The sequence below is a fragment of the Citrobacter sp. CK188 genome, from assembly GCF_030333525.1.
GTDB lineage: Bacteria > Pseudomonadota > Gammaproteobacteria > Enterobacterales > Enterobacteriaceae > Citrobacter_B > Citrobacter_B koseri.
The window spans coordinates 230,686-287,066 of sequence record NZ_JAOWFU010000024.1; the positions used below are offsets into that span (position 1 = coordinate 230,686).

The window sequence follows — 56,381 nt, forward strand, 5'->3', positions numbered from 1 at the left end:
TAAGCGGCGTATTCACCTGCGGCGAAAGCTGGTTGATGATCATCTGGGTAATCCCGGTGCTGCGCTGAGACGCCAGGTCAGACGCCAGTCGGTCATCGTAAAAATCACGCATCATCCGCTGCTGTTTGCTGTTGAAAGGGTTGTCTTCCCCCAGCACATCGGACGCCTTGCGCATTTGCGACAGCATGGAACGCAGCATCAGCGCCTCAAACTGTTCGGCGGCCTGTTCAAGATTCTGCGGCTTTACCTGCCCGGAGAGATCGCCGGGCAGAATCGCGGTTTGTCGGTTAATGGCATTCAGCATGATATTTCCTTAAATCACGACCAGTTCAGCATCCAGCGCGCCGGCTTCATGCAGCGCCTGTAAGATAGCCATCGTGTCGTCCGGCGCCGCGCCAAGGCTGTTAATGGTATTCACGATGCTGCGCAGGCTGGTTCCCGCCGCAATAGTCACCATCTGACCCCGGCCACGGTTAACGTTGACGTCGCTTTCCGGCGTGACAACCGTTCTTCCCTGGCTGAATGCGCCAGGCTGGCTGACGTTCGACGACTCGCGGATGGTGACGGTCAGGTTGCCGTGTGATACCGCCGCAGCGCGCACCACTACGCCATCGCCAATGACCACCGTTCCCGTTCGGGCGTTGAACACCACGCGTGGCGGCTGTTTACCGGCGTTAATCTGCACATCTTCCAGAGAGGACATAAAGGCCACCCGATCGCCCGCGCCCATCGGCGCACGTACCGCCACGTTAGTCGCGCTTTGCGCGGTCGCCGTGCCGGAACCAAAGGCGTTGTTCAGCGCGACTGCGACGCTGTTGGCAGTCTTAAAGCTGGGACGTTTCAGGTTCAGCATCACCACCGGCTCCTGCTGGAAATCGCTCGGCACTTCGCGCTCCACCGAGCCGCCGTTTGGCACACGGCCAACGGTCGCGGTGTTGATGGTCACGCTGGAGCCGCTGTTGCCCTCGGCTTTCACGCCGCCTACCACCACATTCCCCTGTGCCAGCGCATACACTTCGCCATCAGCACCGCGCAGTTGAGTCAGCAGCAGCGTACCGCCACGCAGGCTTTTCGCATCGCCAATTGAGGAGACGGTTACATCAATACTTTGCCCACGCGCATAGCCCGGCGGCAGCGTGGCGCTAATCGCCACGGCCGCGACGTTCTTCACCTTCGGATCAATCTTCGCAGGCAACTGCACGCCAAACTGGCGCAGCATGTTGGTAACGGACTGGCTGGTGAACTTGACCTGGTTTTTATCCCCTGTACCGTCAAGCCCCACAACCAGGCTGTAGCCCACCAGCTGGTTGCCGCGCACGCCCTGAATATCGACCACATCGCCAAGGCGCTGCGCCGCCGCGTTCATGCTGCAAATCAGCAGGAAAAAGAGTGCCAGTTTACGCATCATGGCCTCCATTAAATTGGGAACAGCGGGTGGTTGAAGAAGCGGGTCAGCCAGCCTGCCGCATTCGCGTCGCTGAGCGCGCCGCGTCCGGCATAGGAGATACGGGCATTGGCGATTCGCTGTGAAGAGACGGAGTTGTCGCGTTCGATATCTTCCGCGCGCACCAGGCCCGTCACCCGCATATACTCATCCCCCTGGTTGAGGGTGAGCCATTTCTCCCCGCGAATCGCCAGCACGCCGTTTGGCAACACTTTATAAACCGCAACGGTGATCGCGCCGCGCAGACTGTTCTGCTGCTGCGAGGTGGCATTACCGTTAAAGTTTCGGTTGCCGTCAATCGAGCCGGAAAGCTTATCGATTGAATGGCCGAATGCTTCCGGTATCCCCAGGGAAACATCGTTTTTCTTACCAAAGTTAGTGCGCGCCTGCTTGCTGGCCTGAGTAGACTCATCCAGCTTAACGGTCAGGATGTCGCCTACGCGATAAGCCCGGCGATCCTGGGTCAACGACCAGTTGTAGTTGCCGTTATATAACCCACCGCCGCGCACCTGCGTTTCAGGCACCACGATATCTTCCGGCGGCGCATACGCCGCATCGTCTTTTTTCACCAGCAACGCCGGGCTTTCGCAGCCCGACAAAAACAGCGCCAGTAGACTGATAACTAACTGCTTTTTCATTTCTCTTTCACTTTAAAGCCCTGTCGTTACATCGACTGGGTGACAAACTTCAACATGTCATCGGCGGCAGAGACCATCTTGGCGTTCATTTCGTAGGCACGCTGAACGGTGATCATGTCGACCATCTCTTCAACGACCTGTACGTTAGAACCTTCCAGAGAGCCCTGCTCCAGTTGTCCGAGCGCGTCCTCGCCGGGTACGCCTTCAACCGCTTCGCCGCTGGCCGCCGTTTCACGGTATAAGTTGCCGCCTATCGCCTCCAGACCGGCCGGATTGACGAAGTTCACCAGCGTCAACTGCCCCAGCTCCACCGGATCGGTTTCACCTGCCACCGTCGCGGTGATGGTGCCGTCTTTACCAATCTGCAAATCTTTGACGTTCTCCGGCAATTCAATCTGCGGCACCAGCGGCAGCCCCTGCGCATTCGTCAGCACGCCATCTGGCGTTTTCTGGAAATTACCGGCGCGGGTATACGCGATATCGCCATCCGCAGTTTCCACCTGGAAGAACCCTTGCCCGGTGATCGCCACGTCGAAGGTTTGCCCGGTGTTCTGGATGCTGCCGACGGTAAACTCTTTCTGCGTCCCGACGATCTTCACCCCGGTGCCATACTGAATGCCGGTCGGCGCGATATTGTTCTGATCGAGCTGCCCGCCTGGCGTGCGCTGATTCTGATAAAACAGATCGGCGAACATCGCGCGATCGCGTTTAAACCCGGTGGTGTTGACGTTCGCCAGGTTGTTGGAAATCGCGGTCATTTTGGCGTCCTGCGCCGCCAGGCCGGTTTTACTGATCCATAAAGCGGGATTCATCTTTATTCCTTCTTATTGTTATCAGGTGCCACGAATCAGACGGTTGCCTGAATTAGCGAGATCTTCAGCGGCTTTCATCATCTTGATTTGCGCTTCAAACTGACGATTCAGCGCAATGCTGGCGACCATCTCATTAATGGCCGAGACGTTAGCGGTTTCCAGATGCCCGGACGCCACCATCACCTCTTCATCGCGTGGGTTAATCGCCGTGTTGCTCACCAGAAAGCCATCCACATTTTTGCTCAGATCGCTTACCGGAATGTTCACCAGCTTGATGCGGTCAACATCAACCGGCGCGGCAATATCGCCGTCGTCAGGCACGATAGTGATCACACCGTCCTCACCGATGCTGACGGACGAGAACGGCGGTAAAACGATCGGGCCGTTGTCACCTTCAACCGGCAGACCGTTGATCGACAGATCGCCCTCCGGGCTGACGTCGATCTGCCCGTTGCGGGTGTAAACCTCACGGTTGCCGCTGGTCAACGCAATCAGCCCATCGCCTTTAATGGCGATATCCAGATTGCGCCCCGTTTCACGTACCGCGCCAGGCGTCATATCCACGCCGCCCTGAGTAGGCAGCGCCATATAACGCGAGGCATATCCCTCGCCGTTAACCTGCTGAGAAATCGCATTATCAAGATCGCTACGAAACCCCTGGGTATTCACATTCGCCAGGTTGTTTGCATGGATCTGCTGCTGCGACAAACTGCGCGATGCGCCGCTCATGGCGGTAAAAATCAAACGATCCATTACACCGCCTGGAAGAGAGCGTTCATCATGTTGTCGTTGGTGCTGATAACCTTCGTGTTCGCCTGGTAATTACGCTGCGCGGTCATCAGACCAACCAGCTCAGAGGTCAAATCCACGTTTGAGGATTCCAGCGCGCCGGATTTCACAGAACCCAGCAAACCGGTGCCCGGCGTTCCAGTCAGCGGCGCGCCGGAACTGGCGGTTTGTACCCACGTCGTGCCGTCTTTTGACGCCAGACCATTCGGGTTCGCAAAGTTCGCCAGCACCAGTTGCCCCTGCAACATCCGTTCGCCGTTGGAGAAGGTCGCGTAAACGCTGCCGTCTTCATCAATCGCCTGACCGGTACGTTCGCCAGACGCGTAGCCGCTACTGTTGTTTTTGCTGACGGAGAAGTCAGAACCGTACTGGCTGGTGCCGTTGTAGCTCAGATCGATAGAGAGATCCGCCGCGCCGGAGATCGATGTGGTCAGGTTCGTCAGGCCAACCGGGCTTTTCAGGACGCCCTGCTCGGTAAATTCTATCGCCTGGCTGCTGTCCGGGATTTCCACGTCGTCCATGTAATAGTGAACCTGCCAGGTGTTCTCGCCGGTTTTCACAAAATACTGGTTCAGCGTGTGCTCGCGTCCCAAGGAATCAAAAACCTGCGTGGTGTAGGTATTGTTATAGGAAGTGCTGTCTTTTGGGTTGAAAGGCGCCGTCTCCGGCTCGGCGGCGCGCGCGTCCAGGTTGGCGGTGAAGTCGAGGCTGTCGGTCGCTTTCGCCGGAATAGAGCCGCTGCTGATCGTCAGATTGCCGATCGTCCCCACTTCTATCTCGCCGTTAGCATTAACCGGGTAGCCCTGAAGATACATCCCCAGGTTGTTGATCAGGTTGCCGCTGCTGTCGGTGCCGAAGTAGCCCGCACGCGTATATGCCGTGGTCCCCGTGCTGTCGCGCACCATGAAAAATCCGCTATCGCTGATCGCCAGATCGAGCGCATTTCCGGTGGTAGAAATGTTTCCGCCTCGGGTAATACTCTGGGTCACACCAGAAACCCCTACGCCCAGCGGCTGGCTTTCCGCATACAGTGAGGAAAATTCCGCACGGCCGGATTTGAATCCTACGGTGCCGGAGTTCGCAATGTTGTTGGAAATGGCGTTCAACTGCTCGGTAATTGCATTCAGACCAGAGGTCGCAATATTAAAACTCATAATAAATTCCTGTTAACTCAACGCTTAACCCGACTTACGCACGTTTCTGCGAGTCGCTGCCAAACTGGGTAATATTGTTGTAAGCAATCTCACCGATTCCGGTGAGATTCAGTTGGATGGCGCTGCCATCAAGCGGGATGCGCACATTGTTGACGATACCGCCCACTTCAACAGGAATGCCTTCTTCGCCCGTATCGGTTACAACGCTAAGGGTGTATTTCCCTTCGCTCAGGCCCAGCTCCTGCGGGTCAATGGTGAAGTCCACCTGCCCGGCGTCCTGTTTCCCCAGCTCAATTTTGTGCTCGGTGCCGGCCGCGTCTTTGACGATGACCGTCGTCACACCGGAAGCGTGATCCAGCGTCAGACGTCCGTTAATCGTCGTTTCGCCGTCAGAGTTGATCGCGTCGGTCTGCACCATCACATGCTGCCCGACCAGGTTGCCGGTGGTGAGCGTTTGCAGGTTGTCCATCAATACGGAACTGTTCGCCATCAGTTGCGACATGGTTTCCATTGACTGAACCTGCGTCAGCTGCGCCAGCTGGCTGACATACTCGGTGCCATCGGTAGGGTTCAGCGGGTCCTGATTCTGGATCTGCGCGACCAGAAGCTGCATGAACAGCGTGTTCATGCCGGCTGCGCTGCTGTTATTGTTGTTACTGGCAATGCTGCTATCCGACGTTCCTGTCTGGCTTCTGGTGGACGTGCCGTCTACATTCATCCTTATACCTCTCCGAGTCTCAGCAGACTTTGCTGCATGCTTTTAACACTGTTCAGAACATCAACATTGGTTTCGAAACCGCGCGACGCCGACATCATGTCCGCCATCTCCTCTACCACGTTGACATCCGGGTAGTAGACATAGCCATCCGTATTCGCCATCGGGTTATGCGGCTCATAACGCTGTACGGCATTGCCGGTTTCGACAACATCCATCACCTGGACGCGCGCGCCGGTTAACGCCCTGCTATTCATTAACTCATCATTCTTATAAACCGCAGCAAACACCGGACGACGGGCTTTATAGACGCCGTCTTCGGTGGCGGAGGCGGTTTCCGCATTAGCGAGGTTACTGGCGATGGTATTCAGACGAACGGTTTGCGCCGTCATCGCCGACCCCGAAACGCGATAAATATCGGTAAAAGCCATATTCCGTTATCACCTGCGTAGGATTACTTACCTTCAATGGCCTTTTTCAGGCCCGTGAATTTCATGTTTAAAAATGCCAGGCTCATCTGATAATCCTGGGTATTCTTCGCAAACTCAGCCTGCTCGACGTTCAGCGCAACGGTGTTGCCATCGGAAGAGGGCTGATAAGGCACGCGGTACATCTCTTGCGGCGCTGACGGATTCGAAAAACTCCACGATGAACGTTGCATCTCAGCGGCAAAATCAATATCTTTAGCTTGGAAATTGGGGGTATCGACGTTTGCCAGATTGGCTGACAGCAACTCTGCTCGGGAAAGTCGAAGCGCTACAGCCTGTGGATGAACGCCCAATGCTTTGTCAAAAGTAATACTCACAACTCACACCCTCGTGATGCTAAACCTGCAATGATCTGCTTCCCTGTATAGCAATATTCATGCCAAGGTTTTAACATCATGATTTTTAATGGCTTTATTGGTTTTATCCCTTCGCGGGTGAAGCGTTGTTTCCGCCCTGGAACGTTATCCTTCCTGCTGATGCTTTTTACGGCGCTGCCATCCTTCGCCGCCCCGGAAAAAGTGCAGAGCGCGCGTAAGCAGGTCACTGCCGCCGTTCAACATCACGCAGCGCAAGCCCTTCGCCAGGAGGCCGGGCGCCGCAAGTGGCCCGAGTATCAGGCGAAGATGAACCTGTTTATCCCTTCCGACGTCTCCCGGTACGCTCCCTGCCCTGACGCGCTAACCGTGTCGCTGCCCGGCGGCGAACGCATCGATCTCAACCGCCTGCGTTTTGATGTGCGCTGTGAAGGGCCGCAAGGCTGGGATGTCGCCGTCACCGTCAAACCGGATGTCTATCTTCCGGTGGTGATCGCCAAAAATTCGCTGGAGCGCGGCCAGGTGTTATCCGCCAGCGACGTATCCATCAAAAAGCTCAACATCAGCAGCACGCGCGGCAACTACCTCACCGACCCGGATGAGGCCATTGGGCTGACCGTGAAGCGCCGCATTCGTGAACTACAGCCGATCACCCTGACGCAACTGGAATCTCCGGTGCTGGTTGAACGCGGTCAGCGCGTTCTGATGATCGCCGAACAGGGAGGCGTAGAGGCCCGTACGATGGGGGAAGCCATGAAAAAGGGACGTAAAGGCGAAATGATTAAGGTGAAAAATGAGAGCAGCGAGCGGGTGGTAAGCGCGATTGTCGCGGACGCTGGCGTCGTCAAAATGGTCTACGCCAGCGGAAACTAAAAATATTCATTCGCGGTTTAAGTTTTACCGGCAGCAGGCCGCTCTTTAACGGTGAGGGCATCGGAAGTCCTCCTTCCGCAGGGCAGGATTCATCCGCAACCATAACGAAAAGATGAAAAAGAGGCGAAGCGATGAAAGTAGTAGCGAATCAATACAATCTGGCAACCGCAATCAACAAGAGCAGCGCCGCAGAACAGACCCGCACTGTCGCTCAGGAAGGCACGAAAATTGAGCGCAGCGCCGCGATCGATCCGGTACTGGGCGATGCGCAAACACAACTCTCTGCGCTGCCGGAAGTGGATATGGCGCGCGTAGCTGAAATGAAAGACGCGATCAGCAGCGGTAAAATCGCGGTTAACCTCGATTCGCTGACGGATGCGATGCAGAAGTATTTCCAGAGGTAATTATGACTAACGCCGCTCAGAGCGTTAAAACACTGATACAGGACATGGCCGAAGACCGTAAGCATTACCATGTCCTGAATGATTTACTCATACAGCAGCGCGACCACATTATTGCGCGCCGCGCCGCAGAGCTTGACGTGCTGAACGCGCAAATCATGGCGTGCTACCAGCACTTGTCGCAGCACAGTCAGCAACGTTATCGCCTGCTTGAACGGTTAGGCATTAACGCCAACGCGCAGGGCATGCAAACGCTCATTGCCCGCCTGCCTGCCGCCCACCAGCCTTCCGTTTCCGCTCTCTGGCAAAGTCTCCAGCAACAGGTCGCGCAATGTCAGGCCACCAATGAATACAACGCCATGCTGATGAATATGCAGCAGGAGATTCTGACCAATCTGTTGAATATCAGCGAACCCGAAAACTGGCTGTATCAGCAGGGGTAATGCACTGTAATTTATTGATTTGTAGCTTTGTTCCGTTTGCGTTCTATCCGTAATTTTCATCGAGGCCAATATTATGGGGCAATTACGACGCTTCAACCTTCCCCACCTGATTCGTCACTATCGTGTTACTCATGTAATTGAAACAGGTTTTGGTAAAGGTGCATCAAGTGTATATGCCTTACGCTCAGGTGCTGAAGAAGTTTATTCCTGTGAAATCTATAAACCGTTATTTGATGCCGCGCCAAAAATAGACAATCTGCATCTGTACAATGAAGACAGTCTGACATTTTTGTCCCATGAAGAAATTAAACGCACTCTTTTCATCAAGCGCGCCGTTGTTTTTCTGGATGCACACTTCCCCGGCGCAGATTTTAAATTCGAGGACTACCAGAGCAATAAATACAATGAGGAAACGCGCCTTCCTCTGCTCAATGAGTTACGCCAGCTAAAAGAATTTGCGGATAATGCGCTGATTATTATTGATGATAGCCGTATCTATCTTCGCGTTATGCATGAGGCCACCGGCTGCAAAGCGCTCCCTCCTCCCACAGAAGACGCTGAGAACGCGTTTCTGGAAGCGCTTGAGGCCTATAGCGGGACGCATATCATCAAACATTACCCCGATGACCAGGGCTACGTTGTACTTTGGCCTAAAAGCTGGCGAGAATTCGGCGTTAACACCCATATTCTGGCAGGAGACCGGACTGCGGCCCCCGTATTTCGAACGGGGATACCAGGATCAACCTGTATGTCAATTAACAGGCGATTGCTTGATGCGCGTTTCAGTACTCGCTGGCTGTCAGGAAAAGGTCTGGATATTGGCGGCGGCGATGACAGTATTGCGTTGTATCAAAGCCTGTTTCCTTTAATCCAATCAATAACCGTATTCGATCTTCAACAAGGTGACGCGCAGTATTTAGCCAGAGTACCGGATAACGAATTTGATTTCGTTTATTCAGGGCATTGCCTGGAGCATGTCATGGACCCTTACGTCGCGCTGCCTCATTGGTTAAGGGTCGTAAAACCCGGCGGTCATCTGGTTTTAACCATTCCAGACGAAGATTTATACGAGCAAGGCGTTTGGCCATCAACCTTCAACGACGATCATAAACATACTTTTACGCCCTTTAAGCATCGGAGCTGGTCGCCTGTTTCCGTCAACGTATTATCGTTATTACAAACCCTGCCAGGGAACTTCAGCATTGAGAAAATAGAGAGGCTGAATCATAGCCATTTAAAAGGTATGCCTCGATTCGATCAAACGCGGACGGCGTTTGCTGAATCCGCAATTGAGATAATCATCCAAAAGCTGAAATCATAGCAACAGGGAGAGTAGCCAATGAATCACCCTGTCGTATCGATTATTTTGCCGGTCTACAATGTCAGCGCATACCTTGAGCGCTGCCTTGATTCACTCGTTGCGCAGACCTGGCGGCATCTGGAAATTATCGCGGTTAATGACGGTTCGACAGATAACTCCCGGGATATTCTGGCGCGTTATCAGAGCCGTCTGCCGGGTATGCGTATTGTTGACCAGGAAAACAGAGGACTTGCCGAGGCCCGCAACGCCGCGTTAGCAAGCGCATCAGGTGAATATATTTATTGCCTGGACTCTGACGATCATATCGCTTCGGATGGTATCGAAACCATTGTGCGCGAAATGGAAAAGCATCACCTGGATGTCCTGTTTTTCTCCACCCATCTGGAATTTCACCTGCACCATATCAGCAACAATATGGTTTCCGGGTATTATCAACGGCCGCGTAATCTGATTAATAAAACATTTCATGCCGAAACGTTCTTTAATCACTGCATTACCGAACGCGCCCGAACAGGACACGGTTACTCCGTTGTGGTCTGGGGATATGCCTGGCGGCGAAAAACATATGCTCATATGCGGTTTAAGACACCGTTTTTTGAGGATGAATACTTCACCACTGAATTGCTGCTCAGCGTGCCCGACGCAAAAGTAAGGTGCCTTGCCGACAGACTGTATTTCCATACCATTCGTAACGGCTCAATCACCACTTCCAGCAGCAAAGCAAAACGCGCGCTGGCTATCCTTGATACCTTCCGACTGCTGCTTCCCCGGGCCGGAAATATCAGCAATCCCCAAACCGTACAATGTTTAAACCGATATACGGGTATGCTATATCAGGATGCGATAATCCGTAATTTGCCCGAAACGCTGCCTTTATTTTCCGCACAGAAGATGATTCACTATCTGGCATCCATTTTTCATGAACTGTATGTAGACACGCCAACAGAGAATGGGCTTGTGTTGCTGCATGCCTTGATTAACCAAATTGCTCGCGACAGCAATATTATTGATGAGAGCGAATTCATCGCGCTATCAGGCAGAATTGAACTGGCGATAAAGAACAAAAGAAGAATATTAGCCGAAGGTTTTTAGTCTTCATACCACGCTATTTAGCAATACGATTGGCTATGCCGCATAGCCAATCGCTTTTACCAGATATTCCTTCAGGAACCGGCACGACAAGAAATAACGTTATTCCTGGAGCGATAAAACAAAACTGACCATTTGGGTATACAGCATCGCCGGTTCATATTGTCGCAGACAACGGAAAGGGGTTTTATGAACGCACCAGTTTGCAAATTCCTGAGTCGTCGGCACATCAAAAGGGCGTTTAAGCACGGTGGTGAAAATGACATCGTTCATCAGCAAACGCGCACATGGCCCATGACTACAGGCGAGATCAATTCCCATACAACGCCAGCCCGCTTCCCTACGGCGAAACGGCAACCGGTGTTCCGCAGCCACGGTTGAATAGAGGGCTACCACAGGGATATCTGTTGCCGCCGCAAGCATGACCGGCCCTGAATCACAGGAAACCAGCATGTTCGCTCGCTGCATAAGCGCAACCGTTTCCAGCGCTGAAAAGCGGTCAATGGCATTGATAACTCCGGCTGGATACGCTTCCGCCATCGATTTTCCCGCCTCAGAGTTGTTATTGCTCCCAATGAACACAACTTGCCACCCCGTTTGCAGCCACATTTGCGCCAGCTCATGCCAGTTATTTTGCGGCCAGGTCCGGTTTGGGTGTCCGATATTAGGGTGCATTAATAACACCGGCGCGTTCTCTAATTTATGTTGCTGCCAGAACGCGTCAACGGCACTGTGGGCAGATTCTGGAATGACTAAATCGAGGTGTTTATCCGCTGCGGACGCCTCAAGCCCTGCCTGCGCGAGAAAAGCATCGATCATATGTAGCGGTCTGAGCGCATGGGCCCAATGCGTAAAGTCAAAGAGTCGCCCTTGCGCCTGCGCCCGCTGAATGCATTGATGCTGCTCCGCACTAAGAGAGTCCACCGGCCAGACCTCGCTGATATGCGGGCATGCCCGCGCCAGCGCGCTAAAGTGCGGCTGGCTCAACATAATGATGCTCGCGCCTGTTTTATTTTTGATGGCTCTGCACGCTGCCAGGAGATACAGGGTATCTCCCATTGCAGCATTAAGATGTAAATAAACAGTATCCATATGATTTATTACAACAGCGACAACCCGCACAGCAGGCTGTAGTCAGAGGTATGCGCCGCATTCGCGGAGAACGGATTCTGCTGCTGCCACCCCTTCAGCGCGTTAATCAGCAGCACGACATCATCCTGCGTCAGCGCTCCCTGTTCGCAGCGGATTGCGCACAGCATTTTGATCTGGAAGAACTGGTTGGCCAGCCCCAGTAGCGCCTCACCGTAGTTGGTGCATTGAATGCCGGGGAATACATCGTTATACAGTTGATAAATCAGCGCATTACGCAGGATGTGTGGCTGTTCATCAAACAGCGGAATGGTTGACCAGAGCGATTCCAGCTGCTGAAGACGATCCGCCAACCGCGCTGGCTGCATCACCGACAGCTCGCTCATTTTCAGCGCCACGCTCATTTTTTCAGTCAGCGGCAGATTCAGATTCAGGCGTACCCGGCCCATCTCTTTTAGCGCGGCAATGCGGTTTTCAGCAATCGGAGGCAACAGCGCAAACTGCTGTGTCAGCACGCCTTGTTCTGCCAGCATTGCCAGTTGCTCTCCCATAGAGGACAGCAGGGCCGGATCGTGCTCGCCGCCGTCCAGATACTGCTGCGCCTTACTCAGCAAAACGCCGATCGCATACAGGCTGCCTTCCAGCGACAGCGCAGGATGTACCGCCAGGTTAATACATTGCTGGTTCAGGGTTTCGCTCCAGGCGGATAACTCATCTTCGCCCTGCGCCTCCCCTTGCGAGGTGTGCAGGATAAAGGCCTCCGGGTTAAGCAGCATCTCTCTGGCCGCCGCTTCACAGGTGATATCCAGACTTTCACGCTGCTGGTTTTTCAGCTTCACGCTAATACGCGGCCAGTTTTGCTGCGCATGCTGGCAAGCCGGGCACTGGCACGGGGTTTCTCGCGCATCAAAGCGTGACACAAATTCAGGTTGGTAATGTTCTATCAGTTCCATGTTTGCTCTCTCCAGGCGTATTCTGGCCTGCGGTTAGCGGTGTTTACGGAAAAACCAGTGCGTACAATCGATGATTTCGCCACTTTTAGGGTCCGGGTGATGTTGCAGGAAGGCAAAGCTCGGGCTGAATCCCAGCCACAAATCCCCCTTATTCATTAATGCCGCCCAGCAGCGATCCAGGCTTGCCGGATAGTCCATCGCCTGGCGATAGGCGTCCAGCAGGGCATCGTAATAACCTGCGTTAACGGCATACGCGCAGCCGCAGCCCGCGTTATAGATCCGCGCTACGCCCTTCAATGACTGGGTGAGCGTAAAGTTTTCATAGCGCCCGCCGAGCAGAAGCACCTGCCAGTTAAGCTGGTTCAGGCCATTCAGCAGCTTGTTGATGTCGTTAACGGCGTTCTCTTTTTTGACGAACTGCACGTCGGCATCCAGCAGCAGCACATTTTTCCAGCCTTCTTTCTGCGCCAGCTCAAGCACCTGGCAGTGCGTTGCCAGTTCCGCCCGTTCCGCCGACGCCTCCGCGTTTTTCGCTACCGGCCAGATCTGTTCGCCGCGCAGGCCAAAATCCAGTAAAGCCTCGCAGCGACGGGCCAGCTCCGCCTCTTTTGCCGGGTCGTAGAGCACCGCCACCTTTTCAAAAGCCTGCCAGTTCACCTGAACATTTAGCGGCGCATGACTCAGTCGACGGTAGTGCGCCAGCAAGTTCGCGTCATCGACAATGTCTTCCAGCGTCAGATCCACCGGCGTGGAGCTGCCCATGATGAAATCTTTGTCATAGGTATTGCTGCTGTGCGAAATACAGAGAATGGCGCGCTTCGGATCTATCTGGTGAACCGGCGTGGTAAAGCCTTTCAGGAATCCCGTCTCTTCCGCTTTTGTCGCATCGTCGTCATAACGATTTTTTTTCAACAAATTGCGGTGATACCCAAAAGTGCCGTTCAGCGCATGTCTCGGCCCGAAAGGGTGCGTGATATAGATTTTGTCCAGATGGCTGTACCAGATATAAATCTGATCGCTGCCGGAGAATAGCGCGTTGCTGGCCTGCATCTGCGCCACCTGCCAGGAAATTTTATCCGGCGGGTAATAATCGTCATCGTCAAAACACAGGATGTACTCTCCCTGCGCCATCGCATTGAGCATGTTACGTTTTTGCCCCAGTACCAGACGCGCTTCACTGTGGACATAACGCACGTTGGGCTGCGACGGGTCCGTCATCATCTCGATCAGATCGGCATTGCTGACCGGAGAATCATCCAGAATAATCAGTTCGCGTTTGTCGGCCGGATAGTCCTGGTACTGCCAGATATACAGCAGATACGGCAGGAACTCGCGTCGGTTATACGTCGGGCAGACGACGCTAACGAACGGCGTGCTGTGGACGCGTGCCGTCTGCTGACGGTGAATCAGCGTCCCCATCAGAGAACGCGAAGACGTTTGCGGGAAACCCGGTTTGTTTCTTTTCATAGCGCTATCGTTGACGAATCAGACGTTGTTGACGCAGCCAGCACTGGGCAGAGAGTGAATCGGTCATTTTCTGTTCCCGACGGTTGATTTCAGCCTGCCGGTCAGCGCGTTTAGCGTCGAGAACCAGCTCAATGCTTTTTTCCCGCTTCGCCTCCGCCAGCAGGTTGCCCTGAATTTTTTGCGCTTCCAGGCGCGCCAGCGCCTGTTCCTGTTTTTGCCAGTCGATAATGCGTTGAATGTTATGTTTATATTTCGACTGGTTAATCATCATGGCCGCACTGTTGGCGCTCTGGGACACCAGACCCGCAGCAAGCGACGTCAGCGTATCGATATTTTTCTCAAACCGTTGGCACAGCTGGTTTTGCGATGCCAGCTTCGTGCTTAAGTCTTCTACCGCGCGAGTGCGCAGCAGGTGAAGTTGCTCAAGCGTAGAAATCAGTTTGCTCATCGTGCATTACCCTGCCTGCGCCAGGGCGCACAGATCGCTGATTGTCGGCTCAAGCAGCGCGGCATCCTGGACTTCCTGTTGTAAGAATTGATTGATCGCGGGCGAAAGACGTACCGCTCTGTCTGCCAGCGGATCGGCGCCTGCAACGTATCCCCCCAGCGGGATCAGCGGTTTAATACTTTGGTATTCGGCATACAGCTGTTTCAGCGTGCGGGCGGCGAGCTGGTGCTCACGCTCCGTCACCTGACTCATACAGCGGCTGATAGACTGGCCGACATCAATCGCCGGATAATGCCCGGCCTCGGCAAGGTGGCGCGAAAGCACGATATGCCCGTCAAGCACCGCGCGGGCGCAGTCCACAATCGGATCTTGCTGATCGTCCCCTTCCGCCAGCACCGTATAGATCGCGGTCATCGATCCCTCGCTTTCGCTGTTTCCGGCGCTTTCAACCAGCCGCGGGATCATCCCAAACGCCGACGGCGGATAGCCTTTGGTCGCAGGTGGTTCGCCAAGCGACAGGGCGATTTCGCGCTGCGCCATCGCGTAACGCGTGAGGGAATCCACCAGCAGCAGAACGTCTTTCCCTTTATCGCGGTAATAGCTGGCAATGGTGTGGCATAACTCGGTGGCTTTAATGCGCATCAGCGGCGATTCATCCGCTGGCGCGGCGACAATCACCGACTTCGCCAGCCCTTCAGCCTGCAAAGCATTTTCAATAAACTCTTTGACTTCACGGCCTCGCTCACCGATCAGTCCTACCACCACGACTTCCGCCCGGGTGTAACGCGTGATCATGCCGAGCAGAACGCTTTTACCGACGCCGCTGCCCGCCATCAGCCCGACGCGCTGGCCTTTACCAATAGTCAGCAAGCCGTTGATGGCGCGAACGCCAACGTCCAGCGGCGCATGAACAGGCTGACGCTTAAGCGGATGCACCTGCGGAAGCTGCTGTGCTAACAGCGTATCTCCGCCGAGCTTTCCTTTATTATCAAGAGGTTCGCCAAGACCGTTTACCACGCGTCCCAGCCACTGATCGCCGATCATAACCCCTTCAGTTTTGCCTGCGGGAAACACGCGTGCGCCAGCGATCAGGCCAGAGGGATGCTTGAAGGGCATCAGGTAGGTCACGTCACGATCAAAGCCAACCACCTGCGCATCCATCATCTCCTGATCGACGCTTTCAACGTGGCACATCTGCCCTACCGCCAGACGACAACCGACGCACTCCAGCAGAATGCCGTTGACCCTGACCAACCGCCCGGCGACGCGCGCCAGATCGATCTGCTCGATAGAGCGCAGCGCCTCTTCAAAATCAAGGCTGCTCATGCGGCGATTCCGGCAGCAAACTGTTTTTCAGTACATCTACGCACTGATCGAGACGGTGCTGACAGCCCACATCCATCTCCGTGGTATCGGTGATAACGCGGCACTCTCCCGGCTCCAGAGAAGGATCGGCAACCAGTCCCCACTCACGCGCTTTCTCCGGTTCGGCCTCGCTGATGCGCATAAATTCTTCGCTGTTCAGCTGAACACGCACCTGCTCCGGCTGATGCGGCAGGCTGGTCAACGCCTCTTCCACCAGCGCCAGCAGTTGCGTCGGGTGCAACGCCAGTTCACAGCGGATCACCTGGCGGGTCACTTTTTCCACCAGTTGCAGCAACTCTTCGCGGCGACGCTGCTCGTAACGCTCCAGGTAGTTCCGCACCTCTGCGGTCAGGCGCTCAAACGGGGCGGCGGCGTCCAGGAACTGTTGGCGCGCCTGCTGTTTACCTTCAATCAGCCCTTTGCGCATCCCTTCGTCAAAACCAAGACGAATACCTTCCTGGTAGCCCTCTTCCCGGCCTTCTTCCATCCCTTGGGCAAACCCCCGGTTCATCCCTTCCTGGAACCCCTCTTTTACCTGTAACTGGTAGTCGGCGGGGTCCAGCGTCGGTGCGGCGTCTTCATCAGCGACAACACCGGCAGGCATCCTGCGATTACGCAGGGGCGGGAAGCGGTATAAGCGCGGCTTAACCACCGCCTGGCGGCTGGTGGTCAGGGCATCCAGCGGTAAACTCCGTTTCTTGAACATGGTTTACTCCACCGTCTGCTCGGCAAACAGTTGCACCTGAATTTCACCTTCTTCAGCCAGCTGGCGCACAACCTGCATGATCTCTTTGCGCACCTGCTCTATACGGCTGATCGGCACTGGCCCCAGGCGGGTCGTGGTGCTTTGCAGCAGCGTGACCTGGCGTTTTGGCATCACGTTAAAGATGGCCTGACGCAGAACCGGCTCCGTCCCTTTCAGGGCTACCGCCCACTCTTCGATCGGGATTTCATCCATCAGACGCTGCAACGTCACCGGCGTCTGACGACTGAGAATGTAGAACTCGTACATCTCGTCTTTCAGATCTTCGACCACTTTCTCGTCGCGCTCGCGCAGTTGATCCAGCAGCTGTTGCTGATTGCTGGGGATACGGTTAACGATGTTGGCGGCATGTTTGAGGCCAATCACTTTTGAACCATGCTCGGAAAGCACCGCGACGCCGCGATCGATCAGTCTGTCCAGTTCGTCGATAACGTCACGGTTGATGTCGTCCAGACGCGCGACGCGATAGATAATTTCATCCTGCCGTTCTTGCGGCAGAACGCTTAACACGCTGGCGGCAATATCCGGTGGCAGGAAGGCGAGAAAAACGGCCTGGAGCTGGAGATGTTCCTGCTCAATCAATGCCGCCAGCTGTGGGATATCGACCCATTGCAGGCGTGCCATACGGTAGCGAATTTCATCGCCGTAGATACCGTTGATCACGCTGCGGGCAATCTCACCGCCCAACGCTTTTTCCAGAATGCTGCGCAGATACGTGCGTGAGGCGCCGTTGATCCCGCTTTGTTCGCGGTAATCAGAGAAAAAATTGTTCATTGCCAGACGCGCCTGATGCACCTTCACATCATGGAGACGCGCCATCGTTTCGCTCAACAACATAACCTCTTCGCGGTTCAGCTTCTGCATCACCTGCGCGGCGGCCTCTTCGCCTACGCTCATCAGCAGGATCGCCGCCTGCTCCAGACGGCTGCGCCCGGCTGAGGCTGAGTGGTTTTTATCATTCCGGCTTACTGTTGCTTCGGTCATTGCTGTTGATCCATTGTTTCAGTACTTCTGCTACGCGCTCGGTTTCGCTCTGGGCCAACAGCTGGAGGAATTCCACCTTGGCTTCCAGGCCGGAGCTTTGCGGCGGCAGCAGATCTTCATTATTGTTGAACGCCGCTTTCGACAGGCTGGCGAACTCGTCATCGTTCATCACCACCCCATTGTCAGGCGCTTCCAGCTCTTTCTTCGTCGCCTCGCCATCCAGGGTGATCGGGTCGCGACGTCCAAAGCGCTGTACCAGCGGGCGAACGCCAAACAGCAATGTCAGCAAGGCCAGCAGCCCAATTCCGCCATTCTGTCCCCAGTACTGCATGGAAGGGTCTTGCCACCATTTCAGGTCTGGCATGACATCGTCTGCCGGGGCCGTGAAGGTCAGAACATCCAGCGTTAAGGCATCGCCGCGCGCTTTTTCGATACCCGCCGCGCTTTCCACCAGGCGCGTCATCGACGTCAGTTGTTCCGGCGTAATTTTCGCCAGCGCAGGAGCGGCCTGGTTCAGCACCACCGCGACACTCAGTTTTTCCAGCTTGTAACCCGGGTGGCGGATATGGCGAATATCACGATCAAACGCGTACTTACGCTGTTCCTGGCTGCGGCTGGAAAGCGAGCGCGGGTCGGTGTTATTCGCGGCGTTTGCAGCGTTTTCAGCGGGCGGATTGCCCTCCGCCGGGTTGGCGGGAGCCTGCGGCGTCGGGTTGACCGGACGGTTACTCAGCGAGCCGGGAATGCCAAACGCCATTTCATTGGTGGTGTTTTCCTGGCTCAGTTGTTCATCGCTGACGCGCGGATCTTTACCCAGCCGTTCCTGAGTCTCTTCCACACGGCTTAAATCTACGGTCGGCGCAACGCTGATACGGAAGTTGCCCGGCCCCACTAACGACGTCAGCAGGCTGGTGATATTTTTCGTGGTATCCTCGCGAATGCGCTGCATGACGTCATCGCCCATGCGCTTGCTCGTCATGCCGCCATCCGTGCCTTCGATGCCGTCAGACAACAAATTACCGCTCTGATCGACCACCCGCACCGCGCCAGGCTGCATACCCGGTACGCTTCCGGCCACCAGTTGAATGACAGAAGCGACCTGCTGCTCATCCAGTTTTCTGCCATAGTGCAGTTGCACCATGACCGATGCGCTGCTGGTCGGTTTATTGGTCAATACAAAGGAGCTGGACTCGTTAAGCCCAAGATGGACGCGCGCGTTTTCCACGGGGTCCAGCGCCATAATGCTCTTCGCCAGTTCCCCTTCCAGGCTGCGTTTGTAACGGACATTCTGAATAAACTGGCTGCTGCCGAGCATCTCTTCTTTGTCCATCAACTCGTAGCCATCGGGCGTCGCCGCGCTGATGCCTTTTGCCGCCAGCGCCATTCGCGCCTGCGGCAGTTTGCTTTCGCTCACCAGAATCTGGCCATTGTCCGGGTTAATGCGGTAAGCGATGTTTTCTGCCCCCAGAACGTCCACCACCTGTGACACCGGCAGATGTTCCTGCGAACCATAGAGCGCGACATAACCCTGATTGCGGTTCCACAGCGACAGAATAATCGCGGCCGCCAGCACCACGCCGCCCACAATCGCCATGAGCTGGGGCTTATTCAGACCGGATGGCACCGACACGGAAGGGAGACGACTTTTAATCTTAGTAAGCACGGTTAAAACCTTAGAGCGGAATATTCATTACTTCGTCCAGTGCCGTGGTGAGCTTATTACGCACCTGCATCATGGCCGAAAAAGCCACGCTGGCTTTCTGACTTTCGATCATCGCACCGGCTAAGTCGTCGCTCAGCCCCATATCAATCGCTTTTTGCTTTGCGCCTGCGCTGTGTTGAATCGCATCGACGTTATCGATAGCGTTATTCAGCGCGCCCGCAAAGGAAATCGGTTCACTGACGCCAAACGCGTTGCTGGCGGGAGCGATAGTTAAAGAAGCGTCAACCGAACCGGCTGACGCTAATGAAGCGGTCTGCTGCATTCTGTCCAGCAACGCCTGGTGTGTCGTGTTGATGCCTGCGGCAGTAATCTTATCCATTCATCAATCCTTCCTGGCCTCAGGAATAACATTCAATATCAATACCCTCGTCGCGCATGGAGGCGAGACGATAACGTAGAGCGCGTGGGGTGATGCCTAAAAACTCTGCGGTTTTGGATTTGTTGCCTTTATGGCGTTTAAGCAGATCGATGATGTACTGGTATTCCGCCAGCCGTCCGTGCAGTTTGACATCGCGGATCGACGGGTTGCCCGTCTCCTGCTCGCGATAGGCAGGCATCATTTCGATAACCGCCGCTTCAGGCTGGGAAGCGCGAACGGCCAGGCCAAAGTCGGCGGCGTGAATCTCTTCGCCGTTGCACAAAATCATGCCGCGCTGAATCACATTCTCCAGTTCACGGACATTACCCGGCCAGTCGTATCTGAGCAGGACGGTACGCGCCTCATCGCTCAGACGCAGATCGCCTTTATGAAAAGCGCGGTATTTAGTGATAAAACGCTGGGCCAATGGCAGGATGTCCTGCCTGCGTTCACGCAGCGGCGTAATATGAATAGGCACGACGGAAATACGGTAGAAAAGATCCTGGCGGAAACGGCCTTCGGCAATTTCCTGCTGCAAATCTTTATTTGTAGAAGCGATCAGGCGAATATCCAACGGAATACGCTTATGGCTTCCCAGACGTTCAACTTCCTGCTCTTGCAATACGCGCAGTAATTTTGCCTGCAACGCCAACGGCATATCGCCAATCTCATCAAGCAGCAGCGTGCCGCCATTAGCTTGCTCAAATTTACCGGCAACGCTCGCAACAGCGCCGGTAAACGCGCCTTTCTCGTAACCAAATAAAATGGCTTCCAGCATACTCTCTGGAATAGCTGCACAGTTAACGCCGACATACGGGGCGTCACTGCCGCAGGCATTCTCGTGAATGTATTTGGCGATACACTCTTTCCCTGTTCCCGTTTCGCCCGTAATCAGTACTGATACATTATACTTAGCAACGCGACGCGCTAACGACATTACGCTAACGCTGGCAGGAGAAACGGCGATAAAGCCATTTCTATTACGATCTTCGCATTCAATGATAATACTCATTTAGGTGTACCAACAGAAAAAACAAAATAAGAAATATGCTGTTCAGCCATTATTCAAAGCATCTTTTAAAAACATCACAAACCCAGTTTGTTAATGGGTTTTTATAAGATGTTAATAAAAATAAACAGTTTTTTTAACTCATGAATCAGGCAACTTTCATAAAGTAAAGGCAGTATACGTAGCGAATAGGAATTGTCTTGTTTTTAATGGGTATTAAAATATTAATCTATAAAAATCAATAAATTAAAAAAGTTATTAATGAGAAAATTCCTAGAGAAATAATAGATTAATAACCCCTGGATGCTTGCAATAGCAGGGTTAAGATTGTCTAATCTACATCCTGACGTAATGTGTGATAGTTTTCGACAGCGACGTTTCTTCTGTGTTGTTCAAGAGCGACACATAATTTTTAAAACTCAAATACCTCCAGGAAATTTTACGGTTCACGCTACACAACAACCAAAAAGTGGCGTTATTTTTCATCTAAACTTTTGGTAACCAGGAATAATCATGAACCCTGCATCACAGCGAGTCAGAATTCATCAGAGAAAGGATTTACCTTCTCTGGTAAAGCTCGACACCAGTAAACTCGGTCGGCCGTGGCACAAGTTACCCAAGTTGATGAATGACAGTTTTGACATACTTGATGCACGCCTGAGCATTTATTTTCTGAAGAAACTCCGTGTTAATGCCGCGTTGAAGTCGATGACCTTCGCAATCGACCAGCAATATAAGAATGCGCAGGTTTTTTCGACGCCTTACGGAAATGTCGCCTTTGTTATTGATCGCATCTTATTGCTGAACATCCTTCATGATTATTACGGTTTAAGTAAAGACAGCAGCCATGTTGCGCCAGATGAATCGTTGCGCGTGACAAAAACAGAAGAACGCCTGAGAAGTAAACTGGGTCAGGAACTCACGCAACTGGTGATTTGCAAAGAAACCTTTGGCGAAAATCTCGATATTAAGGTCGATTATTCAACGGTCATTAGCCACTGGTCCTGGTGCATTACCTTTACCCTCGAAGGGTACGATCACGGCTCTTTTACCATTCTGCTCGATCACCACCATGTTGATCAGATGCTGGCGATACTCCGTTCGCCAGATGCGACCGATAGCCGCGCCGTGAAAAGCGTGCCGCTGAGCCCTGCGCAGATAGAACGGTTGTTCGACAGTCTGCCGTTAAAACTGAGCGGGCGTCTGGCCAGCCTGAACCTGACCGTCGCCCAGATTTCCGATATTAAACCCGGGGATATCATCCCCATCGCCATTAACGAACCTTTACCGGTATTTATCGGCAAAGAACAGATTTTTGAGGCTGCTATCGTTGAAGATCGTAGCAAGCTGTTTTTGTGCGATATCTATGATAAGACAACCGAGAAGCAATATGAGTGATTTGCAACACGAGCTAAGCCAGTCTCTTGACCTGGATGACCTGAACCTTAGCGATATGACGCAGGAAGACACCGTCGAAGGGAATATCCGCCTGGATTTGCAGCCTGAAACGCGCAACACCGCGATGACGGATATCCGTAAAATGGCGCTGTTTAGCCGCATTCCCGTGACGCTGACGCTGGAAGTCGCTTCCGTAAATATCTCGCTTGCTGAATTAATGTCAGTCAACAGCGATTCGGTGGTCGAACTGGACAAGATGGCGGGCGAGCCGCTGGACATTAAAGTGAACGGCATTCTGTTTGGTAAAGCAGAAGTGGTGGTGCTCAACGATAAATACGGCCTGCGAATCATTGAATTCAACGCCAAAGAACTCGGTGAGCTCACGCGATGAACCGCTTGTTTAACAGAAGCGGCATCGCTCTGCTGCTCCTGGGTCTGCTTGTCGCACAACCGGCACTGGCTGCAAATGGCGACATTACCCTCTTTAGCACCGCCGCCAACGGCGCAGGTCAGGATTACAACGTTAAAATTGAGATCCTGATCCTGATGACCCTGCTCGGCTTATTGCCGATCATGGTGCTGATGATGACCTGTTTCACCCGCTTCATTATCGTTCTGGCGATTCTGCGCCAGGCGCTCGGGCTGCAACAAAGTCCACCCAATAAAATTCTTACCGGGATTGCGCTGGCGCTGACATTGCTGGTGATGCGCCCGGTCTGGACCACGATTTATACTGACGCCATTGACCCTTTTCAAAAAGATGAAATCACGCTGAAACAGGCGCTGGCGAAGGCGGAAGTGCCGCTGAAGAACTACATGCTGGCCCAGACGAACAATAAAGCGATGGCGCAAATGATGAGCATCGCCGGGATCGAGGGCGATGCGCGCGAGCAGGATCTCACGATCGTGACTCCGGCCTATCTGCTGAGCGAACTGAAAACCGCCTTCCAGATCGGCTTTATGATCTATATCCCCTTCCTGGTGATCGACCTGATTGTCGCCAGTATCCTGATGGCAATGGGGATGATGATGCTCTCGCCGCTGATCGTCTCGCTGCCCTTTAAGCTGATGCTGTTCGTCCTGTGCGATGGCTGGACATTGATCGTCGGTACGCTGGCCTCCAGCGTTCAGGGTCTTTAGCGATGATGAACATGGACACAGCAGGCGACATCATGGCGACCGGCATCCATCTGGTGCTGCTGATTTCCGCCGTCGCCATTATTCCCAGCCTGATTGTCGGGCTGTGCGTCAGTATTTTTCAGGCCACCACGCAAATTAACGAACAGACGCTGAGCTTTCTGCCGCGACTGGTCGTCACCCTGGGCGTGCTGATCTTCGCCGGTAAGTGGATGCTGACGCAACTGGTGGATTTTACGATCCAGATCTTTCACCAGGCGGCGGCGCTGGTCGGTTAAGCGGCGATGGGAATCGATATACAGGCGCTGTTCACGCCGCTGATGGCTCTGGTGCTGCCCTTTTTCCGCATCCTGGCGTTTTTGCAGTTCGCGCCCGTGCTGGACAACCGGGCTTTTTCCCGTCGCATTAAGATTGCCGCAGCGCTGGCGCTGTCGATCATTATCACCCCTATGCTGCCCAATAATGTTGTGCTCAGCGAACTGCTTTCGATGCGCACCGTCTTGCTGATCGGCGAGCAGCTCCTGTGGGGATTCCTGTTCGGCATGGCGCTCCAGCTCGTCTTTGTCACGCTGCAAACCGCCGGGCATATTCTGTCGATGAACATGGGGCTGGGGATGGCGATGATGAACGACCCGGTCAACGGCAGCTCCACTACGGTGATTTCGCAGATCATTTATGTTTTCTGCGCACTGCTCTTTTTCATCATGGATGGGCACCTGCTGCTGGTCACGATTCTGTTCAAAGGCTTTAGCTACTGGCCTATTGGTCAGGCGATTAACCAGCCAACGCTGACGCTGATTGTTCAGGGACTGGGCTGGATTATGGCATCTGCGACGCTTATCGCGCTGCCGACGACGTTCGTCATGCTGATTGTGCAGGGCGGATTTGGCCTGCTAAACCGCGTTTCACCAACGCTGAACCTTTTCTCGCTGGGTTTTCCGATCAGTATGCTGTTTGGGTTGCTCTGTATCTCGATGATGGTGACCAACATTCCTGATCACTATCTCAATCTCACCAATGAAATACTGGCGAAGCTCGACGCCATAAGGGTGTCGTAATGTCCTCCAGCGGCGACAAAAGCGAAAAACCCACCCCCGGAAAACTGCGCAAAGCGCGTGAAAAAGGCGACCTCCCGCGCTCAAAAGATCTGACGATGGCGGCGGGACTGCTGGCGTCGTTTTTCACCCTCGCCGCATTTCTGCCCTATTACCAGCAGTTAATCCGTGAATCGTTTGCCGCTGTCGGTGAAATGGCGGGCAGGCTCGACGATCCCACGGCGCTGAATCAGTTTATGCTGCTGAACGTCTGGGTTGTACTGCGCTTTATCGCAACGCTGATTCCGATTCCGCTGTGCTGCATAGTGGCAAGCCTGGTGCCTGGCGGCTGGATTTTTACCCCCACAAAACTGAAGCCGGATTTTAAAAAGCTCAGCCCCATCAGCGGCATCAAGCGGATGTTTTCCGCCAGCCACTACACGGAAGTCGGCAAGATGCTGCTCAAGTGCGGCATTATTCTTACCGTGTTGTACATGATGGTGCATGACTCCATGCACGCTCTGCTGCACCTGCAACAGCTTTATCTTCGTCAGGCGATCGGACAAGGGTTTGCCATTTTTCGTCACGTCTTCAGCTACTTCATCGCCGTTATCGTCATTTTCGCCCTGCTGGATGTACCGCTCAGTAAGTTCATGTTCACCAAAAAAATGCGCATGACCAAACAGGAAGTGAAAGAAGAGTATAAAAACAACGACGGTAATCCACAGATTAAAGGACGCATCCGCCAGCTTCAGCGTCAGATGGCGATGGGGCAAATCGCGCGAACCGTACCAACGGCAGACGTTATCATCACCAACCCGACGCATTACGCCGTTGCGCTGAAATATGATCCACAGCGTGCCGAAGCCCCTTACATCGTTGCTAAAGGAATCGACGATGTTGCGCTCTGGATCCGTGAAGTGGGCGCTAATCACAATATCGAGGTGGTGGAATTTCCGCCACTGGCGCGGGCAGTTTATTACACCACCCGCGTTAACCAACAGATTCCCACACAGCTTTTCCGCGCTATTGCCCACGTACTGACCTACGTCATGCAATTAAAATCCTGGCGCGAAGGCAACGTGGAACAAAAGCCCCGCCTGAACAGGCAAATCAACATTCCTCAAGAGGTACTGAAAGCCAATGGCGAACAGTAAATTGCGCAACGCGCTGAGCGTGCTCCGTCAGGGGCAAGTCGGCGTGCCTATTCTGCTTCTCTGTGTGCTGGCAATGGTTATTTTGCCGTTGTCGCCGCTGATGCTGGATATTCTGTTTACCTTTAATATCGTCCTGGCGGTCATCGTGCTGCTGGTATCGGTGAATATGCAGCGTCCGCTGGACTTTGCGATTTTCCCGACGCTGTTGCTGATCACGACGTTAATGCGTCTGACGCTGAACGTCGCCTCTACCCGCGTGGTGTTGCTGCACGGTCATGAAGGCGAAGGCGCGGCGGGTAAGGTCATTGAAGCCTTTGGTCAGGTGGTCATCGGCGGCGATTTCGTCGTCGGTTTCGTGGTGTTTATCATCCTGATGATCATCAACTTCGTGGTAGTCACCAAAGGGGCGGAACGTATTTCCGAGGTTTCCGCGCGCTTTACCCTGGATGCGCTGCCGGGCAAACAGATGGCTATCGACGCCGATCTGAACGCGGGTCTGATTAACCAGCAGCAGGCCCGAAACCGCCGACAGGAAGTATCGAAAGAAGCAGACTTCTACGGTGCGATGGACGGCGCGTCGAAGTTTGTTCGCGGTGACGCCATCGCCGGGATCATGGTGCTGATCATCAACGTGATCGGCGGTATCTGTATCGGTATTTTTAAATACGATCTCGATGCCAGCCACGCGTTCCGCCAGTACGTACTGCTGACCATTGGTGACGGTCTGGTCGCCCAGATCCCGTCGCTGCTGCTGGCGACTGCCGCAGCGATTATCGTGACCCGCGTCAGCGAAGGCAATGACGTCAGCGATGAGATTAAAATCCAGCTTCTCTCTCGCCCGAAGGTGCTCTATACCGCCGCTTTCGTGATGTTTATTCTCGCGATTGTGCCGGGAATGCCGCACATCGCCTTCCTGAGCTTCACCGCCCTGCTGCTGTTTGCCGCCTGGCGGCAGAGCAAAGCGGTGCAGCCCGCCCAGGAAGAGACGGATATGGAGGCCATCACCGAAGCCATCGCGCCGGATGCGACGCCAGGCGTCTCCTGGGAAAGCATTCCATTGGTGGAGCCCATTGGCCTGAATCTCGGCTATAAACTGGTCACGCTGGTGGATGAGTCGAAGGGCAGTCCGTTGTCACAACGTATACGCGGCGTTCGCCAGGTCATTTCCGAGCACTGCGGCGTACTACTGCCGGAGATCCGCATCCGGGAAAACTTCCGCCTGAAACCGGCGCAATACGCGATTCATATCAACGGCATTCGTACCGCGCTCGGCGAAGTCCAGGCTGAAAAACTGATGGCGATTCCCGGCACTGAATTGTACGGGGAGATCAACGGCATACTGGATACCGACCCCGCTTACGGCATGGCGATTGTCTGGATCGACCCGGAACAAAAGGCGAAAGCGCTGAATCTTGGTTATCAGGTGGTTGACTGCGCGAGCGTGGTGGCGACGCACGTCAACAAGGTCGCCCGCGAGCATCTGCCAGATCTGTTTAACTATGACGATATTACCCACCTGCATGCGCGCCTGGCGCTCCAGGCGCCAAAGCTGGCGGAGGATTTAAATGCCGCGTTTAACTACAGTCTGCTGCTGCGCATTTATCGCCAGTTATTGCTGGAGCAGATTTCACTGAAGGATATCGTCACCATCGCGTCCACATTGCTGGAAAGCGTCACCGTGACGAAAGATCCCGTGCTGCTGACCTCCGACGTGCGCTATGCTCTGCGCCGCGCCATCGTTCACACCATTAACGGCGATCGTCAACAACTCGCGGCCTACACCATCGACAGCCAACTGGAGAATATGCTGCTGGGCGCGCTCAACCAGGCGCAGCAGGCCGGAAAAGTGGCGCTGGATAGCTTCCCTGTCGATCCGAACATTCTGACCCAGTTGCAGACGACAATGCCGATGATTTACGAGCAGATGAAGGCGAAAGGGCTGCCGCCGCTGCTGCTGGTAACGCCGCAGCTACGTCCGGTGATCTCCCGCTATGGCCGACTGTTCGCCAGCGGGCTGCATATTCTTTCTTATAATGAAGTACCGGATGACGCGGATCTGAACGTCGTAGGGACGCTGGCATAACCGGCAGGAGATCGACAAAGGAGATCGCGATGACGATCTCCTTTCCCATAACGACAGGTTTTATTGATCCAGGTAACGCAGTTTCCAGCCAGCGAGCGTACGCGGCATTTTCTTGATATCGTTACCTCTGGTGCTGAAGTAGTACAACTGCATTTTTCCGGCGCTGTCGCGTTCTACCCTCGCCGCCCAGATATTGCTTTGCGTGTACATAATAATGGCCGTATGGTTGTTCGCCGCGCCACGCACCCACATAGAGACGACCGTTGCGCCGATGTTATCTATATCATCCTGATAAATGTAAACGTTGGCGGTATCCACAAACTTCTGGTAATCATCCCCCACCAGCGCGCGGAAGCGCTCATCCATTTTGGGGTCGGAGAAAATTCCCAGCGAGTACAGCGTCGCCTTCGGGCGAGGATCGTGATCCGAGCGCAGATAACGCCCATCAATAAATGCCCCCGTCGGCATCGAAATCCGGCATCCCCAGTCCGCGTTGCTGTAGACCTGAAGCGCGCCGCTTTTACGGGGGATAAACAGCAGTTTGCAATTACTGGTATCGGCAATACGTTCGACCAGCGCCATGCCGTACAGTTTTCGGGCTTCAGCCGTAAACTCATCTTTATTTAATCCCGACCAGACGCGAATATCCGTCGTGACTGACCATTCCGCGCTTCGGCTGAACTGGATCATTCCGCCACTTAAATTGGACACACTGGTGTTCCACCACAGCCCTTCCCAGTCAAAATCCGGGGCAACGTCTGAAATAGAACTGATGCCCTGATAGTAGGCACGCTCAATGCAGCTGTCGGAGGTACACGCCTGTAGCGACTTTTCCCATTCCTGGTACTTCTTGTGAACCTGTTGAGAAGGGTTTCTAACCAACATCGTGTGATAGATAACCGTCATCGTGCTGTCCAGCCAATGAAGATTGTCGTTGTTACAAATGGTGTTTTCTAAAGGCATAGAAGCACGCTGACAGTTAACCGCATAAGCGCTGGCAGCGGAGAATGACACAAGGAGTATCAGACAGTTAATCAGGCGACCAATCATTATGAATAATCTTTAACCAATACAGGGGCTTATTTTGGCTAAATTATGTTTTATTTGCAATAAGTCACAAGATTTTATTCACATTATGAATAATCACCTCCCTGATTTAAGTTGTTGCCGGTAAATGCCGCTTGATAACAATATGTGTTCCTCATGGATTGTTAGGTTATGAAGATAGACAGTAGTAATTACATGCTTTCGACACTCTCCTCAGGTTCGTCACAAAACGATGCCAGTCGCAAACCTCTCGGCATCACGCGTAACAGCGGGCAGGCCAGTCCACAAAGCGGCTACTGGCAATTGTCCAGCACCGCGGTATCGGCTGTAGTGAACCTAAAAAAAGGGGAAATGATGCCTTATTATCAGGGCTCGCCCGTGCAATGGCAGTTAATTCAGTATGATTTAGGTAAAGAAACGCCAGTCTGAATCATCGCTATACAGCATAATTATTATGAGCGGTAATCTGTCACGCACTTGAGATAGCTTATCGTTCATATCACGCCCCCTCCCCCGCGCAGAGTCCTTCAGGATATAATTCCTATAATCAGTATGTTACGTGACAACCTGATAACCTCTGATAAAGCGGATAAAATTCGCGAATGAAAGTGGCCGGGAGAAGAAATATCCCTGGAAGAAATCAACATTTTTAGATCGAAGATAATCAACCTGGTACTTATGCTCCACCCCTTCCGCAGTCGTTTGAATACGCATTCTTTGTGCCATCTCGACCACACAATCAACAAGCGGCGTATTTTTCCCTTCCGAAATCAGATTAATAAACATGCGACCTATTTTAATATTCTCTGGCCGCAGGCCAGTGATATAAGACAGGTTAGAAAATCCCGTGCCAAAGTCATCCAGCGACAGCCCGACATTATGAATCTTCATATAATCAATTTTATTGGAGATATCATCATTCACTTCGATCTCTCCACGCTCGGTGATTTCAAAAACAAGTTGCAGGTTCTGTTCGCGAAACACGCCTGAATACGTCCCGATGAATGAATAAAAAGAGTCCTTCACCAGATGAGCATGGCTGATGTTCAGGTTAAATTTAAAACCCGGTTTAAATACCGTGACCGAGCGTTGAATATCGATAACCACCAGATCCAGTAATCCTTTCGTCAGGTCGGCAATCAACCCGGCACGTTCTGCCACCGGGATAAAGATATCGGGAGAAACAGAACCCGCTTCACAATGTTGCCAGCGGGCCAGAACTTCCGCGCCAATCACGCGGTTTGTTTTGGCGCATACAATCGGCTGGTAGTAAGGCTGGATTTCATTTCTTCTGATGGCTACCGCAAGGTGATGAGGTAATGATGCCCGATGCGATAACAGTAACCAGAGCAATATGGATGATACGAGCGCGCTGGCGATAATCATCGCAATATAGCGCCATGAGTGGGCGATCACGGCCAGCGCATCCCCCAGTTCGGTTTTTCGCCAGGCAATCGTATAAAGTTTGTTATTACTTTCCGCTTTTATATAGTGTGAAAAATGCGACTCCTGCAAACTCCCCGGTTTAACGCCAGAGGCGGTTAAAATTTTATCGTTCATGCGTAAAACAATACGATCGCTGAACGCCATATTTTTGATGCGCTCAACAATAATACGCACATCAGAAGCCGCAAATATTCTTCCCGCCGGATAAGAAACATAAAGCATCATGATGAAATCATGCGGAGAGGTGATCACCCGATCAACCCTTATGCCCTGCTGTAAAGAGAGAGCAGGACTCAGGGTGTACCCTTTGTTGTAGAGTAGCGAGGAACAATAAATCGTATTGCCCTGCGTAAAGTTAAGCGACTGAAGATGCGGGTAGCGTGTGGGGATAATATTGAGCTTTTTTTCCAGTGTCGTATTACAGGGCTGACCCAGTAACGGTTGCGCCTGCGCAATCGCCAGTCGGGCATCGCCTAATACTTTATCGACGACAAAAGCCAGACTTTTGACCTCAGATTGCAGCAGCGCCTGCTTACTTTGCTGTACGCTCGTTAACTCCAGCCACAGCACGCTGGCAAATACCAGAAAAAACAGAAAGACAGAAGCTGTAAGGATTCTTTTATCTGATTTTGTTATAAACCTTAAAGACATATCAGGTCGCTTCTTTTCTACTCAGGGCACTCTGTATTCAGGCGACACAAAACCGGCCCGTCTTAAATGACAGCAATAAAAAGGATGGATACCCAATTTGCATGTAACGACGACGTTCTGCGATGCCAGAATAGTCACGCCATAAATTATTTTATCCGGTGACAGTCCTCGCGCCATACGGACAAAGCGTGAATACGCACCGCTGCTGTCGCGCACAGTGATTGATGGTAACAACGCCATTTCCCGGGCAATCAATTCGGTTATGAAAAGAGGCCCATAACGCATTGCTGTAGGGGAAAACGTGCAGGATTTTGATGTTTCTTTTTTTCCCGTTCGCCAGGACGCCTGAATCCTCCGGGGAGATAACGGAACCTGTGCGTAAAAAATAATCGCCCTTATACCACAGAATGAACTTAAGATTTTCCGCTCCGCTGGTCAGCGCAAAGGCGGTTCCCGTTGTCGGGCACACCAGGTTATTTTCGACGCTCCACTCCATAACAAACTCCTTTTGTTGTATGTTCGTCCATTAACGCCCTAAGAGAATTACTAATACTCTGCCTCATGTCTAACAGAAATAAGAAAAATCAAAAACCTTACGCTTGAACAGAAAACAAATACTTTATTTACACATTGACAAGGCGATCTGATTTGACTTAATGAAACATATCAGCTAACTCTGCATCTATTTTTTAAAATATCAACAGAATTTATAGCAATCACACAACATAAGATTTAAGTACGGGCCGGATTGTGTCGCAATGGTACTCAGGCAATTTGAGCAAAATAACAAATGAAGGAGTCTGATGTATGGATATAATATTTATTATCTCCTTAATCATAATTGGCTGCATCCTGGCACTGTCTGGAGGATGGATACTCATTCTGAAAGCCGAAGCTAAAATAGAACAAAAAATAATGGATGGGCTGGAACTCAAAAGGAAAGAGGATCAGAATAATAAAATTCTGCAAAAATATGAGGAGCTGTTAGCAATGGAAATCGAATGGCATACGTATCGAATATCCACCATTGAGTTTTTCATTACAAAAGTGAAGAGTAAAAGCGCCACAGAAACGCCGATAACACAACCGACAATAAGCGGCGACAGCAAACTTTACTCCAAAATAAAAGCATTAATATCTATTTACTTTCCGCATCTACAGGATGATTATAATACGCTGTGTAAAGTTTCAAACTGCTCTATCTATTTTGACTTTATCTACGGCAGATGTACCAGCAGCAATAAAGTCATTACCACACTGACAGAAAAGCGAGCGCAATTTAAATCGCTGTCTACGGAATTTCAAAACAAAATCCGAAAAGAAGTCACCATTACATGATACGTGATTCGCACCCGATGCGGGGCTGAGTCACCGGCAAGGGAATCGCCCTGAAGATAGAGACTGGCGAAGAATGCAGCACATCGTCAGTCATCTCTTCAGGCTGTTTATCCCTTTACGAGGCAGCGCGTAATTGCAGGTCGGTCAGGCAAGTCTGACTGTCATTCGCGGTTTTAAACGAATAAGCCGCTTTTTTCCCCTCATGACTGATTTCAATCATCCCCTCAGTGTTACGCGGCAGCCATAACCCGATAAAGCCATTCTGATAACTTTTCATTTTCTTATGTATCAACACCGTACCGTTCCGATCTGTCACGTTCACATCAAACCAGGTGTCCGGCATTTCTCCCTGGCAACCTGAAAGACTGTGGTTAAAACAGGGATGGGTTTGATATTCATAAGGCGCCAGCGAGAGATAAAATTTCTCACCCAGCGGAAAGGTGTACGTTTCGCCATTCGCCGACAGTTTCAGATCCGTGCTGGTCACAGAAGCGGTATACGGTAAAGGACGCGCCTGAGGGTTTTGATCGATAGCATCCACCATTTGCTCAACCGATTTTCCCGCCAGCCCGCGCTCAGCCAAAAACGCCGTTTCCTGCGTCGATGCCATTGAGATATTACTTAGTGCAATAAATAATAATAAAGACTGAATGATTTTCGGCATAATTATTATCCTTGTACGAATTGTGTTTCACAATTATACGTCTTTTCAGGAAGAAGAAGACAGGCGCACATCAGGTAAAGTTTAGAAAAGATCTGTATGAGCGTGCTAAATAAGCAAAAAAATGAAAGACATGCAGTCCAATAAAAAAGAGTTCAAGTGACCATATCACAATTATGAACTTTTCCCTGTAAAATATATGTTATATAAACAACTAACTGATAACATGTCAACACTGATAAAAGCGTAATACATCAATGTAAACAGAACACGCCTGAGTCCAGAGTCTCATTTATTCTCTCCGGTACATTGTTCTTGCATCTTAAATCCAATGAGAAAAAATAATAATCTTGACAAGATAATTACACAGCATAAATATGAGCAATAAGAAATAAAGGCATAACCTTATAAGCATAAGGAATATTTATGAAAAGGGAACTGTTAAACATAAAAAAAACAGGAAGAAATAAAATAGACCACGACCTTAACTTAAAAATCAATGTCTTTAAAACGTTGCGACAAGAAAATGTCCTGATGAAGGATTATATTAATCTTCTGGAAAACAGAATTATTTTTCTGGAAGGCGTCATTCTGGAGAAAACGAAGAACAAATCATAAGATTCTATTATACAGGCAGGGATGTCTGACTCCGTGTGCCTTGTCGCATAAGTGACTCTATTTATGCGACCTTTTTTTAAACCACATTCGTACCATGACCGAAACGCAGATAGAACTGCCCTGGCGTCATTCCCATAAAACGCCTGAACACGGCAATAAATGCACTCACATTCTCATAACCCGCTAATTGCGCGGCAAGGCTGACAGGCTCTCCGCGCAGTAAATATTCCAGCGACAAAATGACTTTCGCTTTTTGCTTCCACTGACCGAATGTTAATCCCGTCTGCTGTATAAAAAGGCGGCTCAACGTCCTGACGCTCAGCCCGGCCTGTTTCGCCAGCTCTGCCTGACTCCGCGTACAGGCTCTGTCGGCCAGTATTTTTTGCGCAATCTGTCTGACCCTTCTGTCGTCGGGAAGGATCAATTGTGAAGAGAGCGCATCAGCATAGCGAATCTCATCGACCATAACCTGCAACAGGTGAGCCAGCCGCTCTGAAGGCTCTCCGATGGTTCCCTCCCCACAAATTTTCTCAAGCAACAGCAGTAAAAAAGGCGACGCTGCCCGAACGCACGGTGAGGAGGGAAAGACCCCGCAATATTCCACGCTGAAGTGCAGACTGGCGCCATATGCACTCACCGGCATCCACGCGCAATGGGGTAACGACGGCGGAAGCCACCCTACCGAACCGGGCGTCAACGCCCACTGCCCTTGCTCCGTTTCGACCATCACTATGCCACGCGTGATCCAGTACAACTGCCCGCCAGGGTGATGGTGCCACTGAGTCGTATGCTTAGAGGAGTGATGTAAAGGTTGAATGCTTTCTATCATCATGGCCGATTTAACGTATTTATTGTCTTACTACGGTTACTTTGCCACTTCAGTCTGAGGGTAATCTTCCCTGTACACAATCACGATGAGGAAGAGAACATTGAAAAATATGATGCAACGCGTTGCTCAGGCGCTTGATGCCGTTATTTCCCGACCCGGGCACGATGAACACACTATCGAATCATTTTTCACGCCCGATTATCGCCAGACGGTAAATGGCATCGACCTTGATTACGATAACTTCGTCACGCACATGGCAAAACTAAAACAGGTTACTCGTACCATGAAGGTGAACATTCTGGCCATCGCTCAGCAGGGCAATCACGTTCTGACCCATCACCTGGTGACCGTCATCAAAACGAACGGCGAACAGGCACAAACCGAAGTCTTTGCCTGTTTCACATTAGAAAATGGCCGTATTGCTGCCTGTCAGGAATTAACCCGGTTAATCAGCGGCGCCGAAGAAGATAAAATGCTGGGAAGTCTGCGGTGATCGGGAGCGAATTAAGGGACAGATAAAGGCCGGAATGCAACGACAGAACGCAGCCCCGCCTATAAAAATACGGAGTTTGCGGTATATAACAGTCCCCATATGGCAAAGCCGTACACTCTGCTCCCCTGCCATTGCACTATTTAGTTAGCGTCAGTGCGTACCTGTAAGAATAAGCAGCAATCCCCCTCCACTCTCCTTTTTATTAAAACGCCATTTTATATTGCATGCCTGGGCGTTTTTATCCCTTTTGCTCATCCTCTTCACCCACTTTCATTTTAATAAATCTTATTAATTAAAATAATCCACCCTGAATAATGAAACAAAAATAAAACAAACAAAGAACATTTAACTACTTTTCTTTATAAATATAACATTAGCGCGCAAAATATTCTCTTTTTTTGTCGTTACCTGATTGTGTAAATCAATATTACTGAATGTAAGCATCAGATTTTTTCCATTTTGCCTTTCGTTTTATAAGAATTTTAAAATTTAAAGTTACATCTCAGTTACACGATCAGTGCCATATGCTGATAAACAAGAAAAAAAACCAAAACAGCAGACTTATACACTTAATTTAAGTAAATTCTTAAACTGATATTTTAAGATTGTGTTACATCAATTAGGATCATCACCTAACCTGATGGAAATAATGATGCAGGCTCCATTTTTCCGTTTTCAGGGATTTTACGGATGTAGACAGCAAGACCAGGACGGTTTTGTGACATGAAATGTTCGTCCCCAGGACGGGAGCAAACATACTGGAGTTAATATCAATGAAAAAGCTCGCTATCTCTTCTTTCGTTATCGCGTCATCCTTCGCAGCCTTTAATGTCAGCGCTGCAACCGAGGCTTCTGGCGGTACTATCACCTTTACCGGCCAGGTTACTGATACAACCTGTACAATTAACGGCGGAAACTCTGCTGACCTGACGATTCCATTAGATCCCATCGCCGTTAGCGATGCATCTACCGCAGGTCTGATCCAGAAAAACCGTAAACAATTTACTCTGGAATTTACCGGCTGTACTTCTGCTTCCCTGGGGCAGGACGATGGCGCGGGAAATAAAAATACCCTGAATCTGATCCTGAGTTCAGACAGTATTTCTAACGATGGTCTGTATCTGAACAACACACAGTTGAGAACCGACGGCACGAAGAAAAACGTGGGTATCGCACTCAGCACGCTGGCCAATAGCCAGACGCCGCTGAACCTGCATACTAACCTTGATACGAATGTTGAAGGTGATAGCGCCACTGTCGATCTGTATGCGAACTACTATAAAGTCGGTTCAGACGCTGCCGATACCGGTGCCGTTAACACCATGCTGACTTATACCGTCGCGTATTTATAAGCAACGGGTTAATTTACTCATATAAATAAAGAGCCTGATCCGTCATTATTGACTTATTGTATTCGCGAATTATTTTCACCTTCTGGTGAGGTATTCTTATACCTGCAATTCAGGAGGGAAGAGAGAAAATAAACGCGACCAGGTATATTGATTAGATTAGGCTCTCTTTTTTCAGGTTAATATGAAACGTTCTCTCATTTTTCTAACGCTTATTGCCTTCAGCTTTAGCAGTCTGGCGAATGTTATTATTAGCAATACCAGGGTTATCTATCCTGAAGAACAAAAAGAAACAACGGTTCAGCTGATTAACCGTGGCAACAGTCCGGCGTTAATTCAGGCCTGGATAGACGAAGGTAATCCAGACTCTACGCCAGAAACCGCTCAGGTTCCCTTTTTGCTGACGCCGCCAGTGGTGAAAGTTGAAGGCGGTAGCGGCCAGCAGCTGCGCATTCGCTATACCGGCTCAGCCAACGCGCTGCCTCAGGACAGGGAATCCGTTTATTACCTGAATGTGCTGGATATTCCGCCAAAACAGGAAAATATTGATGGCAAAAACACGATGCAAATCGCCATTAAGTCGCGCATCAAATTATTTTATCGCCCGACCGAACTCACGATTCCGGCCAGCGATTTACATAAGTATTTATCGTTTAGCGCGCAGGGTAATCAACTTGTCGCCACAAACCGGGCTCCTTATTTCGCATCGATTGCCACAATGAGTTCACGAGGTAAATCTCTTACTGGCGAACCGAAAATGATTGCGCCATTGTCAACACTGACAATACCCACGACAGGGGCGGTTTTATCGGGGCAGGCTTTGGATATTCTGTTAGTTGATGATTACGGTTCATATCAAAAATATTCATTCACCACAAAATAATATAATAATGTCCAAATGAATGGGGATGGCAATGGCTGGTAAAAAGAGTCAATACGCATGTTTATTGCCAATACTGGCGATGATGTCTATTTATAGTCGGGCGTATGCCGTGGCTTTCAATACTGACTTTTTAGCCGGTGACTCTAAAAATGCCGATATGTCGCGTTTTTATCGTGCCTCTGCGCTTCCTCCTGGTGAATACCCGTTTGATGTTTTTATTAACGAGGAATGGAAAGGCCGCCTTCCCGTTTATATCACGGATGAAGGAACGTTTTTCCAGCATGAGAATATTGCCCAGCTTGGGCTTCTTCCCTCAATAGTCCCTGCCGCAAATAGCGCCAGCGAGCGAGTGGATGTGAATACGTTACTGCACGGAGGCAGTATGAAAGTCAATGCGGCCGATATGTCGCTGCGTCTGACCATTCCCCAGGCGTATATTCGCCAGACGCTGCGCGGTTATGTCGATCCCGTCTTTTGGGATGAAGGCATTCCGGCGCTGATGCTGGGATACAATGCCAACTATAACTACAACGAAGCCAAAGGCGGCGGACGCAATCAGGAAAACGCCTATTTCCAGTTAAACAGCGGGCTGAATGCGTTTGGCTGGCAATTTCGCGATAGCTCCAGCTATAACAAAAGCAAGGGCGTGGAAGGATCATGGACAAACAATACACGCTACGTTGAGCGCGGGATCGCTGCGCTTAAATCGATCATCCGCATGGGTGACAGCTATTCCAGCAACGATCTTTTTGACTCTTTGCGTTTTCGCGGCGTCAGCATGGGCACGGATATGCGCATGTTACCCGATTCTCAACAGGGCTTTTCCCCGATTGTACGCGGCGTCGCACAGTCTAACGCGCTGGTTAAAATTAGTCAGAACGGGCAGGTTATTTATCAGAAAAACGTGTCGCCTGGCCCATTTGAAATTGCGGATATCCTTCCTACCGGCTCAGGCGGCGATCTGAATGTCGAAGTCATTGAAGCAGACGGGCGCACCAGCAGTTTCATCGTCCCCTTTTCTTCGGTGCCAAACATGCTGCAAGAAGGTATTGGGAAATATGGTCTGTTGCTGGGGGAAACGCGCACGGAAGAAAGCCGCTATCGCCCCCAGTTTGCCCAGGGCAGCTATCAATACGGGATCAATAACCTGATCACCGGTTATACCGGGGTAATTTACAGCGAAGACTATAACGCGTTTCTTCTCGGGAGCGGCCTTAATCTCCCGTTTGGCGCGCTGTCTTTTGACGTCACACAGTCACAAACGCAAATTCCGGCAGATAAAAAAGTCCGTGGGCAAAGTTACAAAGTCGCCTTTAGCCGTTTCTTCAATGTCACCGGGACGAACTTTGCGCTGGCGGCGTATCGCTATTCCACGAAAAACTATTACAGCTTCAATGATGCAATCGCTTTGCATAACTGGCAAAAAGAGAACGCTGACAGCCCTAATGCCAGATATATGCGCCAGAAAAACACTTTTAATATCAACCTGAGCCAGTCTCTGGGTGAAGAACTGGGTTCCCTTTACTTATCAGGAACCTGGCGGGACTACTGGAATGGTCATGGCACAACAAAAGAGTATCAACTGGGGTATTCCAACCACGTTGGCGCCGTAAGTTATACCCTCTCAGCCAGTAGCATGCGTAACGATAATCAGCGCGAAGAACGACGTTATTACCTCACGTTCTCGGTGCCCCTGAGTCTCTTTGAACGGCCCGTTTTCCTCAACAGCAGCGTTACATTTAATCGTGACGGCTATTCCGACACGAACGTGGGGATCAGCGGAACCGCAGGCGAATTTAATCAGGCGGCCTATAGCGTCAGCGGCAGCAACCGTCGCGGTGGAAATAACTCGGCCAGCAGCAGCCTGAGCTATCGCACTGCGTTTACCACCTTAAACGGCAGCTATAGCGAGTCAGGAGACTATCGTCAGATCGGCGCGGGAGCCAGCGGTAGCCTGGTGGCTTATCGGGGCGGCCTGCTGACGTCCAGCCAGTTGGGCGATACCTTCGCAATTATCGACGCGCCAGGCGCTCAAGGGGCCACGCTGGGCGGCGACGGCACACGCACCACGAATACCGCCGGGAAAGCGTTGGTTCCTTACCTGTCCCCGTACCGTAAAAACCGAATCCAGTTAGATACCACCCATATGAAGGAAGGCGTTGAGCTGAAAGGCAATATCCAGGAAGTGGTGCCTTATGCGGGTTCCGTCACCTATGTGCGCTTCGATACCGACCAACGGCGGCAGTTCATGTTGCCCGCACGGGCCGTTAACGGGCGCCCTCTCCCCTTCGGCACTGAAATTTTTGACGATGCTGGCGCCAGCGTCGGATATGTCGCCCAGGGAGGAATGTTGTACCTGAAAACGGAACAGCTCCCGTCACGTTTACATATCAAAACCAGCAGTGACGGCCGCCAAAGCTGTGTTATTAGCCAGCCGACCCACGATGGTCAGATAAATATTTGCCGCTAATGGCAGGAGCAGAGGATGAAAATCACTATGCGTACAATAACGTTAATTCTTGCCTGGCTACTGGGATCGATAAGCTATGGCGTACAGGCCTCCTGTAAAAGCGATTCCGGCGCGCAAAAAGAGAGCAATCTGGTGCTCAACCTGGATTCACTTTCCCTCAGCAGCGAAACCACAGGTTCGCAGAACCTGTCGCTGTCATCCGGTACGTTTAGCTGTACCGGCGAATGGATTGGTTATGCTAACCGTGTTGCCATTATCTCTGAAATGGCCAACAGCACGGCCTATATCAATTATGGTAACTATGTATTGCAATTCACCATCGGCAATATTGTACCCACGAAAAAAGACTATAGTCGCTCTGGAGAAAGTCATATTCCCGGTACTTCGCTGAATAACGTGGTCTATACCTATAAGGCTAAGTTACTCAAAAGCGTACCGAGCGGCGCCAACCCGGCCTATGTCTATAACGTTGGCCCGGACGCAACCAGTATTACTCTTGCTCACGCTATATCCGTTGTTGATGCTTCAGGTATCGATTTCTGGTTTCCCGGCGTTAATTTAGCCGAATTCATTAAATGGATATTAGGCCTTATCGGTTCTGACGAAGAGAAACGCCTGTTCTACCAGAATATCACGATCAATTATCGTCCTCATGTCAGCACCTGTAGCATCCCGGATACGACGGTCACGCTACCGGAAACCGATCTTACCAGCCTGATATCCGCAGGAAAGGAAGCGCAGTTTTATGAAAACTTCACTCTGCATGCCGAATGCAGCGACCTGTTAGAAGGCATGAGCACACGCACCATTCAGTTTTATCTCAGTAGCGCCAGCGTCGATACGGATAAATACACCCTGAAAAACACCCAGGGAACGGCAAGGAATATTGGGGTGCGAATTATGCGTGCCGATACCAGTAAAAAAATTGCCATCAGCCAGACAGAGCTTACCGCAGGTAATATTACCAACGAGTATGAACTCTATAAGATTGCGCAGTGGGGAAGCAATTTTGATATTCCACTGAGAGCATATTATTACATCTATGGTGCCAAACCGACGGAAGGCAGAATACAGACCACGGCGAAAGTAAATATCATTTACCCATGATAAAAGGCGAGAAACAGAATAGTCATCTACTGAAATAATCAGAAGCCTCAACAAAAAAAGAAAGATATTTATACACAAAATCATTTGAGAAGCATCGAGGCGGCAAGTGAATGAGCCCCCAGGAGCGTACACGTAGTACGTGACCGGGGTGAATGAGCGCAGCCAACAAAGAGGCAGCCTGAAGGATGAAGTGTATATCAACGCCTTATCATGGTGTGTTTTAATAGCATCACTATTATTTTCTTATTTTATAAATAGTTACAGTTAAATTTTACATCTTGTCATTATTGTAAACGATATGCGGATCGAAAAATATAATGCGTACACTACAGAACGATCAATTTCTTTATCTCAGCAGTGAGGACTCATCCTGTAATCCTTCCACTGCAAGATTTGATTTAGTCATGATAGAAAACTCTGTCAAGTCATTAAATAGCGTTACGCAGCCGCTCCATTCAACGTTAATTATTGATACCGATAACTATATGATTAATTTTCTTTGCAAACACCTGATCAACCCTTTGGTATTACACACCAGCCCGACATTCAGAGAAGCAAAATACAAAATAGAAAACCATATTATTGATAATGTCGTCATGGAAGTTTTTACGCTGGAGGAGAGTGCGCTGGAGGCGCTTAATTTCATTTATGATATGCAGATAAACTATCCTGGCATTCGCTTAACGGTGTTTACTTTTACGCGTAACAGTTACCTGCTTCAGGTTTTGCGAAGTTTTCATTATATCAATATCGTTTCTAAGTATGAACCCATGTCCGAGCTTAATCATGCCGTTCATGCCTGCTGGCTGGATGAGGCTTTTTACAGCCAGTACATTAACGATCTCATGGCTGAAATAGAACAGCCGGATTCTTTTGACGACATTGAATGGACCGTGCTGACCGAACTGGCCCACAGCACGCCTACCCATGACATCGCAAAAATAATAAATAAACGCTATCACACGCTTTTTTACTACATCAAAAAGATCAATAAAAAGCTGCATCTAAGCACTAAAAATGAACACATAAAAATGCTGAAAGCGATAAACAGTAATCCACTAAAAAGTGCAAGCATATCTTATCGCGACCGATTTAATTAATCCCAGAAAAGCCTGATGCACCGTTTATAATTAAAAAGGATATGCCATTATTATGAAACTCATGTGCCGTATCGAACCTATCATTCATGTCCAGACCGGTAGACGGATTGGCGGTGAGGTGCTCTGCCAGCCGGAAGGGGCAGATCCAGAGCTATTTTTCCGTTCTGTTTCGCCAGAACTCCTGTCACATATTGTTCAGGAACAGATATGCACGGGAGTAGCAAATCAGCACGATCGCAATGGCATTTTATTTTTGAATATTACGATTCCATTGCTTATGAATCTGGTGTGGCTCAGATCGATTCTTGCCATGTTACCCGGCCCAAAGGTTATTGAAATTGATTGCCAGCAAAGCGAGTCTTATTTTCCACAACTTGTGCCGCATATTGATGCAATTCTGACCCTAATGCGCGCTTTTAATACTCAACTTTGGCTGGACGATCTCTATGTCAGGCATATTCCGTTAATTGCGCAACTCCCCTTTCGCTTTGATGGGATTAAAATTGATAAACATGAACTCTGGAGAATATCCGCTGAACAGGATACCCCAGCAATGACAACGCTGGTAACACAGGTGGAATATCTGACGGATCATGTTCTGGTGGAAGGCGTTGAAAATGAATACCAGCACCGCTTTATTTCGGAGAGCGACGTACATTATGCCCAGGGATTTCTCTGGCCCGTTGATGAGCGAGAATCATTCGTAATAACGATTTAAATATTAAGGAAACCAGCATATTTCAAATATAAAAAAGGGATTCAAATGAAGTCGAAAATAGTGATAGTGTCTGATGACGTCTATTATCTGACGGGTATATCGAAAGGGATGAAAGAGTCAGGTACGCGTGTTGAGAGCATTTTTTTAAGCGATGCTGGCGAGTTTGAACGTTTCACGCTAACCACCTTTTTTTCGCTATCAAAAGATACCGTTGTGTTACTCTCCGTCAGAGAGCCGGGTTTACTCGACAGGTTAATAACCTTTTTCTTTAGTAAGGTTACGCTGTGCATATCACCGTCAGGCCTGCATTCCCGTCGCCATTTCTTTTGCCAGCACGGTGTATATTACTTCAATAAAAACAAAACATTATCAGAATTAAACGATATTCTGATAGCTATTTCAAATAGAAAAAATACGGAAAGTAACACCATCACTGACAAAGAGTTTTTTATTCTCAGCGAGTTTGTCCGCGCCGGGAATGTGAAACGAATGTACAGCGCAATAAACATCTCTGAAAAAACGGTCTCTTACTATAAGAGGTCGGCATTAAAAAAGATGGGATTACTGAGCAGCCAAAATTACTTATGTATCCACCCGGCGCTCTCCGCTGTTAAGACCATTCAACGGCACTGAGCCCCGTCTGAAACTTGTCTGGCGATGCTGGTACGAGGAGAAGTCAGCCAAATAGTAAACATTTAAAGTTTCGTTATAAGAAAGAACGAATCCCTATTTCATGCGCCGTCAATATGCTGCTAGCTTCGCTGGTTTGTATATACAAGTAAATTCATGCATTTCTTTGCGGGGAAACGGGGATGAGCATAAAAAACAAACTGGCAGCCTCCTGGCTGGCGCTGGGGTTGTTCGCAGCGCAGGCGCAGGCAGCGGATTTCGTTGTGGGCAGCAAAAACTTTACCGAACAATATATTCTGGCGGAAATCTATGCCCAGGCACTGGAGCAATCCGGGCTTTCCGTTGAACGCAAAACAAACCTGGGCGGGACGTTAATCGCCCACGCCGCGCTGCTGAAAGGCGAAATTGATATGTACCCGGAATATACAGGTACGGCGCTCAGCGCAGTGGTCAAAGGAAAGCCCTCCTCCGATGCCGCACAGGTGTTTAAGCAGGTCAGCGACGCCTACCAGCAGCAATATCATCTCACCTGGCTGCAACCAGCCCGCGTGAACAACGGCTACGCACTGCTGGTGAGCAAACAAACCGCAGAGAAATACCACCTGAAAACGCTCTCCGATCTCGCCAAAGCCGCGCCGGAACTGACCATCGGCGCAGGTGCGGAGTTTGGCGACCGCCAGGACGGCCTGAAAGGGCTGGAGCAGACCTACGGCATTAAATTTAAAGCTTTCCGCCAGTTTGCCAAAGTCGGCCTGCGCTACGACGCCCTTGCTGCCGGGCAAATAGACGTCGCAAACGGCTTCGCAACCGACTGGCAAATCGCGGAAAACCAGTATGTCGCACTGGAAGACGACAAACACCTCTTCCCTCCCTACGAAGTTGCGCCGGTCGTGCGCGATACAGCACTACAGGCACATCCCCAGGTTCGCGACATTTTAAATAACATCAGCCAGTTGCTTGATAACGCCACGATGCAAAAACTGAATGCGGAAGTGGAAAAGAATAAAGAAGAACCGCGCGATGTGGCGGAAGACTTTTTGCGCGCAAAAGGCGTAATTAAATAGGGTACGACCGTGACAACGACACTTTTTCTGGGCGACGCGCCGCTCACGCTTGATGACGTGCGAGCTGTCGCTGACTGCGGCCAGACTGTCGCGCTGGGGGCGCAGGCGCAGCAGGCCATCAGCGCGTCCTTTGATTTTCTGCTGCACAGCATCAGCGCCGGAAAGCATATCTATGGCGTCACCACCGGGCTTGGCGCTAATGTCGATACGACGCTGCTGCACACGCAAAATGACCGTCACGATGAGGATCTGCTACAGGCAATTCAGCGACGAATCCCGCTGGCGCGGGCGGTCGGCGTCGGCCAGCAGGCAACGCCCGCACAGGTTCGCGCGATCATGCTGGCGCGTCTTGCGGGTTTCGTGCAGGGCGCATCGGGTATTTCTCTGCCCGTGGCGCAGGCGCTGCTGGCCTTTATCAACGAAGGCATCCATCCGCGCGTTCCGCTTATCGGATCTATCGGCGAAGCGGATCTCGCGCCGCTGGCGCATATCGGATGCGCGCTCATCGGCGATGGCGAAGCGGAATATCAGGGTACGGTGGCGCCAGTCTCCGCACTGCTGAACCAGACGGGTCTGACGCCTGCGCCGCTGCGTGGAAAAGACGGGCTGGCGCTGGTGTCGTCTAACGCCGCCAGCGTCGGCCTCGCCGCGCTGCTGCTGCACGACGCCGCCCGGCTTATGAACGCCCACGCGGGCGCTATCGTGCTCTCGTTTGAAGCGTTTCGCGCTAATATCTCGCCGCTGACGCCCTGGGCGGCGCGGATGCGCCCCGCACCGCAACAGGCTAAAACCGCCGCGTATCTGCTGGCGCTGCTGGAAGGCAGCCCGCTACTCCAGCCCGGCAGCGCGCGTTCGTTGCAGGACCCGCTCAGCTTCCGCTGCGTCGCGCCGGTGCTGGCCTGCGTTTGCCATGCCTGGTTGAATGCCCGCGCGGCGGTGGAACTGGAACTCAACAGCGCCGACGACAATCCCGGCCTGCTGGCTGAGTCTGAACAGGTTCTGGCAAATGCCAATTTTGATGCCACGCATCTGGCGCTGGCGCTGGAAAGCCTCGGGCTGGCTCTCGCCCGCCATGCCGCATGCAGCGGCGAACGCATCATGAAACTGATGTCACCCGCCGCCAGCGGCCTGCCGCGTTTTCTCACCCGCCACGCCGGGCAGACAGGCTTCGCCACGCTGCAAAAGACGGTTTCCGCGCTGGTCAGCGATATCGCCCATCATGCCCAGCCGCTCTCCCCGCTGACGATGCCGGTAGCCGATCGGATTGAAGATTACGCCTCGCAGGCAATGGGGGTGGTCGCCAAAACCACACGACTACTGGAAAGCCTGCGCTATCTGGTGGCCATTGAACTGTTGGTCGCCGCGCAGGCGCTGGATCTTCAGGCGTCGCCACGGCCAGGACGCTATGCAACGGCATTACACGACAAGATTCGCGCTCGGGTGGCGCCGCTGGATGAAGATCGCGCCAGCGCTGGCGATATTTCCGTTCTGGCCGACGCGATAATGCAGCCGGAATGGCTTGCAGGCCAGGCCGTATTGCTGGAGACCTCCTGATGCGCTGGGCGACGCGACACTATGACGACATTCTGCTGGCGCTCTGGCAGCATCTGGTACTGGTCGGCGCCGCAATGCTGATGGCGTTCGCTATTTCACTGTTTCTCGGCATTACCACCGCCCGCCGCCCGCGACTGTATGCGCTGGTGATGGCGGTCACCGGCATGATTTTTTCCATTCCAGGGCTGGCGCTATTCGCACTGCTCATCCCGTGGCTCGGCATCGGAATGCTCCCGGCGATTGTCGGGCTGACAGCCTATGCGCTGATGATCCTGACCCGCAATATTGCCACCGGTTTTCATGCCATTCCGCTGGACGTCCGCGAAGCGGCGCGCGGAATGGGATATGGCGCCTGGCGCAATCTGCGCGAAGTGGAACTGCCGCTGGCGCTACCGTTCATCATCACCGGACTGCGCATTGCCACCACCACGCTTATCGGCATCGCTACGGTCGCGGCATATATCAACGCCGGTGGACTTGGCGCAATTATTCTCGCCGGGCTGGATCAGCGCTATCCAGAGAAAATATTTATCGGCGGCGGCCTGACGTCGCTGCTGGCGATCGGCGCGGATCTGTTTTTTGTCCGGCTACAGCGGCGCGTTTTACAGGGGAGAGACCAATGATAATCCAGGCATGGCTATGGGTGCTGGATAACCAGCCGCTGTTCTGGCAGGCAGTGTGGCAGCATCTGATGATGTGCGGGCTGGCGCTCAGCATCGCCCTGATTATTGCTATCCCGACGGGCGTGCTGATCGCGAACATCCCTCGCCTCGCTTTTATCATCACCAGCGGCGCCAGCACGCTGCGGACGATCCCAAGTCTGGCGATCCTTGCGGCGGTCATGCCGTTTCTCGGTATTGGCCTGCTGCCTTCAGTCGTCGCGCTGGTGGTGCTGGCCGTGCCGCCGATTTTGCTCAACACCTGCACCAGCATTCAGTCCGTGAACCCGGATACGCTCTCAGCGGCGCACGGCATGGGGCTGACGCCCTGGCAGGTCACAGGCAAAATCGTACTGCCACTGGCGGCTCCCGGCATTCTCGCCGGCTGCCGTACCGCCGCCGTACAGGTTGTCGGCGGCGCGGCTCTGGCGTCATTTATCGGTGGCGGCGGTCTGGGGGATTTTGTCACCACCGGCATTGCCATCATGGACATGTCGCGCCTGCTGGTCGGCGCGGTGCCGATTATTCTGCTCGCTGTGGCTATCGAAGCGCTTTTCGCCCTGCTTGAGCGCCTGTATTCTCAGCCGACGTAAAGGGCTAATACAATGATTACTCTGGAAAATATTAGCAAAATTTATCCTGGTTCGCCGCGTAAAGCGCTTGACGATCTCTCCATGACGTTTGAAGAGGGAACCACCACGGCCCTGATTGGCCCTTCCGGCTGCGGTAAAACCACCACCATGCGCTTAATCAACCGGCTGGAACAACCCACTTCCGGGCGTGTCCGGGTAAACGGGCGCGACGTCGCAACGGAAGATCCGGTGATGCTGCGTCGGCATATCGGCTACGTTATTCAGAACGTCGGACTGTTCCCGCATATGACCGTCGCGGACAACATTGCCACGGTGCCGCGCCTGCTGGACTGGAGCGCCTCGCGTATTCAGGCGCGAGTGGAAACATTACTGGAACTGGTCGGGCTGGATGCCCGGCAATACGCCAACCGATTTCCTGCCGCGCTTTCCGGTGGTCAGCGGCAACGGGTCGGCGTTGCCCGCGCACTGGCGGCGGACCCGCCGGTCATGCTGATGGATGAACCGTTCGGCGCCATCGATCCGCTGGTTCGCGGGCGATTACAGACCGAGTTTAAGCAGATTCTGCAACGCGTGAAAAAGACGGTGATTATCGTCACTCACGATCTTGATGAGGCCATCAAAATGGGCGATCGCATCGCCATTATGCGCGAAGGACGCCTGTGCCAGTATGCCCCGCCCGCTGAAGTGCTCTCGGCCCCGGCGGATGAGTTCGTCGCGGCTTTTGTCGGCAGCGATGCGGCGCTGAAACTTCTTGCTATTACCCCGGTCGCCCAGGCGATGGAAACGTCTCTGAGCGCTGACCATCCACAACGGCTTGACGTCAACGCTACCCTGAAAGACGCGCTGGCGCTGATGCTTTCCCGGCGCGCCGACAGCATCACCGTCACCAAATGCGGCGCGCCCGTTGGCGTATTAACTCGCCAGCGGCTTTTCACCCACGTACGACCCGATGCGAACCATGCTACCAGTGAGAGAAATCTATGACTCAACCCATCCATTTAACCTGGCTAAACGGCCCCGACGTTGACCAACTGAAGCTCACGGATACGGAAATCCTCACGGCGGTGGAGGACGGGCTGCGGGCACAGGGAGAGAAAAAAACAGTCATTGAACCGCGCATGCATTTAATTCCCGATAAAGCGTTTAACGGCCACTTTAACGTGCTGCGCGGTTATATCGAACCGCTGGGACTCGCCGGGGTAAAAATCGTCGGCGATTATGTCAATAACTATACGCTCGGGCTGCCCTCGGAAATGGCGCTACTGAACCTGTTCGATCCGCGCACCGGGATGCCGGTCGCCATTCTGGACGCGTCAGCGATCACCGATATGCGCACCGGCGCGCTTACCGCGCTGGGCGCACGCCACCTTGCCCGCCGCAACAGTAAAGTGCTGGGGCATATCGGCGCGCGGGGAACCGCCTGGTGGAACGTTCGTCTGCTCAACAGCATTTATGATTTTGATGAAATCCGCATTCATTCGCGTCGCCCGGAAAGCCGTACCGCATTTGCCCGCCGTCTGGAGCAGGATCTCGGCAAAAAAATCATCGTTACCGATGACTGGGAAAGCTGCGTGCGCGGCGCGGATATTGTGGTCGAAGCCTCGCGTCTTAATGCGCCGACGCCGCTGTTAAAAACAGAATGGATAAAGCCCGGCGCCTTTGTTGTGCCCTACGGCACCATGAGCGCCGTGGAGCTGTCGCTCACCGACATGATGGACAAGCTGGTGGTGGACGACTGGGGGCAGTGCAAAGGCGGCATGTTTGGTTCACTGCGAGCCCACGTAGAAGCGGGAAAATTAAGTGAGCATACCCTGCATGCCGAGCTGGGCGACATTGTCGCAGGCACGAAGCCAGGCCGTGAAAATGATGATGAAACCATCCTCTTCTGGCACCGGGGGCTGTCGCTAAGCGATATTGCGCTGGGGCATACGATGCTGAAGAAAGCGCGTGCGCTGGGTATTGGTCAGGAGCTACGTTACCGATGATTGTTAACGCAAGAATGTACTCGGTAACTCCGGCTGCGGCGGAGGGGTGGAAAAGACTCCTGCCCGAAGCCGTGCGCCGCGCCGGGCTGACGGCAGAGATTGTTGACTACCCGGCCCCGGCCAGGCTGGAGGGGCTATGGGCTCGTTCCGATCTGCTGGCGGTATTCATGTGCGGCTGGCCCTTCGCGCAGCGGCGCTTTCCGGTACGCCCGGTGGCCGCGCCGGTTACGGAAGAGGCCGCCAGGGAAGGGATTCCAGGGCACTACCGCACCCTATTTATGGTGCCGACATCGTCTACCGCCAGATGTCTGGAAGAGACGTTCGGCGGGCGGCTGGCGTATACCAACCCGGAGTCGCACTCCGGCTATAACGCGGTACGCTATCATCTGTCGGCATACATTAACGAGACGCGAAAGACGCTCTATCACACGCTTGTCGGGCCGCTAATCACCCCGCGACGCGTGGTGGAAGCGCTGGCGGCGGGCGAAGCGGATGTCGGCCCGTTGGACAGCTATGCCTGGTCGCTTCTGTGCCGGTATGAGCCGGAACTAACGCGCCATGTGCGCATACTGACGCGCAGCGTTCCCGCACCGATGCCTTTACTGGTGGCAAGCGATACCGTTAATCCACAGGCCATTGCGGCGCTGCAAACGGCGCTACTAACGCTGAATACAGAACGCGACGCCACGCTATTACGGCCTCTGGGGCTGCGGGGATTTATCACCCCGTCAGCAGACGCCTGGCAAGTCGTCTGCGACCGGGAAGAAATTGCGTTCTCCAGAGGCTATGCAACGCTGCGCTGAAAACGGCATTTCATTATGTCGCCCCTTATTCGCTTCATATGCGGTGACATCGTTATACGGTAGCCGCTTCGCGCCTTAACCAGTTCTGTAATAGCTTGCCATCCTGCGTCATTTCACTATCCTGGCGGACGCACAAATAGTAGTCGCGCCCGTCATCTATTGGCAGATCGAAAATCTTCACCAGCTCGCCTTTGTCCAGGTACGGCATAATGAGGGGTTCGCGCATCAGGGCGCATCCCAGTCCTGCCTGTACGCCCGCCAGCGTCAGCAGACCGTCCTCAAACAAGGGGCCGCTGCGCGGCGGGGAACGCTTCACGCCCTGCTGAATAAACCATTGATGCCAGGTGGTTCGTTCTTCATCATGCAGCAGCGGCATCTGCATCAGTTGCTCCGGGGTATCAATATGACCATGCAGTCGCAAAAACGCCTGGCTGCATACTGGCACCATGCGCCCGGAAATCAGTTTTTCACTCTGGTATCCCGCCCAGTTGCCATTGCCGAAGCGGATCGACATGTCTGAAGCATCACTCAGATAGTTGCGGTGATTGGCATACACCACGTTAATCTCGGTATGCGGGTTCGCGCGCATAAACATCGGCAGGCGAGGAATAAACCAGCCCATCCCAAAAAGCGGAATCAGGCTAATCGTTACCTGCCGGGTCTGCTCCTGCTCCACCAGATGCTCCGTCGCCTGACGCAAAACGTTAAACGCCGCACGGATCGAACGATAATATTCACGCCCTTGCTGGCTCAGCGCCAGTCGTCGCCCATGCCGTTCGGTGAGCGCGATTTGCAGATATCCCTCAAGCAATTTGAGCTGATGGCTAACCGCAGATGGCGAAATCGCCAGTTCCCTCGCGGCTTGCGTCACGCTTCCTAACCGGGCAATGGCTTCAAAGGCGCGCACCGCCCGCAACGGAGGATCGTTGGCAAGGCGACTCTCCGCAAAGGAGGGTAATGTCGTCAACTGTTCTGTTTTATTCATATATTGATTTCTTTAGGCTATAACCTTGTTTTGTGATTAATAAAATAATCATATTAATCATTAAGATATAAAAATATCTGTTTATCATAAGAAATAATATATGTGTATTTTACAATTTTATTCAATTATTGGATGGTACCCACTGAAAGAGCAATTTGTCGGGTACAAACGTTGGACACACTCATACAACAACTGATAAACGGTGTGATGCTGGGCAGCATCTACGCGCTGATCGCGCTGGGCTATACCATGGTGTATGGTATTTTGCGTATTATTAACTTTGCTCACGGCGATATCCTGATGGTTGGCGCGCTTACTACGCTCTCCGCCATCAATGTCCTGAATCATACCTTCCCTGCTATGCCGCAGTTACTGCAACTCGGTGTAGCGCTGCTCATTGCGATGGCCGTCTGCGCCCTGCTGGCAATGGCGGTAGAACGTTTCGCCTATCGCAGGCTGCGTAACGCCCCACGGCTGGCTCCGCTGATCTCCGGTATCGGCGTTTCCGTATTACTGCAAACCGTGGCGATGATCGTCTGGACCCGCAACCCGCTGATGTTCCCGCAGATCCTGTCGATGGCCCCGATCGCCGTGACCTCCGGCGGCGAAACTCATCCACCCGCGATTATCACTCTCACCGGCATTGTCACCGTCGGGCTGGCGCTGGCAGTCATGACCGGTCTGTGGCTGCTGGTTGAATACACTCGCCTCGGGCGAGGCATGCGCGCAGTGGCAGAGAATCCGCGGGTCGCCACGCTGATGGGCGTTAACCCAAACGCCATCATCACCCTGACGTTTGCTATCGGCGGCATTTTTGCGGCGCTGGCCGGCGTGATGATGGCGAGCAACTACGGTAACGCCAGCTTCTCAATGGGCTTTCTCCCCGGAATTAAAGCGTTCACCGCCGCCGTGCTTGGCGGCATTGGCAATATTCGCGGTGCGATGATCGGCGGGATTTTACTGGGTGTCATAGAAGCGCTGGGTGCGGGCTATCTCGGTGAGCTCACTAACGGCGTCTTTGGCAGTAATTACCAGGACGTGTTTGCCTTCATCGTGTTGATCCTGGTGCTGGTATTCCGTCCGGCAGGTTTGCTGGGCGAGCGCGTGGCGCACAGAGCGTAAGGGAAAATCAATGACAACCGTACAACTGCAAGCTCCAGCCACGACGCGCAAATTCTGGTCAGGCATGACCTTGTTCTGCATCGCATTGCTGATCGCTCCTGTCGTTGCCAGTCAGCTTGGCGGTAACTACTGGGTCCGCGTGATCGATTTCGCCCTGCTCTACATCATGCTGGCGCTGGGGCTCAATATCGTCGTGGGCTATACCGGCCTGCTGGATATGGGGTTTATTGCCTTTTATGCCGTTGGGGCTTATCTGGCCGCTCTGCTGGCCTCTCCCCATCTGTCTGAGGTGTTCCCAATCCTCGCCGTCTGGTTCCCGGACGGGCTACATACCTCGTATCTGCTGATCGTTCCGGCTGCGGCGCTGGTCGCTGCCGTATGCGGCATTTTGCTTGGCGCACCGACGCTGAAGCTGCGCGGGGATTATCTGGCAATTGTTACGCTGGGCTTTGGCGAAATTATCCGCATTCTGATGCGCAACCTCGATCGCCCGGTGAATATCACCAACGGTGCCAAAGGCATCACCGGCGTGGATACGCTTAATCTGTTTGGCCTGAAGTTCAGCGGTGTTTATCACTGGCTCGGCTTTAAAGTACCCGCGTTGTGGCTGTGGTACTACCTGCTGATGCTGGTCATTGTGGCGATCATTTTTGTCTGCCTGCGCCTGCAACACTCACGTATCGGTCGCGCCTGGCACGCGATTCGTGAGGACGAAGACGTGGCCCGCGCGATGGGCATTAACGTGCGCAACTATAAGCTGCTGGCTTTTGCTATGGGCGCCTCGTTTGGCGGCGTCGCTGGCGCACTGTTTGGCGCGTTTCAGGGATTTGTCTCCCCGGAATCCTTCACCCTGCAAGAGTCCATTGCCGTGCTGGCGATGGTGGTGCTGGGCGGTATGGGCCATATCCCCGGAGTGATCCTCGGTGCGGTGCTCCTGACCGCTCTGCCGGAACTGCTCCGTAGCCAGGCGGCCCCTGTTCAACAGATGTTGTTCGGCACGGTACTGATTGACCCGGAAATTTTGCGTCAGCTCTTCTACGGCCTTGCACTGGTGCTGGTGATGCTGGTTCGCCCATCCGGTATCTGGCCGGTTCGCCACAAAGAGGTGAAAGCATGAGCCTGTTAACCGTGAGCAATATGTCCAAACGCTTTGGCGGCCTGACCGCCGTGGACGATGTTTCGCTTTCCATTAATAAAGGCGAGATCTACGGTTTGATCGGCCCCAACGGAGCCGGAAAAACCACCTGTTTTAACCTGATTACCGGGCTTTATCCGGCAGACAGGGGGGCGTTTTTTATTGCAGACCAACCCTATTACCCAAAACAGATAGAGAAAGTCACCGCCGCCGGGATTGCACGCACTTTTCAAAACGTGCGTCTGTTCAACGAGATGTCGGTGCTGGAAAACGTGATGGTCGGTCGCCACGTTCGTACCCGTAATGGGCTATGGGCTGCACTGAGCCGCCATAAACGCGCCCGTGAGGAAGAAGCGCAAACCCGCGAACAGGCCTGGCGCTGGCTGGAGTACACCGGCATTGCTAAGTTTGCCCATTACCGCGCCTGCGATCTGGCCTACGGCCACCAGCGTCGTCTTGAGATCGCCCGCGCGCTGGCTACAGATCCGCTGCTTCTGGCGCTTGACGAACCTGCTGCGGGGATGAACGCCGCCGAGAAGGTCGCGCTTGGCGAGCTGTTAATCCGTATTCGTGAAGATGGCAAAACCCTGCTGATGATCGAGCACGACGTCAAGCTGGTGATGAACATCTGCGACCGCCTGACGGTGCTCGATTACGGCAAAACGCTGGCCTGCGGCACGCCGGATAGCGTGCGTCGCGATCCGGCAGTTATCGCAGCCTGGCTTGGAGGCAATAAGCATGTCTGAGTTACTGAAGGTGGAACGCCTGGATGTGCATTACGGCGGTATTCAGGCCGTTCGCGATATCTCCTTTACCCTGCATGAGGGTGAACAAGCCACGCTGATTGGCGCCAACGGCGCGGGTAAAAGTTCCACCGTGCGCGCCATCACCGGGCTGGAAAGTTTTAACGGCAACATTGAGTTCAATGGCAAAGCCGTACGCAAACAGAAACCGGAGACGCTGCTGCGCAACGGGCTGGTGATGGTGCCGGAAGGTCGCGGCATCTTTGCCCGCATGACGGTGCTTGAAAATTTGCAGATGGGGGCATGGTTAAGGCGTGACGCCGCCCGCGTTAAGCGCGAAATGGCAGAGATTTTTGAGCGTTTCCCGCGTCTTGGCGAACGCCAGCACCAGCTTGCAGGACTGCTCTCTGGCGGCGAGCAGCAGCTGTTGGCGCTCAACCGCGCCCTGCTGAGCCGCCCGCGTTTGCTGATCCTCGACGAGCCGTCTATGGGGTTAGCCCCCAGGATGGTGGAAAACATTTTTACCGTGATCGCCGGGCTGCGCGCACGCGGCGTCGCCCTGCTGCTCATTGAACAAAACGCCCGACTGGCGCTGGAAGTAACCGACAGCGCCTGGGTGATGGACAGCGGCAGCATTGTGCATCACGGCGAGTCGAAAGCGATGCTTAATGACGACCAAATTGCACAGATTTATTTGGGCGAAATGCCTGTTTAATACACTCACCAACAGCAGGGAAAAACAATGAAAACAGTAAAAATCAGTGCGCTCAGCGCCGCTATTCTGCTCAGTAGTTTTGCCTCAACAGGTGCATGGTCAGCTAAAAGCGAAACCGTGACCATCGGTCTTGCAGGCCCGCTTACCGGCCCGTCTGCCCGTATTGGTAAAGATCTGGAGAATGGCGCCCAACTGGCGATTGACGATATCAACAAGCAGCACCCGACCATCGGTGGTAAAGCGGTGACCTTCAGGCTGCAATCTGAAGACGATCAGTCCGACCCGCGCACTGCCGTGGCTGTGGCGCAGCGTCTGGTCGATAGCGGCGTGGCGGGCGTGGTCGGCCACTGGAATACCGGCACCAGTATTCCGGCGGCACGCGTTTATCACGATGCGGGTATCGCCCAGGTCGCGCCCGTTGCCACCGGCCATGCCTATACCAGACAGGGCTTTGATACCAGCTTCCGTGTGATGGGGCATGACGATGACGGCGGCCAGTTTGCCGGTCAGTATGCGGTGAATACCCTGAAGGCAAAACGTATTGCCGTGATCGACGACCGTACCGCATTCGGTCAGGGGCTGGCTGACGAGTTTATAAAATCACTTGAAGCGCAGGGCGTGAAGATTGTTGACCGCCAGTACGTTGACGACAAAACCGTGGATTTCAGCGCCGTGCTGACCGCCATTCGTAGCAAAAACGCTGACCTGATCTTCTTCGGCGGTGTGGATAGCCAGGCCGCGCCGCTGGCGCGTCGTATCAAACAGCTGGGTATGAACGCCACGCTGATGGGCGCAGGCGGCTTCGTCAGCCAGACCTTCCTGCAACTGGCCCAGAAAGAAGGTGAAGGCGTCGTGGCGCTGGAGCCGGGCCTGCCGGTTGAGCAGATGCCGGGCGGTAAGGCGTTCGAACAAGAGTATCAGTCTCGCTACCACACCCATATTGAACTCCACGCCCCGTTCGCCTATGACGCCACCCGCGTTCTGGTTGCCGCGATGGAAAAAGCCGACTCTGTCGATCCGGCTGAGTATCTGCCTGTTCTGCGCGCAATAAGCTATTCCGGCGTTACCGGGCAGATCGCTTTTGATAATGAAGGCAACCTGAAATCGCCGTCTTTCACCGTCTACAAAGTCGTGGATGGTAAATGGCAGCCGCAAACGGTACTGGGCGGCGCCAAAACGAAGTAACGCAGTGAGGCAATGTGATGAGTGATAATAATGAGCTGGGCATTCTCGCCCGCCGCAAAATAGAAGCAGAGATTATTAAACCAATCTATGAAATCCTGGTGCGCGAGATAGGGAAAGCCCGCGCCCAGGCGGTCATTGGCGAAGCCATTGAGCAGGCGGCGATCGATGCCGGTAAAGAATTTGCGCGCAAGGAGCCGAATGGCACAGACGTGAAGAGTTTTATCGCCCTGCAATACCTGTGGGAGAAGGATAACGCGCTGGATGTCAAAGTGATCGACGCCGACGACAAGCAGTACAACTATAACGTCACCCGCTGCCGTTATGCCGAGATGTACCACGAGATGGGCCTCGGTGAGATTGGCCACCTGCTCTCCTGCGCCCGCGATGAGAAATTTATCGTCGGCTACGCGCCCGACGTGGAGCTGACCCGTACGACCACCATCATGCAGGGTGGCGCATGCTGTGACTTTCGCTATCGCACCAAAAAGGAAGACGTATGATCCGCGTGAACGCAGAGCGTTTATGGTCGACGCTTGAGATAATGGCGCAAATCGGCGGCACGCCAGCCGGTGGCGTCACCCGACTGGCATTAAGCAATGAGGATCGCCTCGCCCGTGATTTACTGCGCGACTGGGCGCAGGAAGCCGGATTTCGCTGCGAAATCGATAGCATGGGCAACATGTTTATTCGCCGCGCCGGTAAAAAACCACAGCTTGCGCCGGTGATGACCGGTTCACACGTTGATTCTCAGCCGCTGGGTGGGCGATATGATGGAATTTACGGCGTGCTGGCCGGGCTGGAAGTGCTGCGTACTTTAAACGATCAGAACATAGAGACCGAACGCGATATTGTACTGGTCAACTGGACCAATGAAGAAGGCGCGCGCTTCGCACCAGCAATGCTGGCCTCCGGCGTCTGGAGCGGGCAGTTCACACAACAATACGCATGGGCGCGTGAAGATCAGGACGGCATCAGCGTCGGCGAGGCGCTTGAGGCCATCGGTTACCGTGGCGACCAGCCCGCCGTCGCCTTCCCTGTCTACACCTGTT

Annotated in this window: 61 protein-coding genes (2 of these 61 only partly in view); 36 read left to right on the plus strand and 25 right to left on the minus strand. The window is 52.7% G+C overall.

All coding sequences use genetic code 11. The annotated features are described in order from the left end of the window. The 9 genes in view from OGV67_RS03740 to flgB are tightly spaced (at most 34 nt apart) and all read right to left on the minus strand, a layout consistent with a single transcriptional unit that may run on beyond the window. Window positions 1–304: the 5' portion of a rod-binding protein gene (locus OGV67_RS03740; RefSeq protein ID WP_012133693.1), read on the minus strand. Its footprint begins 86 nt before the window's first position; the window shows 304 of its 390 coding nt (coding positions 1–304); it begins with the start codon at window positions 302–304; its stop codon lies off the left edge, out of view. Window positions 305–313: 9 nt separating this feature from the next. Then, a complete protein-coding gene (locus OGV67_RS03745) occupies window positions 314–1,417 on the minus strand; it encodes a flagellar basal body P-ring protein FlgI (RefSeq protein WP_012133694.1) in 1,104 nt (367 codons plus the stop codon). After that, on the minus strand, window positions 1,417–2,082 hold the full coding sequence (gene flgH / locus OGV67_RS03750; RefSeq protein ID WP_012133695.1) for a flagellar basal body L-ring protein FlgH: 666 nt from the start codon (window positions 2,080–2,082) through the stop codon (window positions 1,417–1,419). Before flgH ends, OGV67_RS03745 begins: the two co-directional genes overlap by 1 nt. A gap of 26 nt (window positions 2,083–2,108) precedes the next feature. Then, window positions 2,109–2,894, minus strand: a complete 786-nt coding sequence (gene flgG, locus OGV67_RS03755; protein WP_012133696.1) for a flagellar basal-body rod protein FlgG — start codon at window positions 2,892–2,894, stop codon at window positions 2,109–2,111. A 21-nt stretch (window positions 2,895–2,915) separates the two neighbouring features. After that, window positions 2,916–3,647 (minus strand): flagellar basal body rod protein FlgF, encoded by a 732-nt coding sequence (locus OGV67_RS03760; RefSeq protein ID WP_058668668.1) that lies wholly within the window; start codon window positions 3,645–3,647, stop codon window positions 2,916–2,918. Continuing rightward, window positions 3,647–4,837 (minus strand): flagellar hook protein FlgE, encoded by a 1,191-nt coding sequence (gene flgE, locus OGV67_RS03765; protein ID WP_012133698.1) that lies wholly within the window; start codon window positions 4,835–4,837, stop codon window positions 3,647–3,649. Before flgE ends, OGV67_RS03760 begins: the two co-directional genes overlap by 1 nt. A 34-nt stretch (window positions 4,838–4,871) precedes the next feature. Continuing rightward, the gene (gene flgD, locus OGV67_RS03770) at window positions 4,872–5,555 is read right to left on the minus strand and encodes a flagellar hook assembly protein FlgD (RefSeq protein WP_286464951.1); all 684 of its coding nucleotides are present in this window, start codon (window positions 5,553–5,555) and stop codon (window positions 4,872–4,874) included. Window positions 5,556–5,557: 2 nt separating this feature from the next. Further along, window positions 5,558–5,983 (minus strand): flagellar basal body rod protein FlgC, encoded by a 426-nt coding sequence (flgC, locus tag OGV67_RS03775; protein ID WP_012133700.1) that lies wholly within the window; start codon window positions 5,981–5,983, stop codon window positions 5,558–5,560. A gap of 23 nt (window positions 5,984–6,006) precedes the next feature. Beyond that, entirely contained in the window at window positions 6,007–6,357 is a 351-nt protein-coding gene (gene flgB / locus OGV67_RS03780; protein WP_012133701.1) for a flagellar basal body rod protein FlgB, read from the minus strand. 78 nt (window positions 6,358–6,435) lie between these two features. On the opposite strand from flgB, the gene flgA reads away from it, so the two are divergent. From flgA to OGV67_RS03805, 5 genes are all read left to right on the plus strand, one after another. Then, window positions 6,436–7,227, plus strand: coding sequence for a flagellar basal body P-ring formation chaperone FlgA (gene flgA, locus OGV67_RS03785; protein WP_081353224.1), 792 nt, complete (start codon window positions 6,436–6,438; stop codon window positions 7,225–7,227). A 131-nt stretch (window positions 7,228–7,358) separates the two neighbouring features. Next, on the plus strand, window positions 7,359–7,631 hold the full coding sequence (gene flgM / locus OGV67_RS03790) for a flagellar biosynthesis anti-sigma factor FlgM (RefSeq protein ID WP_012133704.1): 273 nt from the start codon (window positions 7,359–7,361) through the stop codon (window positions 7,629–7,631). 2 nt (window positions 7,632–7,633) lie between these two features. Beyond that, window positions 7,634–8,071: a flagella synthesis protein FlgN gene (locus tag OGV67_RS03795; protein ID WP_012133706.1), complete on the plus strand. Its 438-nt coding sequence runs from the start codon at window positions 7,634–7,636 to the stop codon at window positions 8,069–8,071. 73 nt (window positions 8,072–8,144) lie between these two features. Next, complete coding sequence (locus OGV67_RS03800) at window positions 8,145–9,392, plus strand: class I SAM-dependent methyltransferase (protein WP_172958462.1); 1,248 nt, start codon at window positions 8,145–8,147, stop codon at window positions 9,390–9,392. Between the two features lie 18 nt (window positions 9,393–9,410). After that, entirely contained in the window at window positions 9,411–10,484 is a 1,074-nt protein-coding gene (locus OGV67_RS03805) for a glycosyltransferase family 2 protein (RefSeq protein WP_049009293.1), read from the plus strand. A gap of 99 nt (window positions 10,485–10,583) precedes the next feature. On the opposite strand, the gene OGV67_RS03810 is transcribed toward OGV67_RS03805, so the two are convergent. The 10 genes from OGV67_RS03810 to OGV67_RS03855 form a co-directional block, all read right to left on the minus strand. After that, window positions 10,584–11,471, minus strand: a complete 888-nt coding sequence (locus OGV67_RS03810) for a glycosyltransferase family 9 protein (protein ID WP_181421294.1) — start codon at window positions 11,469–11,471, stop codon at window positions 10,584–10,586. A gap of 110 nt (window positions 11,472–11,581) precedes the next feature. Further along, on the minus strand, window positions 11,582–12,523 hold the full coding sequence (locus tag OGV67_RS03815; protein ID WP_012133710.1) for a hypothetical protein: 942 nt from the start codon (window positions 12,521–12,523) through the stop codon (window positions 11,582–11,584). A 33-nt stretch (window positions 12,524–12,556) separates the two neighbouring features. Then, window positions 12,557–13,990 carry a glycosyltransferase family 2 protein gene (locus OGV67_RS03820; protein ID WP_230032223.1) on the minus strand — a complete coding sequence of 478 codons (1,434 nt, stop codon included), beginning with the start codon at window positions 13,988–13,990 and terminating at the stop codon, window positions 12,557–12,559. A gap of 4 nt (window positions 13,991–13,994) precedes the next feature. Further along, the gene (gene fliJ / locus OGV67_RS03825) at window positions 13,995–14,438 is read right to left on the minus strand and encodes a flagellar export protein FliJ (RefSeq protein ID WP_071259993.1); all 444 of its coding nucleotides are present in this window, start codon (window positions 14,436–14,438) and stop codon (window positions 13,995–13,997) included. Window positions 14,439–14,444: 6 nt separating this feature from the next. Then, a complete protein-coding gene (gene fliI, locus OGV67_RS03830; protein ID WP_012133713.1) occupies window positions 14,445–15,764 on the minus strand; it encodes a flagellar protein export ATPase FliI in 1,320 nt (439 codons plus the stop codon). Next, window positions 15,751–16,509 (minus strand): flagellar assembly protein FliH, encoded by a 759-nt coding sequence (gene fliH, locus OGV67_RS03835; protein ID WP_115615039.1) that lies wholly within the window; start codon window positions 16,507–16,509, stop codon window positions 15,751–15,753. The genes fliI and fliH overlap by 14 nt, the downstream gene beginning before the upstream one ends. Before the next feature lie 3 nt (window positions 16,510–16,512). Beyond that, window positions 16,513–17,550, minus strand: coding sequence for a flagellar motor switch protein FliG (locus tag OGV67_RS03840; protein WP_012133715.1), 1,038 nt, complete (start codon window positions 17,548–17,550; stop codon window positions 16,513–16,515). Continuing rightward, on the minus strand, window positions 17,522–19,213 hold the full coding sequence (gene fliF / locus OGV67_RS03845) for a flagellar basal-body MS-ring/collar protein FliF (RefSeq protein WP_286464952.1): 1,692 nt from the start codon (window positions 19,211–19,213) through the stop codon (window positions 17,522–17,524). Before fliF ends, OGV67_RS03840 begins: the two co-directional genes overlap by 29 nt. A 10-nt stretch (window positions 19,214–19,223) precedes the next feature. Beyond that, window positions 19,224–19,592 (minus strand): flagellar hook-basal body complex protein FliE, encoded by a 369-nt coding sequence (gene fliE / locus OGV67_RS03850; RefSeq protein ID WP_104869033.1) that lies wholly within the window; start codon window positions 19,590–19,592, stop codon window positions 19,224–19,226. 19 nt (window positions 19,593–19,611) lie between these two features. Continuing rightward, window positions 19,612–20,643: a sigma-54 interaction domain-containing protein gene (locus tag OGV67_RS03855; protein ID WP_049009539.1), complete on the minus strand. Its 1,032-nt coding sequence runs from the start codon at window positions 20,641–20,643 to the stop codon at window positions 19,612–19,614. Window positions 20,644–21,153: 510 nt separating this feature from the next. Here OGV67_RS03855 and OGV67_RS03860 point away from each other — a divergent pair. The 7 genes from OGV67_RS03860 to OGV67_RS03890 are packed head-to-tail and all read left to right on the plus strand — an operon-like array spanning window position 21,154 to window position 27,449. Further along, window positions 21,154–22,038, plus strand: a complete 885-nt coding sequence (locus OGV67_RS03860) for a FliM/FliN family flagellar motor switch protein (RefSeq protein WP_071259999.1) — start codon at window positions 21,154–21,156, stop codon at window positions 22,036–22,038. Then, window positions 22,031–22,429 (plus strand): flagellar motor switch protein FliN, encoded by a 399-nt coding sequence (gene fliN / locus OGV67_RS03865; protein WP_012133720.1) that lies wholly within the window; start codon window positions 22,031–22,033, stop codon window positions 22,427–22,429. Before OGV67_RS03860 ends, fliN begins: the two co-directional genes overlap by 8 nt. Beyond that, window positions 22,426–23,178 carry a flagellar type III secretion system pore protein FliP gene (fliP, locus tag OGV67_RS03870; RefSeq protein WP_047458650.1) on the plus strand — a complete coding sequence of 251 codons (753 nt, stop codon included), beginning with the start codon at window positions 22,426–22,428 and terminating at the stop codon, window positions 23,176–23,178. Before fliN ends, fliP begins: the two co-directional genes overlap by 4 nt. A 2-nt stretch (window positions 23,179–23,180) precedes the next feature. Further along, a complete protein-coding gene (gene fliQ / locus OGV67_RS03875) occupies window positions 23,181–23,453 on the plus strand; it encodes a flagellar biosynthesis protein FliQ (RefSeq protein ID WP_012133722.1) in 273 nt (90 codons plus the stop codon). 6 nt (window positions 23,454–23,459) lie between these two features. Further along, window positions 23,460–24,233: a flagellar biosynthetic protein FliR gene (gene fliR / locus OGV67_RS03880; RefSeq protein ID WP_012133723.1), complete on the plus strand. Its 774-nt coding sequence runs from the start codon at window positions 23,460–23,462 to the stop codon at window positions 24,231–24,233. Beyond that, on the plus strand, window positions 24,233–25,366 hold the full coding sequence (gene flhB, locus OGV67_RS03885; protein ID WP_012133724.1) for a flagellar biosynthesis protein FlhB: 1,134 nt from the start codon (window positions 24,233–24,235) through the stop codon (window positions 25,364–25,366). The genes fliR and flhB overlap by 1 nt, the downstream gene beginning before the upstream one ends. Continuing rightward, complete coding sequence (locus OGV67_RS03890) at window positions 25,353–27,449, plus strand: flagellar biosynthesis protein FlhA (protein ID WP_012133725.1); 2,097 nt, start codon at window positions 25,353–25,355, stop codon at window positions 27,447–27,449. The genes flhB and OGV67_RS03890 overlap by 14 nt, the downstream gene beginning before the upstream one ends. A 60-nt stretch (window positions 27,450–27,509) precedes the next feature. Here the strand turns inward: OGV67_RS03890 and OGV67_RS03895 are convergent, their stop codons facing one another. Next, on the minus strand, window positions 27,510–28,499 hold the full coding sequence (locus tag OGV67_RS03895; protein WP_012133726.1) for a lysozyme inhibitor LprI family protein: 990 nt from the start codon (window positions 28,497–28,499) through the stop codon (window positions 27,510–27,512). Between the two features lie 168 nt (window positions 28,500–28,667). On the opposite strand from OGV67_RS03895, the gene OGV67_RS03900 reads away from it, so the two are divergent. Beyond that, window positions 28,668–28,925, plus strand: coding sequence for a hypothetical protein (locus OGV67_RS03900; RefSeq protein ID WP_024130634.1), 258 nt, complete (start codon window positions 28,668–28,670; stop codon window positions 28,923–28,925). Between the two features lie 126 nt (window positions 28,926–29,051). Here OGV67_RS03900 and OGV67_RS03905 read toward each other — a convergent pair whose 3' ends face one another. Further along, window positions 29,052–30,512 (minus strand): EAL domain-containing protein, encoded by a 1,461-nt coding sequence (locus OGV67_RS03905; RefSeq protein ID WP_200003489.1) that lies wholly within the window; start codon window positions 30,510–30,512, stop codon window positions 29,052–29,054. 232 nt (window positions 30,513–30,744) lie between these two features. Beyond that, entirely contained in the window at window positions 30,745–31,089 is a 345-nt protein-coding gene (locus OGV67_RS03910; protein ID WP_047458657.1) for an anti-adapter protein IraM, read from the minus strand. 311 nt (window positions 31,090–31,400) lie between these two features. Between OGV67_RS03910 and OGV67_RS03915 the strand changes: the two genes are divergently transcribed. Next, window positions 31,401–31,931, plus strand: coding sequence for a hypothetical protein (locus tag OGV67_RS03915; RefSeq protein WP_012133729.1), 531 nt, complete (start codon window positions 31,401–31,403; stop codon window positions 31,929–31,931). Window positions 31,932–32,046: 115 nt separating this feature from the next. Here OGV67_RS03915 and cueP read toward each other — a convergent pair whose 3' ends face one another. Both cueP and OGV67_RS03925 read right to left on the minus strand, forming a co-directional pair. Beyond that, window positions 32,047–32,595: a copper-binding periplasmic metallochaperone CueP gene (gene cueP / locus OGV67_RS03920; protein WP_012133730.1), complete on the minus strand. Its 549-nt coding sequence runs from the start codon at window positions 32,593–32,595 to the stop codon at window positions 32,047–32,049. Between the two features lie 691 nt (window positions 32,596–33,286). Continuing rightward, complete coding sequence (locus OGV67_RS03925; protein WP_115615043.1) at window positions 33,287–34,042, minus strand: helix-turn-helix domain-containing protein; 756 nt, start codon at window positions 34,040–34,042, stop codon at window positions 33,287–33,289. A gap of 106 nt (window positions 34,043–34,148) precedes the next feature. Here OGV67_RS03925 and OGV67_RS03930 point away from each other — a divergent pair, with 106 nt between their 5' ends. From OGV67_RS03930 to OGV67_RS04000, 15 genes are all read left to right on the plus strand, one after another. Further along, complete coding sequence (locus OGV67_RS03930; RefSeq protein WP_225622040.1) at window positions 34,149–34,532, plus strand: nuclear transport factor 2 family protein; 384 nt, start codon at window positions 34,149–34,151, stop codon at window positions 34,530–34,532. Between the two features lie 773 nt (window positions 34,533–35,305). Continuing rightward, a complete protein-coding gene (locus OGV67_RS03935) occupies window positions 35,306–35,884 on the plus strand; it encodes a fimbrial protein (RefSeq protein ID WP_024130637.1) in 579 nt (192 codons plus the stop codon). A gap of 181 nt (window positions 35,885–36,065) precedes the next feature. Then, on the plus strand, window positions 36,066–36,764 hold the full coding sequence (locus OGV67_RS03940) for a fimbrial biogenesis chaperone (RefSeq protein ID WP_115615044.1): 699 nt from the start codon (window positions 36,066–36,068) through the stop codon (window positions 36,762–36,764). Between the two features lie 31 nt (window positions 36,765–36,795). Then, a complete protein-coding gene (locus OGV67_RS03945) occupies window positions 36,796–39,234 on the plus strand; it encodes a fimbria/pilus outer membrane usher protein (RefSeq protein WP_115615045.1) in 2,439 nt (812 codons plus the stop codon). A gap of 15 nt (window positions 39,235–39,249) precedes the next feature. After that, window positions 39,250–40,341, plus strand: coding sequence for a fimbrial protein (locus OGV67_RS03950; protein ID WP_115615046.1), 1,092 nt, complete (start codon window positions 39,250–39,252; stop codon window positions 40,339–40,341). A gap of 317 nt (window positions 40,342–40,658) precedes the next feature. Beyond that, window positions 40,659–41,441, plus strand: coding sequence for a hypothetical protein (locus OGV67_RS03955; RefSeq protein ID WP_130029234.1), 783 nt, complete (start codon window positions 40,659–40,661; stop codon window positions 41,439–41,441). A 52-nt stretch (window positions 41,442–41,493) separates the two neighbouring features. Next, entirely contained in the window at window positions 41,494–42,159 is a 666-nt protein-coding gene (locus tag OGV67_RS03960; protein ID WP_115615047.1) for an EAL domain-containing protein, read from the plus strand. Between the two features lie 45 nt (window positions 42,160–42,204). Next, complete coding sequence (locus OGV67_RS03965; RefSeq protein WP_286464962.1) at window positions 42,205–42,792, plus strand: LuxR C-terminal-related transcriptional regulator; 588 nt, start codon at window positions 42,205–42,207, stop codon at window positions 42,790–42,792. A gap of 179 nt (window positions 42,793–42,971) precedes the next feature. Next, a complete protein-coding gene (locus OGV67_RS03970) occupies window positions 42,972–43,853 on the plus strand; it encodes a glycine betaine ABC transporter substrate-binding protein (protein ID WP_012133744.1) in 882 nt (293 codons plus the stop codon). Window positions 43,854–43,862: 9 nt separating this feature from the next. Next, window positions 43,863–45,407: an HAL/PAL/TAL family ammonia-lyase gene (locus tag OGV67_RS03975; protein ID WP_200003488.1), complete on the plus strand. Its 1,545-nt coding sequence runs from the start codon at window positions 43,863–43,865 to the stop codon at window positions 45,405–45,407. Then, entirely contained in the window at window positions 45,407–46,030 is a 624-nt protein-coding gene (locus OGV67_RS03980; RefSeq protein ID WP_012133746.1) for an ABC transporter permease, read from the plus strand. Before OGV67_RS03975 ends, OGV67_RS03980 begins: the two co-directional genes overlap by 1 nt. Further along, entirely contained in the window at window positions 46,027–46,659 is a 633-nt protein-coding gene (locus OGV67_RS03985) for an ABC transporter permease (RefSeq protein WP_114847665.1), read from the plus strand. Before OGV67_RS03980 ends, OGV67_RS03985 begins: the two co-directional genes overlap by 4 nt. 12 nt (window positions 46,660–46,671) lie before the next feature. After that, entirely contained in the window at window positions 46,672–47,643 is a 972-nt protein-coding gene (locus tag OGV67_RS03990) for an ABC transporter ATP-binding protein (RefSeq protein WP_112001121.1), read from the plus strand. Beyond that, a complete protein-coding gene (locus tag OGV67_RS03995; RefSeq protein WP_012133749.1) occupies window positions 47,640–48,644 on the plus strand; it encodes an ornithine cyclodeaminase family protein in 1,005 nt (334 codons plus the stop codon). Before OGV67_RS03990 ends, OGV67_RS03995 begins: the two co-directional genes overlap by 4 nt. After that, complete coding sequence (locus tag OGV67_RS04000; RefSeq protein ID WP_200003487.1) at window positions 48,641–49,447, plus strand: phosphate/phosphite/phosphonate ABC transporter substrate-binding protein; 807 nt, start codon at window positions 48,641–48,643, stop codon at window positions 49,445–49,447. Before OGV67_RS03995 ends, OGV67_RS04000 begins: the two co-directional genes overlap by 4 nt. Before the next feature lie 52 nt (window positions 49,448–49,499). Here OGV67_RS04000 and OGV67_RS04005 read toward each other — a convergent pair whose 3' ends face one another. Next, on the minus strand, window positions 49,500–50,432 hold the full coding sequence (locus OGV67_RS04005; protein WP_047458702.1) for a LysR substrate-binding domain-containing protein: 933 nt from the start codon (window positions 50,430–50,432) through the stop codon (window positions 49,500–49,502). A gap of 171 nt (window positions 50,433–50,603) precedes the next feature. Here OGV67_RS04005 and OGV67_RS04010 point away from each other — a divergent pair, with 171 nt between their 5' ends. The 7 genes in view from OGV67_RS04010 to OGV67_RS04040 are tightly spaced (at most 27 nt apart) and all read left to right on the plus strand, a layout consistent with a single transcriptional unit that may run on beyond the window. Next, on the plus strand, window positions 50,604–51,554 hold the full coding sequence (locus tag OGV67_RS04010) for a branched-chain amino acid ABC transporter permease (protein WP_024130638.1): 951 nt from the start codon (window positions 50,604–50,606) through the stop codon (window positions 51,552–51,554). A gap of 10 nt (window positions 51,555–51,564) precedes the next feature. Then, window positions 51,565–52,671: a branched-chain amino acid ABC transporter permease gene (locus OGV67_RS04015; protein ID WP_012133753.1), complete on the plus strand. Its 1,107-nt coding sequence runs from the start codon at window positions 51,565–51,567 to the stop codon at window positions 52,669–52,671. Beyond that, window positions 52,668–53,435 (plus strand): ABC transporter ATP-binding protein, encoded by a 768-nt coding sequence (locus tag OGV67_RS04020; RefSeq protein WP_012133754.1) that lies wholly within the window; start codon window positions 52,668–52,670, stop codon window positions 53,433–53,435. The genes OGV67_RS04015 and OGV67_RS04020 overlap by 4 nt, the downstream gene beginning before the upstream one ends. Beyond that, on the plus strand, window positions 53,428–54,147 hold the full coding sequence (locus OGV67_RS04025) for an ABC transporter ATP-binding protein (RefSeq protein WP_071260035.1): 720 nt from the start codon (window positions 53,428–53,430) through the stop codon (window positions 54,145–54,147). Before OGV67_RS04020 ends, OGV67_RS04025 begins: the two co-directional genes overlap by 8 nt. Before the next feature lie 27 nt (window positions 54,148–54,174). Continuing rightward, window positions 54,175–55,332, plus strand: coding sequence for a branched-chain amino acid ABC transporter substrate-binding protein (locus tag OGV67_RS04030; RefSeq protein WP_047458708.1), 1,158 nt, complete (start codon window positions 54,175–54,177; stop codon window positions 55,330–55,332). A gap of 17 nt (window positions 55,333–55,349) precedes the next feature. Continuing rightward, window positions 55,350–55,832 carry an L-2-amino-thiazoline-4-carboxylic acid hydrolase gene (locus tag OGV67_RS04035; protein WP_012133757.1) on the plus strand — a complete coding sequence of 161 codons (483 nt, stop codon included), beginning with the start codon at window positions 55,350–55,352 and terminating at the stop codon, window positions 55,830–55,832. Continuing rightward, window positions 55,829–56,381 carry the 5' portion of a Zn-dependent hydrolase gene (locus OGV67_RS04040; RefSeq protein ID WP_115615051.1) on the plus strand. Its footprint extends 671 nt past the window's final position, so 553 of the gene's 1,224 nt are visible here — the first part of the coding sequence; its start codon is at window positions 55,829–55,831; the stop codon falls past the right edge of the window. Before OGV67_RS04035 ends, OGV67_RS04040 begins: the two co-directional genes overlap by 4 nt.

What these genes read in the sequence shown, in the direction of transcription:
- flgH (WP_012133695.1), bottom strand. Translation starts at nt 2,082, where the DNA reads ATGAAAAAGCAGTTAGTTATCAGTCTACTGGCGCTGTTTTTGTCGGGC.
- OGV67_RS03960 (WP_115615047.1), top strand. Translation starts at nt 41,494, where the DNA reads ATGAAACTCATGTGCCGTATCGAACCTATCATTCATGTCCAGACCGGT.
- OGV67_RS03925 (WP_115615043.1), bottom strand. Translation starts at nt 34,042, where the DNA reads ATGATGATAGAAAGCATTCAACCTTTACATCACTCCTCTAAGCATACG.
- flgG (WP_012133696.1), bottom strand. Translation starts at nt 2,894, where the DNA reads ATGAATCCCGCTTTATGGATCAGTAAAACCGGCCTGGCGGCGCAGGAC.
- OGV67_RS03995 (WP_012133749.1), top strand. Translation starts at nt 47,640, where the DNA reads ATGACTCAACCCATCCATTTAACCTGGCTAAACGGCCCCGACGTTGAC.
- OGV67_RS04000 (WP_200003487.1), top strand. Translation starts at nt 48,641, where the DNA reads ATGATTGTTAACGCAAGAATGTACTCGGTAACTCCGGCTGCGGCGGAG.
- OGV67_RS03855 (WP_049009539.1), bottom strand. Translation starts at nt 20,643, where the DNA reads ATGAGTATTATCATTGAATGCGAAGATCGTAATAGAAATGGCTTTATC.
- OGV67_RS03820 (WP_230032223.1), bottom strand. Translation starts at nt 13,990, where the DNA reads ATGAAAAGAAACAAACCGGGTTTCCCGCAAACGTCTTCGCGTTCTCTG.
- OGV67_RS04020 (WP_012133754.1), top strand. Translation starts at nt 52,668, where the DNA reads ATGAGCCTGTTAACCGTGAGCAATATGTCCAAACGCTTTGGCGGCCTG.
- OGV67_RS03795 (WP_012133706.1), top strand. Translation starts at nt 7,634, where the DNA reads ATGACTAACGCCGCTCAGAGCGTTAAAACACTGATACAGGACATGGCC.
- OGV67_RS03760 (WP_058668668.1), bottom strand. Translation starts at nt 3,647, where the DNA reads ATGGATCGTTTGATTTTTACCGCCATGAGCGGCGCATCGCGCAGTTTG.
- OGV67_RS04035 (WP_012133757.1), top strand. Translation starts at nt 55,350, where the DNA reads ATGAGTGATAATAATGAGCTGGGCATTCTCGCCCGCCGCAAAATAGAA.
- OGV67_RS03950 (WP_115615046.1), top strand. Translation starts at nt 39,250, where the DNA reads ATGAAAATCACTATGCGTACAATAACGTTAATTCTTGCCTGGCTACTG.
- OGV67_RS03980 (WP_012133746.1), top strand. Translation starts at nt 45,407, where the DNA reads ATGCGCTGGGCGACGCGACACTATGACGACATTCTGCTGGCGCTCTGG.
- OGV67_RS04030 (WP_047458708.1), top strand. Translation starts at nt 54,175, where the DNA reads ATGAAAACAGTAAAAATCAGTGCGCTCAGCGCCGCTATTCTGCTCAGT.
- OGV67_RS03900 (WP_024130634.1), top strand. Translation starts at nt 28,668, where the DNA reads ATGAAGATAGACAGTAGTAATTACATGCTTTCGACACTCTCCTCAGGT.
- OGV67_RS03990 (WP_112001121.1), top strand. Translation starts at nt 46,672, where the DNA reads ATGATTACTCTGGAAAATATTAGCAAAATTTATCCTGGTTCGCCGCGT.
- OGV67_RS04005 (WP_047458702.1), bottom strand. Translation starts at nt 50,432, where the DNA reads ATGAATAAAACAGAACAGTTGACGACATTACCCTCCTTTGCGGAGAGT.
- OGV67_RS03985 (WP_114847665.1), top strand. Translation starts at nt 46,027, where the DNA reads ATGATAATCCAGGCATGGCTATGGGTGCTGGATAACCAGCCGCTGTTC.
- OGV67_RS03915 (WP_012133729.1), top strand. Translation starts at nt 31,401, where the DNA reads ATGGATATAATATTTATTATCTCCTTAATCATAATTGGCTGCATCCTG.
- OGV67_RS03895 (WP_012133726.1), bottom strand. Translation starts at nt 28,499, where the DNA reads ATGATTGGTCGCCTGATTAACTGTCTGATACTCCTTGTGTCATTCTCC.
- OGV67_RS03745 (WP_012133694.1), bottom strand. Translation starts at nt 1,417, where the DNA reads ATGGAGGCCATGATGCGTAAACTGGCACTCTTTTTCCTGCTGATTTGC.
- OGV67_RS03955 (WP_130029234.1), top strand. Translation starts at nt 40,659, where the DNA reads ATGCGTACACTACAGAACGATCAATTTCTTTATCTCAGCAGTGAGGAC.
- fliP (WP_047458650.1), top strand. Translation starts at nt 22,426, where the DNA reads ATGAACCGCTTGTTTAACAGAAGCGGCATCGCTCTGCTGCTCCTGGGT.
- OGV67_RS03940 (WP_115615044.1), top strand. Translation starts at nt 36,066, where the DNA reads ATGAAACGTTCTCTCATTTTTCTAACGCTTATTGCCTTCAGCTTTAGC.
- OGV67_RS03890 (WP_012133725.1), top strand. Translation starts at nt 25,353, where the DNA reads ATGGCGAACAGTAAATTGCGCAACGCGCTGAGCGTGCTCCGTCAGGGG.
- OGV67_RS03815 (WP_012133710.1), bottom strand. Translation starts at nt 12,523, where the DNA reads ATGGAACTGATAGAACATTACCAACCTGAATTTGTGTCACGCTTTGAT.
- OGV67_RS03910 (WP_047458657.1), bottom strand. Translation starts at nt 31,089, where the DNA reads ATGGAGTGGAGCGTCGAAAATAACCTGGTGTGCCCGACAACGGGAACC.
- flgA (WP_081353224.1), top strand. Translation starts at nt 6,436, where the DNA reads ATGATTTTTAATGGCTTTATTGGTTTTATCCCTTCGCGGGTGAAGCGT.
- OGV67_RS03860 (WP_071259999.1), top strand. Translation starts at nt 21,154, where the DNA reads ATGAACCCTGCATCACAGCGAGTCAGAATTCATCAGAGAAAGGATTTA.
- OGV67_RS03935 (WP_024130637.1), top strand. Translation starts at nt 35,306, where the DNA reads ATGAAAAAGCTCGCTATCTCTTCTTTCGTTATCGCGTCATCCTTCGCA.
- OGV67_RS03810 (WP_181421294.1), bottom strand. Translation starts at nt 11,471, where the DNA reads ATGTTGAGCCAGCCGCACTTTAGCGCGCTGGCGCGGGCATGCCCGCAT.
- fliE (WP_104869033.1), bottom strand. Translation starts at nt 19,592, where the DNA reads ATGGATAAGATTACTGCCGCAGGCATCAACACGACACACCAGGCGTTG.
- fliI (WP_012133713.1), bottom strand. Translation starts at nt 15,764, where the DNA reads ATGAGCAGCCTTGATTTTGAAGAGGCGCTGCGCTCTATCGAGCAGATC.
- OGV67_RS03840 (WP_012133715.1), bottom strand. Translation starts at nt 17,550, where the DNA reads ATGACCGAAGCAACAGTAAGCCGGAATGATAAAAACCACTCAGCCTCA.
- OGV67_RS04015 (WP_012133753.1), top strand. Translation starts at nt 51,565, where the DNA reads ATGACAACCGTACAACTGCAAGCTCCAGCCACGACGCGCAAATTCTGG.
- fliN (WP_012133720.1), top strand. Translation starts at nt 22,031, where the DNA reads ATGAGTGATTTGCAACACGAGCTAAGCCAGTCTCTTGACCTGGATGAC.
- fliQ (WP_012133722.1), top strand. Translation starts at nt 23,181, where the DNA reads ATGATGAACATGGACACAGCAGGCGACATCATGGCGACCGGCATCCAT.
- fliJ (WP_071259993.1), bottom strand. Translation starts at nt 14,438, where the DNA reads ATGAGCAAACTGATTTCTACGCTTGAGCAACTTCACCTGCTGCGCACT.
- fliH (WP_115615039.1), bottom strand. Translation starts at nt 16,509, where the DNA reads ATGTTCAAGAAACGGAGTTTACCGCTGGATGCCCTGACCACCAGCCGC.
- OGV67_RS03965 (WP_286464962.1), top strand. Translation starts at nt 42,205, where the DNA reads ATGAAGTCGAAAATAGTGATAGTGTCTGATGACGTCTATTATCTGACG.
- flgD (WP_286464951.1), bottom strand. Translation starts at nt 5,555, where the DNA reads ATGAATGTAGACGGCACGTCCACCAGAAGCCAGACAGGAACGTCGGAT.
- OGV67_RS03970 (WP_012133744.1), top strand. Translation starts at nt 42,972, where the DNA reads ATGAGCATAAAAAACAAACTGGCAGCCTCCTGGCTGGCGCTGGGGTTG.
- flgE (WP_012133698.1), bottom strand. Translation starts at nt 4,837, where the DNA reads ATGAGTTTTAATATTGCGACCTCTGGTCTGAATGCAATTACCGAGCAG.
- OGV67_RS03945 (WP_115615045.1), top strand. Translation starts at nt 36,796, where the DNA reads ATGGCTGGTAAAAAGAGTCAATACGCATGTTTATTGCCAATACTGGCG.
- flgM (WP_012133704.1), top strand. Translation starts at nt 7,359, where the DNA reads ATGAAAGTAGTAGCGAATCAATACAATCTGGCAACCGCAATCAACAAG.
- flhB (WP_012133724.1), top strand. Translation starts at nt 24,233, where the DNA reads ATGTCCTCCAGCGGCGACAAAAGCGAAAAACCCACCCCCGGAAAACTG.
- OGV67_RS03930 (WP_225622040.1), top strand. Translation starts at nt 34,149, where the DNA reads ATGATGCAACGCGTTGCTCAGGCGCTTGATGCCGTTATTTCCCGACCC.
- flgC (WP_012133700.1), bottom strand. Translation starts at nt 5,983, where the DNA reads ATGGCTTTTACCGATATTTATCGCGTTTCGGGGTCGGCGATGACGGCG.
- OGV67_RS03800 (WP_172958462.1), top strand. Translation starts at nt 8,145, where the DNA reads ATGGGGCAATTACGACGCTTCAACCTTCCCCACCTGATTCGTCACTAT.
- fliR (WP_012133723.1), top strand. Translation starts at nt 23,460, where the DNA reads ATGGGAATCGATATACAGGCGCTGTTCACGCCGCTGATGGCTCTGGTG.
- cueP (WP_012133730.1), bottom strand. Translation starts at nt 32,595, where the DNA reads ATGCCGAAAATCATTCAGTCTTTATTATTATTTATTGCACTAAGTAAT.
- OGV67_RS03805 (WP_049009293.1), top strand. Translation starts at nt 9,411, where the DNA reads ATGAATCACCCTGTCGTATCGATTATTTTGCCGGTCTACAATGTCAGC.
- OGV67_RS04025 (WP_071260035.1), top strand. Translation starts at nt 53,428, where the DNA reads ATGTCTGAGTTACTGAAGGTGGAACGCCTGGATGTGCATTACGGCGGT.